The 56,430-nt window shown below is 75.1% G+C and carries 53 protein-coding genes and 1 pseudogene (2 of these 54 running past the window's edge); 29 read left to right on the forward strand and 25 right to left on the reverse strand.

What is annotated here, in order from left to right; translation table 11 throughout:
• Window positions 1–791, reverse strand: the 5' portion of a protein-coding gene (locus tag SNE206_RS00840) for an urea amidolyase associated protein UAAP1 (RefSeq protein WP_407911355.1). It extends 19 nt beyond the left edge of the window; the window shows 791 of its 810 coding nt (coding positions 1–791); the start codon lies at window positions 789–791; the stop codon falls past the left edge of the window.
• A gap of 121 nt (window positions 792–912) precedes the next feature.
• Between SNE206_RS00840 and SNE206_RS00845 the strand changes: the two genes are divergently transcribed.
• Window positions 913–1,674 carry a TetR/AcrR family transcriptional regulator gene (locus tag SNE206_RS00845; RefSeq protein ID WP_407911356.1) on the forward strand — a complete coding sequence of 254 codons (762 nt, stop codon included), beginning with the start codon at window positions 913–915 and terminating at the stop codon, window positions 1,672–1,674.
• Here the strand turns inward: SNE206_RS00845 and SNE206_RS00850 are convergent.
• The 9 genes from SNE206_RS00850 to SNE206_RS00890 form a co-directional block, all read right to left on the reverse strand.
• A complete protein-coding gene (locus SNE206_RS00850) occupies window positions 1,610–3,109 on the reverse strand; it encodes an amino acid permease (RefSeq protein ID WP_407911357.1) in 1,500 nt (499 codons plus the stop codon). The two genes, SNE206_RS00845 and SNE206_RS00850, sit on opposite strands and share 65 nt — an antisense overlap.
• A 246-nt stretch (window positions 3,110–3,355) precedes the next feature.
• Window positions 3,356–3,730, reverse strand: a complete 375-nt coding sequence (locus tag SNE206_RS00855) for a hypothetical protein (protein WP_405010493.1) — start codon at window positions 3,728–3,730, stop codon at window positions 3,356–3,358.
• Between the two features lie 82 nt (window positions 3,731–3,812).
• The gene (locus tag SNE206_RS00860) at window positions 3,813–4,247 is read right to left on the reverse strand and encodes a roadblock/LC7 domain-containing protein (RefSeq protein WP_407911358.1); all 435 of its coding nucleotides are present in this window, start codon (window positions 4,245–4,247) and stop codon (window positions 3,813–3,815) included.
• 37 nt (window positions 4,248–4,284) lie between these two features.
• Window positions 4,285–5,352: a transcriptional regulator gene (locus tag SNE206_RS00865; RefSeq protein ID WP_407911359.1), complete on the reverse strand. Its 1,068-nt coding sequence runs from the start codon at window positions 5,350–5,352 to the stop codon at window positions 4,285–4,287.
• Window positions 5,349–5,732, reverse strand: coding sequence for a hypothetical protein (locus SNE206_RS00870; protein ID WP_407911360.1), 384 nt, complete (start codon window positions 5,730–5,732; stop codon window positions 5,349–5,351). The genes SNE206_RS00865 and SNE206_RS00870 overlap by 4 nt, the downstream gene beginning before the upstream one ends.
• Before the next feature lie 168 nt (window positions 5,733–5,900).
• Window positions 5,901–7,259 carry an MFS transporter gene (locus SNE206_RS00875; protein ID WP_407911361.1) on the reverse strand — a complete coding sequence of 453 codons (1,359 nt, stop codon included), beginning with the start codon at window positions 7,257–7,259 and terminating at the stop codon, window positions 5,901–5,903.
• Entirely contained in the window at window positions 7,256–7,894 is a 639-nt protein-coding gene (locus SNE206_RS00880; protein ID WP_407911362.1) for a helix-turn-helix domain-containing protein, read from the reverse strand. Before SNE206_RS00880 ends, SNE206_RS00875 begins: the two co-directional genes overlap by 4 nt.
• A gap of 185 nt (window positions 7,895–8,079) precedes the next feature.
• Window positions 8,080–8,409, reverse strand: coding sequence for an ArsR/SmtB family transcription factor (locus SNE206_RS00885; protein WP_405010487.1), 330 nt, complete (start codon window positions 8,407–8,409; stop codon window positions 8,080–8,082).
• Window positions 8,410–8,445: 36 nt separating this feature from the next.
• Complete coding sequence (locus SNE206_RS00890) at window positions 8,446–8,820, reverse strand: hypothetical protein (RefSeq protein WP_407911363.1); 375 nt, start codon at window positions 8,818–8,820, stop codon at window positions 8,446–8,448.
• A gap of 606 nt (window positions 8,821–9,426) precedes the next feature.
• On the opposite strand from SNE206_RS00890, the gene SNE206_RS00895 reads away from it, so the two are divergent.
• A complete protein-coding gene (locus SNE206_RS00895) occupies window positions 9,427–12,273 on the forward strand; it encodes a DEAD/DEAH box helicase (RefSeq protein WP_407911364.1) in 2,847 nt (948 codons plus the stop codon).
• A 105-nt stretch (window positions 12,274–12,378) separates the two neighbouring features.
• Here the strand turns inward: SNE206_RS00895 and SNE206_RS00900 are convergent, their stop codons facing one another.
• Together SNE206_RS00900 and SNE206_RS00905 are read right to left on the reverse strand one after the other, a co-directional pair.
• Window positions 12,379–13,290: a 5'-3' exonuclease H3TH domain-containing protein gene (locus SNE206_RS00900; RefSeq protein ID WP_407911608.1), complete on the reverse strand. Its 912-nt coding sequence runs from the start codon at window positions 13,288–13,290 to the stop codon at window positions 12,379–12,381.
• A 44-nt stretch (window positions 13,291–13,334) separates the two neighbouring features.
• A complete protein-coding gene (locus SNE206_RS00905; RefSeq protein WP_407911365.1) occupies window positions 13,335–14,426 on the reverse strand; it encodes a cation diffusion facilitator family transporter in 1,092 nt (363 codons plus the stop codon).
• Between the two features lie 252 nt (window positions 14,427–14,678).
• On the opposite strand from SNE206_RS00905, the gene chrA reads away from it, so the two are divergent.
• Window positions 14,679–15,863, forward strand: coding sequence for a chromate efflux transporter (gene chrA / locus SNE206_RS00910; protein WP_407911366.1), 1,185 nt, complete (start codon window positions 14,679–14,681; stop codon window positions 15,861–15,863).
• Window positions 15,864–15,884: 21 nt separating this feature from the next.
• Here chrA and SNE206_RS00915 read toward each other — a convergent pair whose 3' ends face one another.
• On the reverse strand, window positions 15,885–16,607 hold the full coding sequence (locus tag SNE206_RS00915) for a gamma-glutamyl-gamma-aminobutyrate hydrolase family protein (RefSeq protein ID WP_407911367.1): 723 nt from the start codon (window positions 16,605–16,607) through the stop codon (window positions 15,885–15,887).
• Window positions 16,608–16,741: 134 nt separating this feature from the next.
• Between SNE206_RS00915 and SNE206_RS00920 the strand changes: the two genes are divergently transcribed.
• Both SNE206_RS00920 and SNE206_RS00925 read left to right on the forward strand, forming a co-directional pair.
• Window positions 16,742–17,407, forward strand: coding sequence for an SDR family oxidoreductase (locus tag SNE206_RS00920; RefSeq protein WP_407911368.1), 666 nt, complete (start codon window positions 16,742–16,744; stop codon window positions 17,405–17,407).
• A 73-nt stretch (window positions 17,408–17,480) separates the two neighbouring features.
• Complete coding sequence (locus SNE206_RS00925) at window positions 17,481–18,572, forward strand: DUF2510 domain-containing protein (protein WP_407911369.1); 1,092 nt, start codon at window positions 17,481–17,483, stop codon at window positions 18,570–18,572.
• A 40-nt stretch (window positions 18,573–18,612) separates the two neighbouring features.
• Here the strand turns inward: SNE206_RS00925 and SNE206_RS00930 are convergent, their stop codons facing one another.
• Complete coding sequence (locus SNE206_RS00930; protein ID WP_407911370.1) at window positions 18,613–19,833, reverse strand: amino acid deaminase/aldolase; 1,221 nt, start codon at window positions 19,831–19,833, stop codon at window positions 18,613–18,615.
• Between the two features lie 23 nt (window positions 19,834–19,856).
• Window positions 19,857–20,813, reverse strand: a complete 957-nt coding sequence (locus tag SNE206_RS00935) for a serine hydrolase (RefSeq protein WP_407911371.1) — start codon at window positions 20,811–20,813, stop codon at window positions 19,857–19,859.
• Window positions 20,814–20,905: 92 nt separating this feature from the next.
• On the opposite strand from SNE206_RS00935, the gene SNE206_RS00940 reads away from it, so the two are divergent.
• Window positions 20,906–21,661 (forward strand): SseB family protein, encoded by a 756-nt coding sequence (locus SNE206_RS00940; protein ID WP_407911372.1) that lies wholly within the window; start codon window positions 20,906–20,908, stop codon window positions 21,659–21,661.
• Between the two features lie 75 nt (window positions 21,662–21,736).
• On the opposite strand, the gene SNE206_RS00945 is transcribed toward SNE206_RS00940, so the two are convergent.
• Window positions 21,737–22,105: a DUF1844 domain-containing protein gene (locus tag SNE206_RS00945; RefSeq protein ID WP_407911373.1), complete on the reverse strand. Its 369-nt coding sequence runs from the start codon at window positions 22,103–22,105 to the stop codon at window positions 21,737–21,739.
• A 443-nt stretch (window positions 22,106–22,548) separates the two neighbouring features.
• Here SNE206_RS00945 and infC point away from each other — a divergent pair, with 443 nt between their 5' ends.
• The 8 genes from infC to SNE206_RS00985 all read left to right on the forward strand — a co-directional run bounded on the left by infC (window position 22,549) and on the right by SNE206_RS00985 (window position 31,257).
• A complete protein-coding gene (infC, locus tag SNE206_RS00950) occupies window positions 22,549–23,298 on the forward strand; it encodes a translation initiation factor IF-3 (protein WP_407911609.1) in 750 nt (249 codons plus the stop codon).
• Window positions 23,299–23,431: 133 nt separating this feature from the next.
• The gene (gene rpmI / locus SNE206_RS00955; RefSeq protein ID WP_405010475.1) at window positions 23,432–23,626 is read left to right on the forward strand and encodes a 50S ribosomal protein L35; all 195 of its coding nucleotides are present in this window, start codon (window positions 23,432–23,434) and stop codon (window positions 23,624–23,626) included.
• A gap of 104 nt (window positions 23,627–23,730) precedes the next feature.
• Window positions 23,731–24,117 (forward strand): 50S ribosomal protein L20, encoded by a 387-nt coding sequence (gene rplT / locus SNE206_RS00960; RefSeq protein ID WP_100887489.1) that lies wholly within the window; start codon window positions 23,731–23,733, stop codon window positions 24,115–24,117.
• Between the two features lie 114 nt (window positions 24,118–24,231).
• A complete protein-coding gene (locus SNE206_RS00965; protein WP_407911374.1) occupies window positions 24,232–25,107 on the forward strand; it encodes a TrmH family RNA methyltransferase in 876 nt (291 codons plus the stop codon).
• A gap of 49 nt (window positions 25,108–25,156) precedes the next feature.
• Window positions 25,157–26,260, forward strand: coding sequence for an ATP-binding protein (locus SNE206_RS00970; protein WP_407911375.1), 1,104 nt, complete (start codon window positions 25,157–25,159; stop codon window positions 26,258–26,260).
• A 236-nt stretch (window positions 26,261–26,496) separates the two neighbouring features.
• A complete protein-coding gene (gene pheS / locus SNE206_RS00975) occupies window positions 26,497–27,618 on the forward strand; it encodes a phenylalanine--tRNA ligase subunit alpha (protein ID WP_407911376.1) in 1,122 nt (373 codons plus the stop codon).
• Window positions 27,618–30,131, forward strand: a complete 2,514-nt coding sequence (gene pheT / locus SNE206_RS00980; protein WP_407911377.1) for a phenylalanine--tRNA ligase subunit beta — start codon at window positions 27,618–27,620, stop codon at window positions 30,129–30,131. The genes pheS and pheT overlap by 1 nt, the downstream gene beginning before the upstream one ends.
• A gap of 247 nt (window positions 30,132–30,378) precedes the next feature.
• On the forward strand, window positions 30,379–31,257 hold the full coding sequence (locus SNE206_RS00985; RefSeq protein ID WP_407911378.1) for a chitosanase: 879 nt from the start codon (window positions 30,379–30,381) through the stop codon (window positions 31,255–31,257).
• A gap of 90 nt (window positions 31,258–31,347) precedes the next feature.
• On the opposite strand, the gene SNE206_RS00990 is transcribed toward SNE206_RS00985, so the two are convergent.
• Together SNE206_RS00990 and SNE206_RS00995 are read right to left on the reverse strand one after the other, a co-directional pair.
• Window positions 31,348–31,812 (reverse strand): DUF732 domain-containing protein, encoded by a 465-nt coding sequence (locus SNE206_RS00990; protein WP_407911379.1) that lies wholly within the window; start codon window positions 31,810–31,812, stop codon window positions 31,348–31,350.
• Between the two features lie 164 nt (window positions 31,813–31,976).
• Window positions 31,977–32,840 carry a 3-hydroxybutyryl-CoA dehydrogenase gene (locus SNE206_RS00995; protein WP_407911380.1) on the reverse strand — a complete coding sequence of 288 codons (864 nt, stop codon included), beginning with the start codon at window positions 32,838–32,840 and terminating at the stop codon, window positions 31,977–31,979.
• Window positions 32,841–33,087: 247 nt separating this feature from the next.
• Here SNE206_RS00995 and SNE206_RS01000 point away from each other — a divergent pair, with 247 nt between their 5' ends.
• Complete coding sequence (locus SNE206_RS01000) at window positions 33,088–33,906, forward strand: SDR family NAD(P)-dependent oxidoreductase (protein WP_407911381.1); 819 nt, start codon at window positions 33,088–33,090, stop codon at window positions 33,904–33,906.
• A gap of 48 nt (window positions 33,907–33,954) precedes the next feature.
• On the opposite strand, the gene SNE206_RS01005 is transcribed toward SNE206_RS01000, so the two are convergent.
• Window positions 33,955–34,950 (reverse strand): ketopantoate reductase family protein, encoded by a 996-nt coding sequence (locus tag SNE206_RS01005; RefSeq protein WP_407911382.1) that lies wholly within the window; start codon window positions 34,948–34,950, stop codon window positions 33,955–33,957.
• Window positions 34,951–35,448: 498 nt separating this feature from the next.
• Here SNE206_RS01005 and SNE206_RS01010 point away from each other — a divergent pair, with 498 nt between their 5' ends.
• The 4 genes from SNE206_RS01010 to SNE206_RS01025 all read left to right on the forward strand — a co-directional run bounded on the left by SNE206_RS01010 (window position 35,449) and on the right by SNE206_RS01025 (window position 39,727).
• Window positions 35,449–35,832 carry a peptidase inhibitor family I36 protein gene (locus SNE206_RS01010; RefSeq protein ID WP_407911383.1) on the forward strand — a complete coding sequence of 128 codons (384 nt, stop codon included), beginning with the start codon at window positions 35,449–35,451 and terminating at the stop codon, window positions 35,830–35,832.
• 81 nt (window positions 35,833–35,913) lie between these two features.
• Window positions 35,914–36,624 carry an ABC transporter ATP-binding protein gene (locus SNE206_RS01015; protein ID WP_407911384.1) on the forward strand — a complete coding sequence of 237 codons (711 nt, stop codon included), beginning with the start codon at window positions 35,914–35,916 and terminating at the stop codon, window positions 36,622–36,624.
• On the forward strand, window positions 36,621–39,155 hold the full coding sequence (locus SNE206_RS01020; RefSeq protein WP_407911385.1) for a hypothetical protein: 2,535 nt from the start codon (window positions 36,621–36,623) through the stop codon (window positions 39,153–39,155). The genes SNE206_RS01015 and SNE206_RS01020 overlap by 4 nt, the downstream gene beginning before the upstream one ends.
• On the forward strand, window positions 39,152–39,727 hold the full coding sequence (locus SNE206_RS01025; protein WP_407911386.1) for a phosphohydrolase: 576 nt from the start codon (window positions 39,152–39,154) through the stop codon (window positions 39,725–39,727). The genes SNE206_RS01020 and SNE206_RS01025 overlap by 4 nt, the downstream gene beginning before the upstream one ends.
• A 56-nt stretch (window positions 39,728–39,783) precedes the next feature.
• On the opposite strand, the gene SNE206_RS01030 is transcribed toward SNE206_RS01025, so the two are convergent.
• Window positions 39,784–40,737, reverse strand: a complete 954-nt coding sequence (locus SNE206_RS01030) for a DMT family transporter (RefSeq protein WP_407911387.1) — start codon at window positions 40,735–40,737, stop codon at window positions 39,784–39,786.
• A 99-nt stretch (window positions 40,738–40,836) separates the two neighbouring features.
• Here SNE206_RS01030 and SNE206_RS01035 point away from each other — a divergent pair, with 99 nt between their 5' ends.
• On the forward strand, window positions 40,837–42,282 hold the full coding sequence (locus SNE206_RS01035) for a PLP-dependent aminotransferase family protein (RefSeq protein WP_407911388.1): 1,446 nt from the start codon (window positions 40,837–40,839) through the stop codon (window positions 42,280–42,282).
• Here the strand turns inward: SNE206_RS01035 and SNE206_RS01040 are convergent.
• Window positions 42,278–42,793 (reverse strand): annotated as a pseudogene (locus tag SNE206_RS01040) (GNAT family N-acetyltransferase); the annotation flags it as partial. The gene SNE206_RS01035 and the pseudogene SNE206_RS01040 sit on opposite strands and share 5 nt — an antisense overlap.
• 237 nt (window positions 42,794–43,030) lie before the next feature.
• On the opposite strand from SNE206_RS01040, the gene SNE206_RS01045 reads away from it, so the two are divergent.
• Both SNE206_RS01045 and SNE206_RS01050 read left to right on the forward strand, forming a co-directional pair.
• On the forward strand, window positions 43,031–43,639 hold the full coding sequence (locus tag SNE206_RS01045; protein ID WP_407911389.1) for a GNAT family N-acetyltransferase: 609 nt from the start codon (window positions 43,031–43,033) through the stop codon (window positions 43,637–43,639).
• A gap of 81 nt (window positions 43,640–43,720) precedes the next feature.
• A complete protein-coding gene (locus tag SNE206_RS01050) occupies window positions 43,721–44,869 on the forward strand; it encodes a methyltransferase (RefSeq protein WP_405010457.1) in 1,149 nt (382 codons plus the stop codon).
• Window positions 44,870–44,879: 10 nt separating this feature from the next.
• Here SNE206_RS01050 and SNE206_RS01055 read toward each other — a convergent pair whose 3' ends face one another.
• The 4 genes from SNE206_RS01055 to SNE206_RS01070 form a co-directional block, all read right to left on the reverse strand.
• Entirely contained in the window at window positions 44,880–45,605 is a 726-nt protein-coding gene (locus tag SNE206_RS01055; protein WP_407911390.1) for a DUF2071 domain-containing protein, read from the reverse strand.
• Window positions 45,602–45,925 carry a metalloregulator ArsR/SmtB family transcription factor gene (locus tag SNE206_RS01060; RefSeq protein ID WP_407911391.1) on the reverse strand — a complete coding sequence of 108 codons (324 nt, stop codon included), beginning with the start codon at window positions 45,923–45,925 and terminating at the stop codon, window positions 45,602–45,604. Before SNE206_RS01060 ends, SNE206_RS01055 begins: the two co-directional genes overlap by 4 nt.
• A gap of 99 nt (window positions 45,926–46,024) precedes the next feature.
• On the reverse strand, window positions 46,025–47,122 hold the full coding sequence (locus SNE206_RS01065; protein ID WP_407911392.1) for a glycosyltransferase: 1,098 nt from the start codon (window positions 47,120–47,122) through the stop codon (window positions 46,025–46,027).
• Between the two features lie 158 nt (window positions 47,123–47,280).
• Entirely contained in the window at window positions 47,281–48,501 is a 1,221-nt protein-coding gene (locus SNE206_RS01070) for a beta-ketoacyl-[acyl-carrier-protein] synthase family protein (RefSeq protein WP_407911393.1), read from the reverse strand.
• A gap of 521 nt (window positions 48,502–49,022) precedes the next feature.
• Between SNE206_RS01070 and argC the strand changes: the two genes are divergently transcribed.
• From argC to argH, 7 genes are all read left to right on the forward strand, one after another.
• Window positions 49,023–50,051 carry an N-acetyl-gamma-glutamyl-phosphate reductase gene (gene argC / locus SNE206_RS01075; protein ID WP_407911394.1) on the forward strand — a complete coding sequence of 343 codons (1,029 nt, stop codon included), beginning with the start codon at window positions 49,023–49,025 and terminating at the stop codon, window positions 50,049–50,051.
• 26 nt (window positions 50,052–50,077) lie between these two features.
• On the forward strand, window positions 50,078–51,232 hold the full coding sequence (argJ, locus tag SNE206_RS01080) for a bifunctional glutamate N-acetyltransferase/amino-acid acetyltransferase ArgJ (RefSeq protein ID WP_407911610.1): 1,155 nt from the start codon (window positions 50,078–50,080) through the stop codon (window positions 51,230–51,232).
• Window positions 51,233–51,252: 20 nt separating this feature from the next.
• Complete coding sequence (gene argB, locus SNE206_RS01085; RefSeq protein WP_407911395.1) at window positions 51,253–52,185, forward strand: acetylglutamate kinase; 933 nt, start codon at window positions 51,253–51,255, stop codon at window positions 52,183–52,185.
• Entirely contained in the window at window positions 52,182–53,381 is a 1,200-nt protein-coding gene (locus SNE206_RS01090) for an acetylornithine transaminase (RefSeq protein ID WP_407911396.1), read from the forward strand. Before argB ends, SNE206_RS01090 begins: the two co-directional genes overlap by 4 nt.
• Window positions 53,382–53,405: 24 nt before the next feature.
• A complete protein-coding gene (locus SNE206_RS01095) occupies window positions 53,406–53,954 on the forward strand; it encodes an arginine repressor (RefSeq protein ID WP_407911397.1) in 549 nt (182 codons plus the stop codon).
• A gap of 131 nt (window positions 53,955–54,085) precedes the next feature.
• Complete coding sequence (locus tag SNE206_RS01100) at window positions 54,086–55,279, forward strand: argininosuccinate synthase (RefSeq protein ID WP_407911398.1); 1,194 nt, start codon at window positions 54,086–54,088, stop codon at window positions 55,277–55,279.
• A gap of 73 nt (window positions 55,280–55,352) precedes the next feature.
• Window positions 55,353–56,430 carry the 5' portion of an argininosuccinate lyase gene (gene argH, locus SNE206_RS01105; protein WP_405010447.1) on the forward strand. It continues 347 nt past the right edge of the window, so the window shows 1,078 of its 1,425 coding nt (coding positions 1–1,078); its start codon is at window positions 55,353–55,355; its stop codon lies off the right edge, out of view.

Genomic DNA, 56,430 nt, shown 5'->3' on the forward strand with positions numbered 1-56,430 from the left:
GTGGTGTTGAGGTGGGCGCGGTGCTGTTCGGGGGTGGCGTCCCAGTGCGGGTCGCCGGGGCCGGTGGGTGCGCCGGGCACGGCCAGCACCTGCAGCGGTGTGCAGTGGTAGGCGGGCCGGGGGTCGAGCGGGTGGGCGGTGTTGGCGATCAGCAGGGTGACGGCCTGTTCGAGGCGCAGGGTGACGGCGGCGCCGGGCCCGGCGGAGCCGGTGGAGTGCAGGGTGCCGTCGGGGGCGGCGGTGATGCCGTGGAAGAACGAGAGGCTCGGCGGCAGGTCGCGCCGGCCGAGGCCGTGCTTGGCGGCGGCGAGGGTGAGGAGTTCGCGGCCGGCGGGGGAGGGGCCCTGCGGGCTGCCGTCGCCGTAGCGGGCGGTGTTGCGGGCGGCGGTGGAGGTGCCGGCGAGGGCGTCGTGCCGGCCGGAGGTGTCGGCGGTGACGGTGGCGAGCACCCGGCCGTCGCCGGAGAGGAGCTGGCTGCCGGCGCCGAGGTAGGCGTTCCACTGGACCTTGACGGTGTCGGCGGTGTTGAGGCGTTCCCACGGCCGGGCGGTGACGTACAGCAGCAGGTGGGCGCAGGCGTCGCCGTCGCGGTCGGTGAGGGTGACGAGGGCTCCGGCGGGGAGCGCGAGATGGGTGTAGTTGCCGCCGGCGACGGTCTCGGACCACAGGGTGCCCGGCGGCGGGGGCAGCACCGGCATGCAGTCGACGACCGTGCCCGCCTGCGACCTGGCGTGGGCCCGGGCGGCCGTGGTGGTGGCGGTGCCGGCCTCCGCGTCGTGGGTTTCTGTCATGCGACAGAAATTAGGGAGGGACGGCTTCGGCGCCATTGCCCTTGTGTAACGCGGGAGTTACCGTCCCCTCACGGAGATCGACGGGCCGGGGCGCCGCCCACCCGTGTGCGAGGATCGGCACGTGTCCGTCAGCCGCCGCCCCGACGCCGCCCGCCGCACCACCGCCCGGGTCGGCCGCCCCCGCGCCCAGGGCCCCTCCGCCAGCGGACTCGAACCCCGCGAGCAGGTGCTCGCCGCCGCCGCCGCGCTCTTCACCGAGAACGGCTACGCCGCCACCACCACCCGCGCCGTCGCCGAACGCGCCGGGCTGCGCCAGGCCTCGATGTACCACTACTTCGCGCGCAAGGAGGACATCCTCGCCACCCTGCTGGAGAGCACGGTCGAGCCCTCCCTCGCCTTCGCCCGCGCCCTGCTCGCCGACACCGCGAGCAGCCCGCAGGCCCGGCTCTGGGCCCTGGCCGCCCGCGACACCGCACTGCTCTTCGGCGGGCTCTCCAACCTCGGCGCGCTCTACCAGCTGCCCGAGGTGCGCGGCGAGCGGTTCGCCCGCTTCCGCGCCGCACGCGCCGACCTCAGGGCCGCGTACGGCAGCCTCCTCGCCGCGGCCGGCCACGGCGGCGACGACCCGGAGCTCGCCGCCGACCTGCTCCTCGGCCTGGTCGAGGGCGGGGTCGCGGTCGCCCGCGAGCCCGGCGGGCGGACGGCGCCGCAGGTCGCCCGCGCCCTCGCGGACGCCGTGCTGCGCTTCGCGGGCTGCTCAGCCGGACAGCGCGAAGCCGCCCGCCCCGAGGGCGAGCGGCTCCTGCGGGAGTCCGGGGTCAGCGGCGCAGCCGGCGGTACAGCACCCCTGTCACCAGCGCGGCCGCCAGCACCAGCAGGCTGAACCACTGCAGGTACCAGTGGCCGCCCTCCGGGTCGTACACCGCGGCCCGCGGCCAGGCGAGGTTGACCGCCATCGCCACGCCGTAGACCAGCGCCAGCACGTTGACCGGCAGCGCCCAGCGGCCGAGCGAGAACAGCGGCCGGCCGCTCTCGTCCGCCACCGTTCCGTCGCCCACCGGCAGCCCGCGCAGCCGCCGTACCAGCAGCGCGCCCACCACCAGCGCGTACGCCGTGTAGACCAGCACGATGCAGGTGGTCGACAGGGCGAGGAACGCCGCCGGGGAGACCAGGTTGAGCAGCAGGAAGCCGACCGCGGGCACGCCCACGGCGAGCGCGGCCCAGCGCGGCATGCCGCTGCGCGGGTGCACGGTGGCCAGCCGCCCGGCGGCGGGCAGGGCGTTGTCGCGGGCCATCGAGAAGACCATCCGGGTGCCGGCGGTCTGCATCGCCAGCGTGCCGACGCACACGGCGACGGCGACGTCGGCGAGCAGCGCCCGGCCGAGCCCGTCGCCGAGGCTGCTGGTGAGCACGTAGGAGAGGCCCTCGGTGGCGAGCCGGCCGTCCGTCAGGCTCGGTGCGGCCAGCACGCCGCCGAGCAGCAGCAGGCCGCCGCAGACGCCCGCGGCGGTCAGCGCGGTGAGGATGGTGCGCGGCGCGGTGCGGCGCGGCGCGACGGTCTCCTCGGAGAGCTCGCCGGCGCTGTCGAAGCCGATCATCACGTAGGCGGCCGTGAACGAGCCGACCAGCAGCGCCCAGAGCGCCCCGCCGCCGGTGTGGCCGGTGTGCAGCACCACGCCGGGCGCCTGCTCGGTGTGGGTGAACAGCGCCACGGCGATCAGCACGATGCCGACGAGCTCGGCCGTCACGCCGATGCCGTTCACCCAGGACAGCACGCGGTTGTCGACCGCGTTGACGAGCGTGGTGAGGGCGATCAGGACGGAGCCGAGCACCACCGCGTTGGCGGCGCCGCTCGCGGTGGTCGGCGACGGGTCGCCGCCCACGACCTGGAAGCCGCTCCACAGCGCGGGCAGCACGACCTGCAGGGCGAGGGCGGCCGCGGTGACCACCACGACCTGGCCGAGCACCATCAGCCAGCCGGTGAACCAGCCGTACGCGGGGCCGGCCAGCCGGCCGGCCCACTGGTAGATCGCGCCGGAGATCGGGTGGCGGGCGGCGAGTTCGGCGAAGCAGGCGGCCACCGCCAGCTGGCCGACCAGCACGAGCGGCCAGGTCCAGACGAAGGCCGGGCCGGCGAAGCCGTAGCCGAAGGCGAAGAGCTGGAAGACGGTGGTGAGCACCGAGATGAAGGAGAAGCCGGCCGCGAAGGAGGCGAACCTGCCCATGGTGCGGTGGAGCTGCTGGGGGTAGGGGGCCGCCCCGGGGGAGGCGGGTGGTGGCGGGGTGGTGGCGGGGGCGAGGGGAGTGCTGGTGGTCATGGGGGGCACCGGCTTTCCGCGGCAGTTTCTGTCGGTTGACAGAAAGTAGGGCGGCGCGGATTCCCGTGCGTTGCCCGGCTGTTGCGGTCACGTTGCCGTGTGCTCACCGGCAGGTTGCCGGACGGTGCGGCGGGATCCGGTGGCGGGCCGGGCGTCCGGAAGGCCTCGGAGCGGGGGGCGGACGGCACGACAACGGCGGGCCGGACGACGCACGTCGTCCGGCCCGCTGCCCGTGGTGGTGGTGCGTCAGACCTCCAGCTCGGCCTCGATGCGCTTCAGCTGGTGGCGGGCCATGGCCAGGTTGGCGCGCTGCTTGTCGAGGGCGAGGTAGAGGAACAGGCCCTTGCCGGAACGGCTGGTGAGCGGCCGGATCAGGTGGTACTGCGAGGACAGGCTGATCAGGATGTCCTCGATCGCCTCCTTGAGATTCAGCATCTCGATGGCCCGCACCTTGGCCCGGACCACGTCCGTGTTGCCCGCCGCGGCCACGTTCAGGTCGAGCTCCGGGCCGCCGCCGATGGTGCCGAGCGCCATGCCGCTGTTGTAGTCGACGAGGGCGACGCCGATCGATCCCTCGATCGAGCTCATCGCGTCCTTGAGGGAGTGTTCGGTACTGGCCATGGTGGGTCCTTCCGTGACGGGGTGTCGTCTGTCGTGGATCGAACGGGGCGAAATGGCGGCCCTTCGGGGCCGGCCGGTGGTCTCAGGGGCGGTCGTGGCGCTCCAGCGCCGCGTCCGCCAGGGCGGCGATCCGGGAGCCCGCCCGGCGCGCCTCGAAGTGCAGCCGGCCGACGTTGGCGTCCGGCCCGGCGAACAGGGTCAGGACGACGTGCCCTCCGGCCGCGTACGTCGCCGTGTAGCCGCCGTCGCCCCGGGTGAGCAGCTCGCGGAACCCGCCCTGGCCGCTGGCCTCGATCAGCCGGGAGCCGACCCCCAGCGCGGCCGCGGTCAGGGCCGCCAGCCCCTCCGGCTCCAGGTCGTTGGTGTCGTGGGCGACGACGAGCCCGTCGGTGGTCGCGACCAGCCCGCCGGTCAGGTGGGGCACGGTGGCCCGCAGGCCGCGCAGTTCGCTGAGCACCTCCGGTTCGGGTAGGATCGGGGACCGCTTCGCCGTGAACTGGCGCAGCGCGCGCTTCATGACGCGGCCGCGGACGGCGTACGGGCGGGTGGGACGCTCACAGTCGGGCCTCCAGAGCGGCTCGGATCCGGAGCAGCAGGGCGATCTCCGGATCGGGCGGGAAGTCGTGCGCCCCCGGCGACGGCAGCAGCACCTGCGGGCGGGCCTGCACCGCAGCGCCCGGCGGCACCGCGGCGGACACCGCCGCCCCGGCCGCCGGCGGGACGGACGACGGATCGGGTGGGACGACCGGGGCCGCTGCCGCCGCGCGGGCCTCGGCGGCGGCGGCCGCCACCGGCCCGGCGGGCGCGGGAGTCTCGACGAGCCCGGCCGCCGCCAGGTGCCTGATGTCCAGCAGCGTGGTGTAGGCGGACCGGCCCAGCAGCCGTGCGATCTGCGAAGGGGTGCGGAAGCCGTCGGCCGCGGCCAGCACCGCCCGGCGGCGGCCGCTGCGGCTGCCCGACCGTCCGGCCCGGTGCGCCCCGCTGCCGGGCGGCAGCGCACGGATCGCGGCCGCGTCGAGCCTGGCGTCCGGCCAGGTGCGGTCCAGCAGGGTGCGGCGCCGGGCGACGGCCAGCCGCAGCGCCCCGGCGGCGAGCGGACGGTGCAGGGTGATGCCCGGCCGTACGCCCGGCAGGAAGCCGATCGGGCCGTCGTTCTGCGGCAGCGCGAAGAAGGCGGCGTCCAGGACGGCGGTCAGCTGGCAGAGTTCGAGTTCGCCGCGGCCGATGCGGCCGGTGGCGACGAGGTGGTCCGCGGCCGGGTGCTCGCGGTGCGCGGCGAGGACGTCGGCCCAGGTGCGGGCGGAGAGCCGCCCGGCCGAGGTCAGGAGCGTGCCGACGTCGGGGGTGGCCGGGCTCTCCGCGTGCACCACCGCGCCGTCGACCAGGTGCACGGTGCCGGCCGAGCCGTGCAGGGCCCCGGTGGCGCCGTCCGCCGACAGGTCGGTCAGGGCGGCCTCGAAGACGGTGGCCGGGGCGAAGCCGGAGCGGTGCCGTCGCGGCAGCCGCGGCACCGCGGCCCGGGGCGGCGCCGACCGGGCGGCGGGCACGGCGGGCACCGCGGTCGGAGGCAGGGCGGGCCGGGGCGGGGCCGGCGGGGCGGAGGGGAGCGTCGGCTGCATCATGCGAGCACCAGCGCCTCGGCGATGCCGGAGAGGCGCAGCCGGGCCATCGCCAGGTTGGCGGTGGCCCGGTCGAGCCGCAGGTAGAGGAAGACGCTGCTGTCGAACGCCGTCTCCACGAACCGGATCAGGTGGTAGGTGCCCGCCGAGGTGACGATGACGTCCTCGGCGGGTGCCGTTCTGGCGGCCGGGTCGGCGAAGGAGGAGGTCTGGGTGATCGCGCGGGCGACCTCGGTGGCGTCGGCGGCCCCGGTGTCGTGGTCACCGCCGGGGCCGGCACCGGCGGCGCCGAGGACGAGGCCGCTGGTCCAGTCGACCAGGCTGGCACCGAGGGCTCCGGTGATGGTCATCGCCTCGGTCAGGCAGTCGTCGATGCCCGGCAATGGTTCGCACCCCTCCTAAGCGCCCCCCGCGGCGCGACCATGGCCACGCCCTCACTGGCTGTAGCCCCATCGAGGCTCAACGCTACCGCGCGGGCGGTGGCGTGGGGGAGGGTTCCGGCACATTCCTCGGGCATATGCCCGAACTCGTGGAACGTCGCCGACCATGCGTCAGATCCCTTCCTGGTCCTGCCTGTCGGGCAGGGCGCGGAGTCCGGGGATCGGCGAGGGCAGCAGCCACAGGAACGAGGTGAGTGCGCCGATCGCGGCGACCCAGAGTGCCGGCCGCAGGCCGAGCGTGCTCCCGAGCACCCCTCCCAGAACCGAACCTAGTGGACGGATGCCGAAGTTGACCGCCTGATAGGCCCCGGTGACCCGGGATCGCAGCCGATCCGGCACAACTGCCGCGAAGAGCGAGCCCACTGTGATATCGAGGATCATCACGCCCACCCCCGACCCGAACACCGCGGCCAGCAGGATCCCGACCACCGTCCACCGGCCGCCGCCCGCCGCGGGCACCAGCAGCAGCGGCGCGGGGTAGGCCACCAGCCCGAGCACCGCGGTCCGGCCGAGCCCGAGCCGCCGGGTGATCCGGCCGGTGACCGCGGCGCCCAGCAGTCCGCCGATCGCGCCGGCGCTCAGCACGGCGCCCAGCAGACCGGCCGAGAGGCCGAGGGTGGTGGTGGCGTACAGCACGAACAGCGCCGCGATCATGAAGGTGAAGAGGTTGACCGTGGCCGTGCCCAGCAGGGAGGCGCGCATCACCGGTGTCGTCCGGATGAAGCGCAGCCCGGCCGCCAGGGCGCCGCGCTCCCGCGGCTCGGCGGGCGGCTCGGTGGGCCGGATGCGGCCCAGGGCGAACGCCGACGCGACGAAGGACAGCGCGTCGGTGACCAGCGCCAGGGGCGCGGCCAGCAGCTGCACCAGCCCGCCGCCGATCCCCGGGCCCGTCGCCGCCGACATCGCCCGGCTGCCGCTCACCAGCGAGTTGCCCTCGACGTAGCGGTCGCCCGGGACGACCGCGACGAACAGGTGGGCGTTGCAGACGTCGAAGAGCACGCTCAGCGTGCCCATCGCGAAGGCCACCGTGAACAGCTGGGTGAGCGTCAGCACGTCGAGCACGTACGCCACCGGCACGGTGAGCAGCAGCACCGCCCGTCCGAGGTCGGCGGCGATCATCACCCGGCGGCGGTTCGCCCGGCGGTCCGCCCAGGTGCCGGCGGGCAGGGCGAACAGCAGGCTGGGCAGCCAGCCGGCCGCGGTCAGCAGGCCCATCCGGCCGGCGTCGGCGTGCAGCGTGCCGACGGCGACCAGCGGCAGCACGATGGCGGTCACCTGGTCGCCGACGGAGGAGATGCTCTGGCCCGTCCAGTACCGCCGGAACTCCCGGACGCGCAGCAGGGCGGGTATCGGCGTCCGCCGGGTGCGGGCGGGCGCGGGCGCGGGTGCGGGCGCGGTGCCGGGGGCCGGAGCTGTGGCAGGGGTGGTGGCCGGGGCCGCGGTCGGGGTGCTGGTCGGGGTGGTGCTCACGGTGCGGCCTCCGCCGGGGTGTCGGTGCCCGGGGCGGGCGGTGCCGTGTCGGAGGGCAGGGCCATCCGGACGAGCAGGACGGGCCGGCTGCCGGCCGGGCGGTCGGCCGGGCGGTCGGCCGCGCCGCCGAGGCGGCCGAGGTAGGGGCGCATCAGGGCGTCCATGCCGGCGGTGAGCCCGGCGAGCTCTTCGGCGGTCAGGTGGAGCAGGGTGTCGGAGATGCCGGCGGCGTGCTGCCAGGCGGGCTCCTCGGTGCGCTGGGCCGCCAGCCAGTGTTCGGCCAGGGCGGCGTAGCGCTCGACCACCGTGCGCTGGAGCGCGCCGGCCGCCTCGGCGGTGGCCGGGTCGGCGTCGGCGGTGTCCCAGCTGGTGTGGAGGGCGGTGGCGCGCCAGGGCTTCTCGCGGCCGCGGCCGCCGCCGGCCTCTTCCACGAGGCCGTAGCGGGCGAGCTGGCGGAGGTGGAAGGAGCAGCTCGCCACGGACTCGCCGACCAGGCCGGCGGCGCGGGTCGCGGTGAGCGGGCCCTCCCGCCGGAGCAGGCCGACGAGGGCCATCCGGGTGGGGTGCGCGTAGGCGCGCAGGGCCCGCGGGTCGGTCAGCCGCACGGTGGGCGGTGGGGGCTCGGGCTCTGACATACATATAAAGATATCTTTAGAAAGAACTCTTTACAAGCGGAGGCGGGTGTGCCGGGAACGCCCGTCCGGCCGGTCCGTCCGCAGGTCGGCGGGGTGTGTCGGTGCACGGACGGACGGGTTGCACCGTACCCTCCGGCCCCGGCCGCCCCTCGTGCGGGTCGGCCGGGGCCGGAGGCCGGCGGGGATCAGTCGGACGCCCGGAGCTCGGCCAGCAGCACGCCCTGGTCCTGCAGCAGCTCGGTGAGGATCCGCCGGGCGGCGCGCAGCAGGTCCGCGACGTCCGCACCGGCCAGGGCGTAGACGACCGTCGAACCCTCGCGGGTGGCGGTCACGAGGCCGGCCCGGCGCAGCTGCGCGAGCTGCTGCGACAGGCTGGACGGCTCGATGTCGATGTCCGCGAGCAGGTCGCGGACGGGCGTGGGGCCGGCCTGCAGCAGCTCCAGCACCCGGATGCGGACCGGGTGCCCGAGCATCCGGAAGAACTCGGCCTTCGCCTGGTACAGCGGTACGGGCACGCGTCCCCCTCTCCGTCGCCGTGCCGGGGGTGCCGGTCAGACTTCGAGGCCCGCCTCGATGCGCCGCAGCTGGTGGCGGGCCATGGCCAGGTTGGCGCGGGTGCGGCTGAGGGCGAGGTAGAGGAAGAGCCCGCGGCCGGTGGTGGTGGTGAGGGGCCTGATCAGGTGGTACTGGCTGGTCAGCGTGATCAGGATGTCCTCGATCTCGTTGTCGTGGAGGTTGAGCATCTCCATCGTCCGCATCTTGGCGCGGACGAGGTCGGTGTTGCCGGCGGCGGCGACGTTGAGGTCGAGGTCACCGCCGTCACTGAGAGCACCCAGTGCCATGCCGCTGCCGTAGTCGACGAGCGCGACGCCGATCGCGCCCTCGATCGCCATGGCCTCCTTGAGCGCGGTCTCAGGGTTCGCCATCGTCTTCCTCCTGCTGTCGCCGGTGCCCCGGACGGCCGGGGCGGGTTCGGCACCGACTGTAGGGAGGCCGTCGCGAAATCTTCGGTCGATGATCAGAAGAGACCGTGAATGACCGTTCAGGGATCGTTCCGAGGCGTTTCGGCTACTGGTTGAAGACATTTGCAACTCAGGATGTGAAAGAACGGCCAGTCGCCCGCCCCGTGCGGCGTGCACGGCCGGGCCGCTCCGGTGCGCCGCCGCCGGGACGCGCCGCGCCCGGCGCCCGGGAGTGAAGGCCGAACGCGCCTGCGAGGAAAGGGGACGACTCGGTCACGCGGTGCGACGGCCCGGGGCTCCGAACCCCGCGGCGCGCCCGTCCGGACCCCGCCGGACGCCCGCGCGCTCCCCGCCGGACACCCGCCCCCGACCTGACCCGAAAAACGGTGCTATCGATGTCGGCCACGCCGGGTAACCTCTGGGCGAGATGCTCGATCACCACAGCAACCACACCCGCTGCGGCCCTGCCCGACGCTCGTCGCGCCCGGCCCCGCAGCCGCAGGCGTCGCCGTCTGCGCACCCGTCAGGCCCGCACGGGCAGCACACCCACGGGAAGAGAAGGTGACGCCGATGAACGCCCCCCTGCCCGAGGAGCAGCTCAGTCCGGCCGAGGCCTACGCGGCCTCCCGCCGCCGGGCCGCCGAACAGGCCACCGCCCTCCACGGCTTCCAGCAGCTCTACGACTTCCCGCTGGACCCGTTCCAGATCGAGGCCTGCCAGGCCCTGGAGGCCGGCGAGGGCGTGCTCGTCGCCGCGCCCACCGGCTCCGGCAAGACCATCGTCGGCGAGTTCGCCGTCCACCTGGCGCTGGCGAGCGGCCGCAAGTGCTTCTACACCACGCCGATCAAGGCGCTGTCGAACCAGAAGTTCGGCGACCTCGTGAAGCGCTACGGCGCGGCCAAGGTCGGCCTGCTGACCGGCGACAACAGCGTCAACGGCGACGCCCCGGTGGTCGTGATGACCACCGAGGTGCTGCGCAACATGCTGTACGCCGGCTCCCGCGCCCTCGACGGCCTCGGCTACGTGGTGATGGACGAGGTCCACTACCTCGCCGACCGCTTCCGCGGCGCGGTCTGGGAGGAGGTCATCATCCACCTCCCCGAGTCGGTCGTGCTCGCCTCGCTCTCCGCGACCGTCTCCAACGCCGAGGAGTTCGGCGACTGGCTGGACACCGTCCGGGGCGGCACCCAGGTCATCGTCTCCGAGCACCGCCCCGTGCCGCTCTGGCAGCACGTCATGGCCGGCAACCGGATGTACGACCTGTTCGCCAACCCGGACCGCGACGGCCGCCCCAAGGCCGCGCCCCGCAACCCCGCCAAGGCCGTCAACCCCGAACTCGTCCGCCTCGCCCGCTCCGAGATGGACCGCACCGGCAGCCGCGACCGCTTCGCGAAGGGCCGCGGCCGCTCCATGCCCACCGGCCGCCCCGGCCGGATCTGGACACCCGGCCGCGTCGACGTCATCGAACGCCTCGACGCCGAGGGCCTGCTGCCCGCCATCACCTTCATCTTCAGCCGGGCGGGCTGCGAGGCGGCCGTCCAGCAGTGCCTCTCCTCCGGCCTGCGGCTCAACCGCGACGCCGAGCGCCGGCAGGTCCGGGAGTTCGTCGAGCAGCGCTGCCACGACATCCCCGACGAGGACCTGCACGTCCTCGGCTACTTCGAGTGGCTGGACGGGCTGGAGCGCGGCATCGCCGCCCACCACGCCGGCATGCTGCCCCGCTTCAAGGAGGTCGTCGAGGAACTCTTCGTGAAGGGCCTCGTCAAGGCCGTCTTCGCGACCGAGACCCTCGCCCTCGGCATCAACATGCCCGCCCGCTCGGTGGTCATGGAGAAGCTCGTCAAGTGGAACGGCGAGACCCACGCCGACATCACCCCCGGCGAGTACACCCAGCTCACCGGCCGTGCCGGGCGCCGCGGCATCGACGTCGAGGGCCACGCCGTGGTGCTCTGGCAGCGCGGCATCGACCCCGAGGGGCTGGCCGGCCTCGCCGGCACCCGCACCTACCCGCTGCGGTCGTCCTTCCGCCCCTCCTACAACATGGCCGTCAACCTCGTCGGCCAGTTCGGCCGGCACCGCTCGCGGGAGCTCCTGGAGACCTCCTTCGCGCAGTTCCAGGCGGACCGCTCGGTCGTCGGCATCGCCCGCCAGGTGCAGCGCAACGAGGAGGGCCTCGACGGCTACCGCGAGTCGATGACCTGCCACCTCGGCGACTTCGACGAGTACATGGCCCTGCGCAGACAGCTGAAGGACCGTGAGAACGAACTCGCGCGCGAGGGCACCGGCCAGCGCCGCTCCGCCGCGATCGAGGCCGTCGAGCAGCTCAAGCCCGGCGACGTCATCCACGTGCCGACCGGCAAGTTCGCCGGCCTCGCCCTCGTCCTCGACCCCGGTCTGCCCCCGGTGCACCGCGGCGGTCCGCGGCCGGGCCGGCACCCCGACTTCGAGGACGGTCCGCGCCCGGTCGTGCTCACCGCGGAACGCCAGGTCAAACGCCTCGCGATGATCGACTTCCCGTACCCGGTCAGCGCCGTCGACCGGCTGCGCATCCCGAAGTCGTTCAACCCGCGCAGCCCCCAGTCGCGCCGCGACCTCGCCTCCGCCCTGCGCACCAAGGCCGGCCACCTCGAACCCGAGCGCTACCGCCGCGGCCGCGCCGCCGCCGCGGACGACCCCGAGATCAGCCGGCTGCGCGCGACCCTCCGCCAGCACCCCTGCCACGGCTGCGACGAGCGCGAGGACCACGCCCGCTGGGCCGAGCGCTACCACCGCCTGCACCGGGACACCGAGCTGCTGGAACGCCGCATGCGCTCCCGCACGCACACCATCGCCCGCACCTTCGACCGGGTCTGCGGCCTGCTCACCGACCTCGGCTACCTGCAGGGCGACACCGTCACCGACAGCGGCAAGCGCCTCGGCCGGCTCTACGGCGAGCTCGACCTGCTCGCCTCCGAGTGCATCCGCGAGGGCGTCTGGAAGGGCCTCGGCGCCGCCGAGCTCGCGGCCTGCGCCTCCGCCCTCGTCTACGAGTCGCGGCAGGCAGACGACGCCACCGCGCCCCGCGTGCCCGAGGGCGGCACCAAGGAGGCCCTCGGCCGGATGATCCGCATCTGGGGCCACCTCGACGCCCTGGAGGAGCAGCACAAGATCTCCACCGCCGAGGGCGTCGGCCAGCGCGAGCCCGACCTCGGCTTCGCCTGGGTCGCCTACCGCTGGGCCCTCGGCCACAACCTGGACTCGGTGCTCCGCGAGGCCGAACTCCCGGCCGGCGACTTCGTCCGCTGGACGAAGCAGCTGATCGACGTCCTCGGCCAGATCCAGGACGCCGCCGGCGAGGACGCCGACCTGCGCACCACCGCCCGCAAGGCCGTCGACGCCCTGCGCCGCGGCATCATCGCGTACTCCTCGGTCGGCTGACCTGCCGTCCACGACCGCGGGCGGCCCCGTCGACGGGGCCGCCCGCAGTCGTGCCCGGCCGACCCGCGCGGACCCCGTGGGCGTACGCCCCGGGGATCCGCGGCGTCAGAGCGTGCCGCCGCCCAGTACGGCCAGGAGGCGCTCCAGGGAGCCGCCGAGGCCCCAGCGGGCGGCGAGGTGTTCCAGGGCCATCGGGTCGAGCGGTTCGGCGGGCAGGCCGGGGTCGAACTCCGGGAGGGGCACGTCCAGGGCGACCCGGACGACGGTCGGGGCGACGTCCAGGTAGGGCGCGCCCTCCAGCAGGTTCCGGCGCCGGGCCGGGGTCAGCTTCGACGCGGGGTCGGCCGCGGCGGCCCGGACGCCCGCCAGGTCGCCGTAGGTCCGGATCAGCTGGGCGGCGGTCTTCTCGCCGATGCCCTTCACTCCGGGCAGGCCGTCGCTGGCGTCGCCGCGCAGGGCCGCCATGTCGGCGTACGAGGCGCCGTCGACGCCGTACTTCTCCAGCAGCGCGGCGTTGTCGACGGTCTGCGCCGAGCCGACGCCCTTGACCGGGTAGACGACGGTGATGCCGCGGGCGTCGTCGACGAGCTGGAAGAGGTCGCGGTCGCCGGTGACGATCTCGACGGGCCCGGCGGAACGGGCGGTGAGGGTGCCGATGACGTCGTCGGCCTCGTAGCCGGGGACGCCGACCCGGGCGATGCCGAGCGCGTCGAGCACCTGCTCGATCACCGGCACCTGCGGTGCGAGCGTGTCGGGGATCTCCTCCTCGCCGTCGACGGCGGGCTCGGCGGCGAGCCGGTGCGTCTTGTACGTGGGGATGAGGTCGACCCGCCACTGCGGCCGCCAGTCGGCGTCCATGCAGGCGACCAGGTGGTCCGGGCGGTGGTCCTGGACGAGCCGGGCGATGAAGTCGAGCAGACCGCGGACGGCGTTCACCGGCTCGCCGTCCGGGGACTTCAGGGACTCCGGCACGCCGAAGTAGGCACGGAAGTAGAGGCTCGCGGTGTCGAGCAGCATCAGGCGCGGTGCGGTCACGCCCCGCATCATGCCGTACGGGACCGTCAGTGCTCGTGCGGCCCGCTGCGGTGCACCGGGCCGTGCGCGTCGGCGCAGTGCTCGACCCCGGCCACGGCCGTCCGGCTGATCTGCAGCAGCTCCTGGTCGGCGTCCTCGCCGATGTGGTCGACCTGCAGGGTGGCGTGCCCGATCGCGTACTCCTCGCGGACCCGGCGCTGCAGCTCCCGCCGGACGGCGTGGCAGTCGCCGCCGCGCGCGACCAGCACGTGCGCGGAGAGGGCGGGCTCGCCCGAGGTGATCTCCCAGATGTGCAGGTCGTGGATCTCCTCGACCAGCGGCACGGCCACCAGGCGGTCGGCGACCGCGTCGGGGTCGATCCCGGCGGGCGCGGCCTCCAGGAAGATCCGCGCCGAGTCACGCACCAGCCCGGACCCGGCCCGCACCATCAGCGCGACCACCACCAGCGACGCGATGGCGTCCGCCCGGACGAAGCCGGTGAGCAGCACGACCAGACCGGCCAGCGCGGTCGCCACGAAGGCGTACAGGTCGGTCAGCACGTGCTGGAAGGCGCCCTCGACGTTGAGCGAGCTGCGGTTGGCCTTCGACAGGCACCAGGTCGCGGCGACGTTGACGACGATGCCGACCAGGGCCGTGGCGAGCACGAGCCCGCCGGCGACGTCCGGCGGCGAGATCAGCCGGGTCACCGCCTCGTACGCCAGCCACGCCGACAGCACCAGCAGGGTCACGCCGTTGGCCTGGGCGGAGAGGATCTCCGCCCGCTTCAGGCCGTAGGTGTAGCCGCCCTTCGCCGGGCGGGCGGCCAGCCGCATCGCGACCAGGGCCAGGGCGATCGACGCCGCGTCGGTGAGCATGTGGGCGGCGTCCGAGATCAGGGCCAGCGACCCGGCGGCCAGACCGAGCACGACCTCGCCCACCATGAAGACGCTGATCAGCACCAGGGCGGCGACCAGCCAGCGGCGGTCGGCGTCGGCGGCCACCGCGTGGCTGTGCCCGCGTCCCCCGTGGCCGTCGGCGTGCCCGTGGTCCCCGTGGCCGTGGCCGTGGCCGTCCGCGGGGCCGCGGCCGTGCCGGTGCGTGGTGCCGTGGTCGTGCTCGTCGTCGTGGCGCCAGGCCATCGGAGTCCTCTCCCGCGCGTCGTGCCCGTCCCCTTGCCCGTTCGGGCGCTCACGGCCCGCACCCGAAGTGAACCGCACTTCGGAGGAAGATCCAAAGACTGCAGTGGTCACCGTTGTCGTTGCCGTACACCGTCCGTACACCCGGGGACGGTACGGTCCGCACGGCAGCGGCAGCGGCAGCGGCAGCAGCAGCGGTGACGGTGACGGTGACGGTGGCCGCGCGAGGCCGACGAGGGCAGGGGAGGGCGGGCGGTGGCGGAGCAGGACGGCCGGGTGGGGCTCGGCACGATCGCACGGGAGTGGGGACGGATCGGCGTCCTCGGCTTCGGCGGGCCGCCCGCGCACATCCTGCTGCTGCGCCGGCTCTGCGTGGAGCGGCACCGACGGCTCTCCGCCGAGGAGTTCGAGGACGGTGTCGCGGCCACCAACCTGCTGCCGGGCCCGGCCTCCACCCAGCTGGCGATCTTCACCGCCTGGCGGCTGCGCGGCACTCCGGGCGCGCTGACCGGCGGGTTCTTCTTCATCGCGCCGGGCCTGGTGATGATCATCGCCCTGTCTGCGCTCTTCCTGGGCGGCGACCCGCCGCGCTGGGTGCTGGGCGCCGCGGCCGGCGCGGGCGCGGCCGTTCCGGCGGTCGCGGTGCAGGCGGCGGCGGCCCTCGTCCCGGCCGGGCTCGCCCGGATCGGTGCGACCCGGGCGGCGGGCGGGGCGGCGGGGCCGCGGCTGCGCTGGGCCGGCTACGCCCTGGCCGGCGCCACGGCCGCGGTGCTCGCCGGCCCGTGGCTGGTGCTGGTCCTGCTCGCGGCGGGGCTGACCGAGGTCGCCGTCCGCCGTGCCCGTCCGGCACCCGGGCGGCGGCGGACCGCGCCGCTGCTGCCCGTGCTCGCGGCGGCACCGGCGGCGGGCGGCCTCGGCGCGCTCGCCTGGGTCGCGCTCAAGGTGGGCGCGCTCTCGTACGGCGGCGGGTTCGTGATCATCCCGCTGATGCAGGCGGACGCGGTGCACCGGCACCACTGGATGACGGACGGGCAGTTCCTGAACGCCGTCGCGCTCGGCCAGATCACCCCCGGTCCGGTGGTGCACACCGTCGCCGCGGTCGGCTACGCCGCGGCGGGCCCCGCCGGGGCGCTGTTCGCCGCGGCCGTCGCCTTCGCCCCGTCGTTCGCGTTCGTGGTGTTCGGTGCGGCGCACTTCGACCGGCTGCGGGCCGACGCCCGCGTGCAGGACTTCCTCACGGGGGCGGGCCCGGCGACGGTCGGGGCCGTCGCCGGGTCGGCGCTGCCGCTGGCGCTCGCCCTGCACCACGGCTGGCAGTTCGCGGTGCTCGCGGCGGCGGTCGGGTGGCTGCCGGTCGCGCGGCGCGGGGTGGTCGGCTGCCTGCTGGCCGCGGGCGGGCTCGGGGTGCTCGCGGCGGCCGCGGGGCTGCCGGTCGCGTGAGCGGGTCCGCGGGAGCGGGGCTCAGCCCGGCACGGCCGCGGCCCGGGCGGCCGCCGTCCGCACCAGGGCGGTCATCAGCCGCAGGTCGTCGCCCTGCTCGGGGTGCCACTGCACGCCGATCGTGAAGCCGGCGCCCTCCACGGCCTCGACGGTGCCGTCCTCCGCCCACGCCGAGACGGACAGGCCCGCGCCGAGCCGGTCCACCGCCTGGTGGTGGAAGGTCGGCACGTCGACCGAGGCCTCCGGCAGCAGCGCGCCGACCAGGGTGCCGGGCACCGGCCGCACCGGGTGGCGCCCGTAGGTGCCGGCCGCGCCGACGTGCCCGAGGTGGCCGACGACGTCCGGCAGGTGCTGCAGGAGGGTGCCGCCGCACACCACGTTGAGGAGCTGCATGCCGCGGCAGATGCCGAGCACCGGCAGCCCGGCGTCGAGCGCGGCGCGCAGCAGGGCCGTCTCCCAGGCGTCCCGCTCGGGCTCGGAGGCGACCGTCTCCGGGTGCCGGGCCGCGCCGTACCGGGCGGGGTCGACGTCCGAGCCGCCGGCGATCACCAGGGCGTCGATCCGGGCGACGGCGTCGGCGGCGTGCTCGGCCGCGTCGGGCGGCAGCAGGACGGCGAGGCCGCCCGCGGCCTGCACCACGGCCGGGTAGCGCTCGCCCAGCAGGACCGTGCGGATGGTGTCCCAGCGGCCCCAGGCCGCTTCGAGGACGTGGGTGCTGATGCCGATCACAGGCCGTGGTGTCATGGCGCGCATTCTGCCGCCTCACCTGCTGCGACGTGGTGATCTGCCGTGTCGGCACGTCCGGTACCCCCGCCGTCGGCGGTACGACGTACGGTAACCGTGTCGTGTCGGAGCGTGGTGGCGTGGGAGGTGGGCGCATGGACGGGGCGCATCCGGAGGCGGTGCCCGGGCGGCTGGCCGGGCGGGTCGCGGTGGTGACCGGGGTCAGCGGCTTCGCCGGGGAGGCGGGGGCGGCGGTCGCCCGGCGGTTCGCCGCCGAGGGCGCGCGCGTGGTCTGCGCCGATCCGGACGAGCGGGCGGGGCAGGCGGTCGCGCGGTCCGTCGGCGGCCTGTTCGTGCACACCGACCCGCTCGACGAGTCCATGGTGGAGGCGCTCTTCGACGAGGCGTACGAGACGCTGGGCGGGGTCGACACCGTGGTCAACGGCCCGTGCGGGGCGCCGCCGGCCGACGGTCCGGTGCTCGACGTGCCGCCCGGCGCCTGGCGGGTCGTCCAGGACACCCGGCTCACCGCGGTGTTCCTGGGCTGCCGGGCGGCGCTGCCGTACCTGCGGCGGCACGGGCACGGCTCGGTGGTCAACCTGGCGGGCCCGGCCGCCGAGGGCGGGGTGGCCGCGGCGGTGGCGGCCGCCGGCGTCGCCGAGCTCACCCGGGTGCTGGCCGGACAGTTCGGCCCGGAGGGCATCCGGGTCAACGCGCTGGGCGGGGGAGGCGACGCGACCCGGCTCGCGGCCGCCGCCGCGTACCTCGCGAGCGACGACGCGGCGGGGGTCAACGGCACCCTGATCCGATTCTCACCGTAATCTCATCGCGGAACGGGCGATTCGGGCCCCGCGCTGATATCGGGCTTATGTGCGCGCCCTTAGATTCGGTGCCGTGAGCGAGCAGATTCCCGCCGGGTGGTACCCGGACCCGAAGGACACCACGACCGACCCGCGCCCCGAGCGCTACTGGGACGGCACCGGCTGGACGGCCACCACCCGGCCCGCCCCCGGCGGGCCGGCCGCCGCAGGGCCCGACGACGCCGCCCCCGGCGGCACCACCGTGCTGGAAGGCCGGATCCTGGAGGACGACTCGACCGTCCGCTACCCCGAGCTGCCGCCGATGCCGGTGGGCGCCCCGCCGAAGAAGGCCCGGCGCAAGCCGTCCCGTGCCGTGGTGGTCGCCGCGGCCGTCGCGGCGGTGGCGGGTCTCGCGGTCGGCTCCGGCGTCACGTACGCGGCGATGGACGACGGCCCGGATGCCGGTCCGCGCATCGCGGACGGCCGGGGCGGCGCCCGCCCCGGCGGCGGCGACGCGTTCGCCGGGCCGGAGGGCGGCTTCCCCGGCTTCGGCCTCCCGGGCCAGGGCGAGGGCAACGGCCAGGGCAACGGCCAGGGCGGCGGGAACGGCCGGGGCAACGGCAACGGCAACGGCCAGGGTGGCGGCCAGGGTGGCGGCTCGCAGGCCGCCGACACCGCCGTCGACGTCCGCAACGCCATCAGCCTGCCCGTCCCGGCCGGCTGGACGGGCGGCACCAACACCACCGGCTACGCCGCGCTCAGCATCGGCTCCTACACCTGCGCCGACGGCAAGACCCAGTGCTCGCTGGCCGGGGCGAACTCCGGCAACCTCACCGGCAGCGACGCCAAGCAGGCGGCGCTCGCCGACATCGCGGCCGCCGCCGAGGACTCGTACGGCAAGATCACCTCCCACCAGGAGGTGAAGTCGGAGGCGGTCACCGTCAACGGCAGGAGCGGCTACCTGGTGCGCTGGAAGGTCGACGCCCCGCAGGGCAACGACGGCTACGTGGAGACGGTGGTCTTCCCCGGCGCCAAGGCCGGCACGCTGATCTCCGTGCACCTCGGCTTCGACATCGCCGACAAGGCGCCCGACGTCGCCGTGATGGACACCATCGTCAAGGGCATCGCCACCGCCGAGGGCGCCGGCGCGGGCGTCGGCGGCACCTCGGACGGCACGAACACCTGAGCCCGGGCCCGGCCTTCCTCCGCGCGGGCGGCCCGCCCGCTCAGAGGAAGGTCAGGCCCTCGCCGCGGTAGGTCGGCACCGTGTCGACGACCTCGTCGCCCCGGACGAGGTGCAGCTCCGCGAAGCGCTCGCACAGCTCGCCCGCCTTGGCGTGCCGGAACCACACCCGGTCGCCGATCAGCAGGTCGTCGGCGGCGGCGCCGAGCAGCGGGGTCTGCACCTCGCCGGCCCCCTCCTGCGGGTCGTACCGCAGCCCGGCCGGCAGGTACGGCACGGGGGAGCGGTCCGGTCCGGCCGCGCCCGAGGCGGGGTAGCCGCCGCCGAGCACCGTCACCACGCCGACCCCGGGGCGCCGGACGACGGGCTGCGCGAAGAGCGCCGCCGGGCGTCCCCGGAAGGACGTGTAGTTGTCGAACAGCCGGGGCACGTACAGGCCCGACCCGGCGGCGACCTCGGTCACGGCCGGCTCGGCGACCGTCGACTCGACGCTGCCCGTGCCGCCGCCGTTGACGAACTCCAGGTCGGCGACCTGCCGCAGCCGCCGGACGACGGCGGCGCGGCGCTCCGCGAGCTCGGCCCGGGCCCGCGCCTGCATCAGCCGGATCGCCGCCGACCGCAGCGGCCGCCCGGCCACCCGGTCGCCGACGCCGGCGATGTGCCCCTCGTACGCCATCAGGCCGACCACCGTGAAGCCGGGCCGGGTCTGCACCAGCTCGGCGAAGGCGGCGACGGCCTCGGGGGTGCGCAGCGGCGAGCGCCGCGCGCCGATCCGCACCCGGCCGCCCAGCATCTGCAGGGCGGTGTCGAGTTCGAGGCAGACCCGTACGACTTCCGGGCCGCGGCGGGCGGCGTCGACGAGGTCGAGCTGGGCGGGGTCGTCGAGCAGCACGGTGATGCGGGCGGCCGCCACGGGGTCGGCGGTGAGCTCGCCGTAGGCGGCCCGGTCGGCGGACGGGTAGGCGAGGAGGACGTCGTCGAATCCCGCGCGGGCCAGCCGGAGGGATTCGGCGAGGGTGTAGCTCATGATCCCGGCGAAGCCGTCCATGGCCAGCACGCGCTCCAGCAGGGCCCGGCAGCGCACCGACTTGCTCGCCACCCGGATCGGCTTGCCCGCGGCGCGGCGCACCAGATCGGCGGCGTTGGCGTCGAAGGCGTCGAGGTCGACGACGGCCAGCGGGGCCTCCAGGTGCGCGGTCGCCCGGTCGTAGCGGGCGCGGTCGGAGGCGGTGCCGGACGCGGCGGCGGCGAGGTCGGTGGCCATGGCGGCAGCGTGCCACATGCCGGCTACCGCTGGGTAGTGGCTTCGGCGGCCGGTGACCCGGACGCGGCCGGGGTGCCGCCGGCCGCGGTGCCGGTGGCCGTGGTGAAGCCGTCGGTGGCGGCCCTGGCGACCGACTCGACGAGGGCGATGCCCGCCTCCTTGGTGGCCGAGCCGTCGGTGAGCACGGTGACGAGCAGTTCGCGGCCGTCGTGGACGACCCGGCCGACGCTGTTGATCACCCACTCGCCCTCGGCGGTGCGCGGCAGCCAGCCGTTCTTGAGGTGGACGGCGCCGGTGTCGTCGGCGGCGGAGACGCCCCAGTCCTGATCGGTGGCGATCTTCCCCATGAGGCCCTGCAGGTAGGTGCGGGACGGCGCGTCCAGCACGCTGTCCTCCTCGAACACCGTGCGCAGCAGCTGCAGCTGGTCGGCGGCCGTGGTGGTGGTCAGCCCCCAGTAGCCCTCCGTCCCGGCGGTGGTGGCGCTCAGGCCGAACGCGGTGTTGGCGCGGTCGAGGCCCTCGTCCGCGCCGATGGCCTGCCAGAGCCGGGTCGTCGCGTCGTTGTCGCTGTTCTCGATCATCAGCACGGCGTCGGCCTTCTGCTGCGCGGTGAGCTCGCCGGAGTTCTCCCACAGCAGCGTCGCGAGCACGTCGACCTTGACGATGCTGGCGGTGACGAAGGAGTCGGTGCCGTAGCCGGCACTCGCCCCGGAGGCCGGGTCGAGGACCGCGACCGCGAGATGGCCGTCGGCGTCCTGCACGGCGTCCTGCACGGCGTCGGCGAGCAGGGCGTCCAGGTCGACCGCCGGGGTGGGGGAGGCGGTGGCGGAGACCGGGGCGGAGCGGTGGCCCGCGGCGGACCCGGAGCGGTAGGCCCACGTGCCGGCCAGGGCGAGCACCAGCACGAGGGTCAGCGCCACGCGGCGTATGCGGCGCTTTCGCCGGCGCGCGGCCGTGCGGGCCTGTCGTCGGGACGTCATGCCGGTGATCCTGGGCCGGGCGTCTGTGGCCCGGGTGAGGTGCGGGTGAGTGCCGTCTGAGAAGCACCTCAGGGGTGGCATACCCTCGACGGGTGGAGCCCAAGAACATTCCGAACCCCGGATTCGCCGACGACGACGGCACCGCCGACCCGCGCCTCGCGCAGGCCCTCACCGCGTGGGAGGCCGACGCGGCCGCCGAGCCGGAGCTGCTCGCGGCACTGACCCGCAGCCGGCTGATGGTGCCGATCGTGGCGCTGCTGGGGGAGGTCGGGACCGGCGCGGACGGGCTGCGGCACGAGAAGAGCAGCGACATGGCGGTGCCCCTGGTCGAGGCCGCGGACGGCCGGCGCGCCCTGCCAGCGTTCACCTCGCTGGAGACGATGGCCCGCTGGCGCGCCGACGCCCGCCCGGCGCCGGTGGCGGCGCCGCAGGCGGCGATGGTGGCGTACGCGGAACGGGCGGACACCCTGCTGGTCGATCCGGCCGGTCCGGTCGCGTACCAGGTGAACGGCGCCCGGCTGCGGGCGCTCGCGGAGAACCGGCCGTACCTGCCGCCGGCCCGCGATCCGCAGGTGCTGGCGGCGCTGCGGGAGCTGCTGGCGGCCGAGCCGGTCGTGGACCGCGGCTATCTGCGGCCCGGCCCGGAGGTCGACGCGGTGCTCGTGCTGGTGCCGGCCGCCGGCACGGCGGCGGACGAACTGCGCGGGCCGGTCGACCGGCTCGTCGCGGGGCTGGCCGAGGACGGCGTCCTGCGGGTGCGCCTGGAGCACGGGCTGCAGCTGGCGCTGCTCCGGGAGGGGCCGGCGGGCGAGCCGTTCTACCGGCGGGACGCGCCCGCGCAGGTCTGAAGACACGCCCGCGCAGGTCCGGGACGCGCCCGCGGGCCCGGGTGCGCGGCGGGTGCGCGCCCGGGCCCGGCGGTGTCAGGAGTAGACGGGGCCGGTGAACTTCTCGCCGGGGCCGGTGCCGGGGGCGTCCGGCACGAGGGAGGCCTCGCGGAAGGCGAGCTGCAGGGACTTCAGGCCGTCGCGCAGCGGCGCGGCGTGGAAGTTGCTGATCTCCGGGGCGCCCGCGGTGACCAGGCCGGCCAGCGCGGTGATGAGCTTGCGCGCCTCGTCGAGGTCCTTGTCGGCCTCGCCGCCCTCGGCCAGGCCGCACTTGACCGCGGCCGCGCTCATGAGGTGCACGGCGACGGTGGTGATCACCTCGACGGCGGGCACCTCGGCGATGTCGCGGGTGAGGTCGTCGAATCCGATCGCCTGGTCGTCGTGCTCGTGGGGCTGGCTGGTCAAGGTGACTCACTCCGTCGGGCCGGTGGACGTTCACCAGGGAGCGTACAAGGCGGCGCTCCCCGGCCGGTCCGGCCGGTCCGGCCGTCGGCGGGGGCGGAATACCGGAGGCGGCGGGAACGCTGCTATGATTCGAGACTGACCGGCCAGGAGTCCGCAAGGACGCCCGGCCAGCAAGTGGAGGCTCCACCCAGGAGGCCCGAGAGGGCAACCGCGAAAGTCTCCCACCCGATCGTCCTCCGGGTCGACGGGTTCCGGTCCGCGGCAGGTGCCGACCAGCACCGGCCGCCAGTGACGCCCGCCGAGGGCGCCCCGGTTGTGTGGAGCCCCGCTTGTACCGCGCGGGGCTTTTTTCGTGCGTTCGGTGCCTTTCCGGGCAGCGAAGCATGAATGAAGCCCCGCCCAGTGGTCGAAACCACGACGTGCGACCGCCGCCCGACGGCCGCATCGGAAAAAGGTGCAACCAAGGAGGCCCCATCAGCACCGAGCCCCGCATCAACGACCGGATTCGCGTCCCCGAGGTGCGACTCGTCGGTCCCAGCGGTGAGCAGGTCGGCATCGTGCCGCTTGCCAAGGCGCTGGAGCTTGCGCAGGAGTACGACCTCGACCTGGTCGAGGTGGCGGCGACGGCACGTCCGCCGGTCTGCAAGCTCATGGACTACGGCAAGTTCAAGTACGAGTCGGCCATGAAGGCCCGTGAGGCGCGGAAGAACCAGGCGCACACGGTCATCAAGGAGATGAAGCTCCGGCCGAAGATCGACCCGCACGACTATGACACCAAGAAGGGTCACGTCGTTCGGTTCCTCAAGCAGGGCGACAAGGTCAAGATCACGATCATGTTCCGCGGTCGTGAGCAGTCCCGCCCCGAGCTGGGCTTCCGACTGCTGCAGCGGCTTGCGGACGACGTCCAGGATCTGGGCTTCGTGGAGTCCTCGGCCAAGCAGGACGGCCGAAACATGATCATGGTCCTCGGCCCGCACAAGAAGAAGACCGAGGCGATGGCCGAGGCCCGTGCCATTGCGGACGCCCGCAAGGCCGAGCGCCAGGGCCGCACCCTGACCGGCTCCGAGCAGGACGAGCCGATCGAGGACGACGAGGCGGAGCTCTCCGCCGAGGACGAGCCGATCGAGGAGTCCGCCGAGCCCGCCGGTGCTGCCGAGGTCGAGCAGCCGGCCGAGGCCGGGCAGGACAGCTGAGCCCACGGGCTCGGCCGACCGCACGGTCCGGCCAACCGGGCCGGAGCTCCCGCTCCGGCCCTGCAGAGAAATCCACTCCCGGCCCGCACAGCAGTGCGCGGGCCGGGGCGGACCGACGAGGAGAAACGGCGACATGCCGAAGCAGAAGACGCACAGCGGCGCCAGCAAGCGCTTCAAGATCACTGGCTCCGGGAAGGTGCTGCGCGAGCGTGCCGGCCGTCGCCACCTGTTGGAGCACAAGCCCTCGACGCTGACCCGCAAGCTTGCCGGCACCGTCCAGCTGGCCCCCGCCGACGCCAAGAAGATCAAGAAGCTTCTCGGCAAGTGATCGCCCGCCCGCGGCCCGGCCGCGGGAGACGGCTGATCCTTCCCGACCCGATCGATTGACGGACCGCCCGGAGCCATCCGCGGTCCAACCCAAGGAGTAATCACGTGGCACGCGTCAAGCGGGCAGTAAACGCCCACAAGAAGCGCCGGGTCATCCTCGAGCGGGCCAGCGGTTACCGCGGCCAGCGCTCCCGCCTTTACCGTAAGGCGAAGGAGCAGGTCACCCACTCGCTCGTCTACAACTTCAACGACCGCAAGAAGCGCAAGGGCGACTTCCGTCAGCTGTGGATCCAGCGCATCAACGCTGCGGCCCGCGCCAACGGCATCACCTACAACCGCTTCGTCCAGGGCCTGAAGGCCGCGGGCGTCGAGATCGACCGCAAGATGCTGGCCGACCTGGCCGTCAACGACGCCGCCGCGTTCGCGGTGCTCGTCGAGGTCGCCCAGAAGGCTCTGCCGGAGGACGTCAACGCCCCCAAGGTCGCCGCCTGATCCAGGCACCGGCACGGCAGTTGAGCACGTAGGGCCCGCAGGTGACCAACACCTGCGGGCCCGAAGCGTCTTTCCGGCGTTCCCAGCGAACGCCTTCCTCCGGAGAACGAGAGCATGCAGAGCACCGACACCCCCCTGCTCACCTCCCTGCGCTCCCCGCGCGTCGTCGCCGCCCGCAAGCTGGCGCGACGCAACCAGCGCTCCAAGGACCGCCGCTTCCTCGCCGAGGGCCCGCAGGCCGTCCGCGAGGCCGTGGCGTACGGGCGGGTGCCGGGCTCCGCGGACCACGCCGTGGTGGAGATCTACCTCACCGCGCAGGCGCTGGAACGGCACGCCGACATCGTCGACGCCGCCGAGCAGGCCGGGCTGCCGCTGCTCACCGCCACCGACGAGGTGATCGCGGAGATCTGCGACACCGTCACCCCGCAGGGCGTCGTCGCGCTGTGCCGCTTCATCGACACCCCCTTCGAGGAGGTGCTGGCGGCCCGTCCGCAGCTGGTCGCCGTGCTCGCGCACGTGCGCGACCCCGGCAACGCCGGCACCGTGCTGCGCACCGCCGACGCGGCCGGCGCGGACGCGGTGATCCTCACCGACGCCTCCGTCGACCCGTACAACCCGAAGGCCGTGCGGGCCTCCGTCGGCAGCCTCTTCCACCTGCCCTTCGCCACCGGCGTGCCGGTCGAGGAGGCCGTGGCCCGGCTGCGCGAGGCGGGCGTGCGCGTGCTGGCCGCCGACGGCGCCGGCGTACGCGACCTCGACCAGGAGCTCGACGAGGGCACGCTCGGCGCGCCCGGCGCCTGGGTGTTCGGCAACGAGGCGTGGGGCCTGCCGGAGGAGACCCGCGCACTCGCCGACGAGGTGGTGCGCGTGCCCATCCACGGACACGCCGAGAGCCTCAACCTCGCCACGGCCGCCGCCGTCTGCCTCTACGCTTCGGCCCGCGCCCAGCGCTCGCCCGGAGGGTGTCGCACACAGGCGCAGGGGCGCTAGGGTCGGCCTCGTCGGGGGCGGGAACACGGCGGGTCAGGGGAGGACGCCCATGGTCGGGGACGGGACGGGGCTCGACCCGGACGACCTGCCGGACGGCCTGGTGGTCGCCGGTGAGGACGGCCGCGTGGTCTGCTTCAACAGCGCGGCGGCCCGGCTCACCGGCCGCCGGCCCGAGGCCGTGCTGGGCGTCCTGCTGGAGGAGGCCCTCCCGCTGGAGGACCTCGACGGCCGCCGCTGGTGGAAGATCTCCGATCCGTACGGCGGCCTCGCCATCCGCACCGGCCAGCCCGAGCGCAACCTGCTGCTGCCCGGGGGCTGCGAGGTGCTCGTCTCCGCCCGGTACGTCCGGGAGCGGCCCGGCGGGCCCGTCCGGCGGGTCGTGGTGGCGCTGCGCGGCACCGAGGCCCGGCGCCGCACCGAGCGCAGCCACGCGGAGCTGATCGCCACCGTCGCGCACGAGCTGCGCTCCCCGCTGACCAGCGTCAAGGGCTTCACCGCGACGCTGCTCGCCAAGTGGGAGCGGTTCAACGACGGCCAGAAGCGCGTGATGCTGGAGACCGTCGACGCCGACGCCGACCGGGTCACCCGGCTGATCGCCGAACTCCTCGACATCTCGCGGATCGACGCGGGCCGGCTGGAGGTGCGCAAGCAGGTCGTCGACCTGGCGGCGGCCGTCCGCCGGCACGTGGACGGCAAGGTCGCGGCCGGCATCCCCGCCGAGCGGTTCGACATCCGCATCACCGAACCCCTCGGCCAGCAGTGGGCCGACCCGGACAAGATCGACCAGGTGCTGGGCAACCTGCTGGAAAATGCGGTGCGGCACGGCGAGGGGACTGTCACCATCGAGGTGGCACCGGCCCGCGAGCTCGTCGAGGACGCCGGCCGAGGGCTCCCGGGCACCCCGCCCCGGATCGTGGAAGGGACAGCGGTCACCGTGAGCGACGAAGGCGGCGGCATCCCCGAGGAGTCGATGCCGCGCGTCTTCACCCGCTTCTGGCGCGGTTCCAAGCGCGGCGGCACCGGCCTGGGCCTCTACATCGTCAAGGGCATCGTCGAGGCCCACGGCGGCGCGATCCGGATCAGCCGCGCGCCCTCCGGCGGCGCCCGGTTCCGATTTATCCTGCCCGCCGGCGTGCCCGACTTCATGCTCTAGCAGCCTCTGGGGTCCGCAGCCCGGCGGGCTCACGCGCGCACGGCCCCGGACGGACGAACCGGCCGTCGGCGTGCTGCGACTACACTCGACCTTTGGCGTTGTGGGACGCCCTGCGCGGCCGCGCCGCGGACACCCCTCCCGGTACCGGGGCAGGGGATGCCCGTGTTCCGGCCACGCCGGGCGTAGCGCAAGGGCGAGCCATCCACTTCACGAGCAGGAGCACGGGAAAGATAGAGATGTCGGCACCCAACAAGTCGTACGACCCGGTCGAGGTCGAGGCACTCAAGCCCGAGGTGGTGGAGCAGGCCCGGAACGAGGCGATCGCCGCGTTCGCGGAGGCCGGCGACCTCGACGCGCTCAAGCAGGCCAAGGTCGCCCACACCGGCGACCGTTCGCCCCTCGCCCTCGCCAACCGGGAGATCGGCGCGCTGCCGCCGCACGCCAAGGCCGCGGCGGGCAAGCTGATCGGCCAGGCCCGCGGAGCGGTCAACCAGGCCCTGGCCCGGCGCCAGGCCGAGCTGGAGGCGGAGCGCGACGCGCGCGTCCTCGTCGAGGAGGCGGTGGACGTCACGCTGCCGTACGGCCGCGCACCCCGCGGCGCCCGGCACCCGCTGACCACCCTCGCCGAGCGCATCGAGGACACCTTCGTGGCCATGGGCTACGAGGTCGCCTCCGGTCCCGAGGTCGAGGCGGAGTGGCTCAACTTCGACGCCCTCAACCTGCACCAGGACCACCCGGCCCGCTCCATGCAGGACACCTTCTTCGTGCAGGCCCCGGACGGCTCCGCCGACTCCGGCGTCGTGCTGCGCACCCAGACCTCCCCGGTGCAGATCCGCACCATGCTGGAGCGCCGGCCCCCGCTGTACGCGGTGAGCCCCGGCCGGGTCTACCGCACCGACGAGCTCGACGCCACGCACACCCCGGTGTTCCGCCAGGTCGAGGGCCTCGCGATCGACGAGGGCATCACCTTCGCCGACCTCAAGGGCACCATCGAGGTGCTCGTCGAGAAGCTCATCGGCGGCCACCTGGAGCTGCGCTGGCGCCCCTCGTACTTCCCCTTCACCGAGCCGAGCGCCGAGGTCGACCTCCAGTGCTTCGTCTGCCGCGGTGAGAGCGTCGGCAACCCGGACCGCCCCTGCCGCACCTGCTCCTCCGAGGGCTGGATCGAGCTCGGCGGCTGCGGCGTCGTCAACCCGCGGGTGCTGATCGCCGCCGGTGTCGACCCCGACCGCTACAGCGGGTTCGCCTTCGGCCTGGGCCTGGAGCGAATCCTGATGAACCGCCACAACGTCGCCGACATGCGCGACATGGTCGAGGGTGACGTCCGCTTCACCCTCCCGTTCGGGATGGAGATCTGATGCGCGTCCCGCTTTCCTGGCTGCGCGAGTACGTCGACCTGCCCGCCGGCGAGACCGGCCGTGACGTGGCGGCCCGGCTCGTCCGCGCAGGCCTGGAGGTCGAGACCGTCGAGCAGATCGGCGCCGACCTCAAGGGCCCGCTGGTGGTCGGCCAGGTGCTCTCCGTCGAGGTGCTGTCCGGCTTCAAGAAGCCGATCCGGCACTGCTTCGTCGACGTCGGCGACGCCAACGGCACCGGCGAGCCGCAGGAGATCGTCTGCGGCGCGACCAACTTCCAGGTCGGCGACAAGGTCGTCGTCGTGCTCCCCGGCGCGGTGCTGCCCGGCCCGTTCCCGATCGCGGCGCGCGAGACCTACGGCCACACCTCGGCCGGCATGATCTGCTCCGCCCGCGAGCTCGGCATGGGTGACGACCACCACGGCATCCTCGTGCTGCCCTCGCACCACGAGGTCGGCACCGACGCGATCGAGCTGCTCCAGCTCGTCGACGAGGTGCTCGACATCGCGGTCACCCCCGACCGCGGCTACTGCCTCTCGCTGCGCGGCGTGGCCCGCGAGGCCGCCGCCGCGTACGGCCTGCCGCTGGCCGACCCGGCGCTGCTCGACGTGCCCCCGGCCAACGCCTACGGCTACCCGGTGAAGGTCTCCGACCCGGCGGGCTGCGACCGCTTCGTCGCCCGCACGGTGACCGGCGTCGACCCGGCCGCGCCGTCGCCGTTCTGGCTGCAGCGCCGCCTGCAGAAGGCCGGCATCCGGCCGATCTCGCTGACCGTCGACATCACCAACTACGTGATGCTGGAGGTCGGCCAGCCGCTGCACGCGTACGACCGGTCCCGGCTCGACGGCCCGATCCACGTCCGCCGGGCGGAGGAGGGCGAGATCCTCACCACCCTCGACGGCGTCAAGCGCAAGCTCGTCGCCGAGGACCTGCTGATCTGCGACAACTCCGGCCCGATCGGCCTGGCCGGCGTGATGGGCGGCGCCACCACCGAGATCCTCGACCCCGTCGTGGACCCGGAGACCGGCGAGGTCACCGGCTCGACCGAGATCGTCGTCGAGGCCGCGCACTTCGACCCGGTCGGTGTCGCCCGCACGGCGAAGCGGCACAAGCTGCCCTCCGAGGCGTCCAAGCGCTTCGAGCGCGGCGTCGACCCGGAGGCCGCCCGCGCCGCCGCCCAGCGCGCCGTCGACCTGCTGGTGCTGATCGCCGGCGGCACCGCCGAGGCCGGGGTCACCGACATCGCCGCACCGCACCCGGTGCGCACCATCTCGATCTCCGCCGACCTGCCCGACCGCGTCGCCGGCACCGGGTACGGCCGCGAGACCGTCACCCGGCGCCTGCAGGAGGTCGGCTGCTCGGTCTCCGGGGCGGACGTCCTGGAGGTCACCCCGCCGAGCTGGCGCCCCGACCTCACGGACCCGTACGACCTCGCGGAGGAGGTCATCCGGCTGGAGGGCTACGACAACGTGCCCGCGCGGATGCCCAACGTGCCGCCCGGCCGCGGTCTGACCGACGTCCAGCGCTTCCACCGCCGCGCGGGCGTGGCCCTCGCGGCCGCGGGCTTCGTCGAGATCAACGCCTACCCGTTCGTCGGCGACGCGGCCTTCGACGCGCTCGGCCTGGAGAAGGACGACGAGCGGCGCCGCACGGTGAAGCTCGTCAACCCGCTCAACGACGAGGAGCCGGCGCTGCGCACCACGCTGCTGCCCGGTCTCCTCGGCGCGCTGCGCCGCAACATCGGCCGCGGCAACACCGACCTCGCGCTCTTCGAGACGGGCACGGTCTTCCTGCCCAAGGACGAGCTGAAGGTCGCCCCGCGGCTGCCCGTCGACCGGCGGCCCAGCGAGGCGGAGCTCGCCCGGCTCGACGCCGCGCTGCCGGACCAGCCGCGCCGGGTCGCGGTCGCCCTCGCGGGCGAGCGGGTGCCCTCCGGCTGGTGGGGCAAGGGCGCCAGCGCCTCCTGGGCGGACGCGGTGGAGGCGGCCCGTACGGTCGCTGCCGCGGCCAACCTGGAGCTGACCGTCCGCCAGGGGCAGCGCGCCCCGTGGCACCCCGGCCGCTGCGCCGAGCTCGTCGTGGACGGCCGTGTGGTCGGCCACGCGGGCGAGCTGCACCCGCGGGTGGTCAAGGCGATGCACCTGCCCGAGCGCACCGCCGCGATGGAGATCGACCTCGACGTGCTCCTGGCGGACGGCGCCCGCACGGTGTCCGGGCCGGCGGTCTCCGCCTACCCGGTCGCCACCCAGGACGTCGCGCTGATCGTCGACTCCGCCGTGCCGGCCGCCGAGGTGGAGGCCGCGCTGCGCGACGGTGCCGGCGAACTGCTGGAGGCCGTCCGGCTGTTCGACGTGTTCACCGGCGAGCAGGCGGGTGCCGGCAAGAAGTCGCTGGCGTACACGCTGCGCTTCCGGGCCACGGACCGCACGCTGACCGCGGACGAGGCCTCGGCCGCGCGCGCGTCGGCGGTCGCGGTCGCGGCGGCCCGCACCGGCGCGGTGCTGCGCGGGGCCTGACGCCCGATCGGCCCGAAGGGCCCCGTCCCGGACCTGAGTCCGGGGCGGGGCCCTTCGGCGTTGCGGGCTCCGCCGCCGGGGGCTGCCGGCCCGGCGAACGTTAGCGGTGGCTTAAGGCAGCGTGCAGGTTGCTCCGCCCCTCTTGCGGGTTCAATGCCATGACCGCTTCACTCTTGGTTAGGAAAGTTTCCTAACCGGAGCTCGGGCACTCCTGTGCCCGCGCGCAGTCGAGCTGACGGAGCGCCCCATGCCCGCACCGCACCGCACCGCCCGCACCAGCCCCCGCACCCACCGCGCCCGCCCCCGGGCCGTCCGGACCGCCCTCGCGATCCTGCTCGCCGCCGTCCCGCTGACCGTCGCCACCGTGGCCGTCGGCGCGTCCGGCGCCGACGCGGCCGTCGTCACGGCCGCCGCCGTCGGCCTCGACGACGCGCACAAGAAGGACATCGCCATGCAGCTCGTCTCCAGCGCCGAGAACTCCTCGCTCGACTGGAAGGCGCAGTACCCCTACATCGAGGACATCGGCGACGGCCGCGGCTACACCGCCGGCATCATCGGCTTCTGCTCCGGCACCGGCGACATGCTCGACCTCGTCGAGCACTACACCGACCTCAGGCCCGGCAACGTCCTCGCCAAGTACCTCCCCGCCCTGCGGAAGGTCGACGGCACCGACTCGCACAGCGGCCTCGGCTCCGCCTTCACCAGGGACTGGGCCACCGCCGCCAAGGACGGCACCTTCCGGCAGGCCCAGGACGACGAGCGCGACCGCGTCTACTTCGGCCCGGCCGTCGCGCAGGCCAAGAAGGACGGGCTCCGCGCCCTCGGCCAGTTCGTCTACTACGACGCCATCGTCATGCACGGCCCCGGAAGCAGCTCCGACAGCTTCGGCGGCATCCGCGCCGCCGCCATGAAGAAGGCCAGGACCCCCGCCCAGGGCGGCGACGAGACCGCCTACCTCAACGCCTTCCTCGACGCCCGCAAGGTCGTCATGAAGCAGGAGGAGGCGCACGCCGACACCAGCCGCGTCGACACCGCCCAGCGGGTCTTCCTGAACGCGCGGAACTTCGACCTCAACCCGCCGCTGAAGTGGAAGGTCTACGGCGACCCGTACCAGATCGACAGCTGAGACCGCTGCCGCGCCCGGCCCGCGGCACGCGGGAGGGCCCGGAGGCGGAACCGCGCCCCCGGGCCCTCCGTCACGTCGCGGGCGGCCGCGTCACGGACAGATCGACGCCTGCACGATGACCGCGATCATCTGGCCCTGCTGCTCCGACAGCGTCGAACCGGCGCCCGAGAAGTAGCCCGCCGTGTTCTTCGCGACGGTCGCCGCGTCCTTGCCCGCGTGGATGTCACCGCAGGTGCGCTGCGCCGCGGCGATCGTGCGCTCCTTGTCCAGCGCCAGCTTCGGGTCGATCTGTCCCAGACCGGCGACCATCGCCAGCTGCTTCGCGGTCTCCGCGGCCGCCGCGGTGCCGGACGGCTTCGGCAGGGTGGTGGGCAGCGCGGTGGTGGCCGACGCCGGGGCCTCCGGGACGGCGGACGAGGCGTCCGCGGCCGGTGCGGACGCGGTCGGCGACACGGGCGGCGCCGCATCGGCGGTCTTGCCGCCGTCGCTGCTGCACGCGCCGAGGGAGAGCACGGCCGCAGCGGTGAGGGTGGTGACGATCATTCGAGTTCGCATGGCACCACCGTGTCAGAGACGGTGCGGCGGGCCGAGACCCGTGACCATGCTGTGACGGCGCTGTACCGCGCCGGTGGCCCACCCCGCGCGCCGGCCGGCGGACCGCCCCCCGCCCCCGCCCACCGCCCCCGCCCACCGGCCGCGGCCGGTGGGCGGGTCGGCGGTCAGGCCGTGTAGTCGTAGAAGCCCCGGCCGGACTTCCGGCCGAGCAGCCCCGCGTCGACCATCCGCGACAGCAGCGGCGGCGCCGCGTACAGCGGCTCCTTGAACTCGTCGTACATCGACTCCGCGATCGACACGATGGTGTCCAGGCCGATCAGGTCGCACAGCCGCAGCGGGCCCATCGGGTGGGCGCAGCCGGCCTCCATGCCCTTGTCGATGTCCGCGGCGGTGGCCACGCCCGTCTCGAACATCCGCACCGCGGAGAGCAGGTACGGCACCAGCAGGGCGTTCACCACGAAACCGGCCCGGTCGCGGGCGCGGATGGGCTCCTTGCCGAGCACCTGCACGGCGAACTCCTCCACCCGCGCCGTGGTCGCGGCCGAGGTGGTGAGCGTCGGGACGACCTCGACGAGCTTCTGCACCGGCGCCGGGTTGAAGAAGTGCAGGCCGACGACCTGCTCCGGGCGGGAGGTCGACGCGGCGAGCTTCACGATCGGGATGGACGAGGTGTTCGAGGCGAGGATCGCGTCGCGGCGCTCGACCACCCGGTCGAGGGTCTCGAAGATCTTCACCTTGACGTCCTCGCGCTCGGCGACCGCCTCGACGACGAGGTCGCGGTCGGCGAAGTCGGCGAGGTCGGTGGTGAAGGCGAGGCGGGAGAGGGCCTCGGCCCGCTGCTCCTCCGTCAGCTTGCCGCGCTTCACGGCGGTCTCCAGGGAACCCGTCAGCCGGGTGCGGCCGAGCTCCAGGGCCTCGCCGGTGGCCTCGGCGACCAGGACGTCCAGCCCCGCCCGGGCGAAGACCTCCGCGATGCCCGATCCCATGAGGCCGCAGCCGATCACTCCGACGCGCGCGATGTCACTCACTCAGTTGCCCTTCACGGTCATGCCGGGGATCGCCCGGCGAAGTGCTGTCCAGCGGGTCGGCGCCGGGCACGGTGGGCCGGACGCGTGTCCAGCTCGACCGTACTACCCCGCCGGCACCGTCCCGCGCCGTGGGCCGTTCGGATGACCTCGGGACGTGTCCCGGGCGGCCGGGCCCGCGGCGGCGCCGGGCGGCGTCAGAATGCGGGGCGACCTCGGATCGCGGGGCAGCCGAGGGAGGGAGCACGTCATGGGCACGGGATCGCTCGCGGGGCAGGTCGGCCTGGTCACCGGCGCGGGCCGCGGGATCGGCCGGGAGATCGCCGTCGGGCTGGCCGCCGAGGGCATGGCGCTGGGTCTGATCGGCCGTACGCACGCCACGCTGACCGAGACCCTCCGCGCCTGCGTCCGCCACGGCGGCCGCGGGGTCGCCGTCGGCGCCGACGTCACCCGGCCCGGTTCGGTGCGGGAGGCCGTCCGCACCGTCGAGCGCGACCTCGGCCCGATCGACCTGCTGGTCAACAACGCCGGCCAGGTCGACCACGCGGAGGTGCCGCTGTGGGAGACCGACCCGAACCAGTGGTGGCAGGTCGTGGAGACCAACCTGCGCGGCCCCTACAACATGCTGCGCAGCGTGCTGCCCGGCATGGTCGGGCGCGGCCGCGGGCGGGTGGTCAACCTCAACTCCGGTTTCGCGGTGCGCCCCGACGGCCGGTACACGGCGTACGCGACCTCCAAGGGCGCCCTGCTGCGGCTCTCCGACAACATCGCGGACTCGCTCGCCGCGCACCACGTGGTGGTGCTCGACATCAGCCCCGGCGCGATCGCCACCGACATGACCGCCCGCATGCCGATGTTCGCGGACATGAAGGAGTGGGGATCGCTGCCGTACACGGTGGCCGTCGTGGTGGACGCCGCCCGCGGCCGGTTCGACGCGCTGCACGGCAGGTTCGTGCACGCGGGCCGGGACAACCTGGAGTCGCTGGTCGCGCAGGCCGAGGAGATCGCGCGGAGCGACGCGCGCACCCTGCGGCTGCGCGCGTACGGGCCGGAGGACCCGCTCGCCTGAGCCCGGCACCGGCACCGGCACCAGCGGCGGCACCGGCGGTGGCCGGCCTCAGCCGGCCGCCAGCTCCGCCAGGGCGGCGTCCGGCAGGCTGCCGGGCGCCCGGCCCTCCCGGGCGAACGCGCCCGCCAGTCGCTGCAGCGCCTCGTTGACCGGGGTGGGCACGCCGTGGAGGCGGCCCAGCAGCACGATCTCGCCGTTGAGGTGGTCCGCCTCGATGTCGCCCGCGCCGCGGGCGAGGCTCTGCCACGACGAGCCGCCGCCGCGGGTCTCCCCGTCGATCGGCCGGGGCGTCACCCGGTCCCCGCGTACGGCCCGCTGCTCCTCGTCGCCCGCGGGTACGATGCCCGCGGCGGCGAGCACGGCCGCGCCCTCGGCGGCCGCCCGGGCGGCGACCGACTCCCGCAGCCCGCCCTCGACCGGCCCGGCGACGGCCTCCAGCGCGTTGGCGAGGTTGCTCAGCAGTTTGGCGTACTTCCACCGCATGACGTCGTCGCTGACGGGGGCGCCGAAGCCGGACGCCTCCAGGTCGGCGGAGATCCGCCGGGCGGTCGCGTCCCGGCCGGCCGGGTAGCGGCCGAGGTGCAGGATGCCGCTGAGCGGGGCGCCGGGTGCGACGACGCGGCCGGGCTCCAGGTGGGTGGAGGGCAGCCACACGCACACCCCGTACACGTGCCGGAAGCGGCGCAGCGCGAGGCGCTCGTTCTCGACGCCGTTCTGGGCGCAGAGCAGCGGCAGCAGCTCGCCGGCCGTGCCGCCGCCCGCCACCGGGCGGGCCGCCCACCGGTCGAGCAGCGGCAGGGAGTGCTGGGTCTTCACGGCGAGCAGCAGCACGTCGCCGGGGCGGAGGCCGAGCTCCTCCGGCCCGCCGGTCGCGGGCACCGGCAGGGTGCGCGGGCCTTCGGGCGTGGTGAGCCGCAGGCCGTCCCGGCGCAGGGCGTCGAGGTGGGCGCCGCGGGCGACGAGCACCACGTCGTGGCCTGATTCGTGGAGCCGGCCGCCGATGGTGCCGCCGACCGCGCCGGCGCCGATCACGATGTAGCGCATGCCCCGACCCTGCCACGGCGGTGCCGTCGACGTCGCCGCCGGTGGGGCGGTTTCCGGCCGACTTGTCGTGTCCGGTGCAGGAGTGGGCGCGGGCGGCGCCGCGGCGGGCCTCCGCCCGGATCCGCGCCGGTCAGCGCGGGCGGTACGGGCGCCCTCCGCCGGGCGGGCGGCCGGCCTCCGGGCGTCCTGCGTCCCCGGGCCGGGCGGCGGCGGCGACCGGAGGGTGGGCGTCCGGATCCGTGCCCCCCGGTGGGCGTGGGGAAGATCGCGCAGGCCGGGGCCGGAAGGGGCGGACGGCGCGGGCGGGACGGACGGGTCCGGTGGGCCCGGCCGCCCGCCCGCCGCCCGCGTCGCGCGGCCCCGCCCCGCACCGGCCCGATCGCGGCGGTCGCCGCCCGGCCCCGCCGCCGCCACCCTGTGGCCGCGCGCGCACGCTCGGTAGTGTCCGGGGCGCACGGCCGCCAACAGGCCGGTCGTTCGTCTGCAGGAGGTTGGGGTATGGGCATCGCACGACGCGCAGGACGCACGGCCGCAGCGGTGGCGCTCGCCGTCGGTGCGAGCATCGGTGGCCTCGCCACCCCGGCCGCCGCCGCCGGCCCCTGCCAGGTGGGCTGGGTCTGCCTGTACAACGACGAGAGCTTCCAGGGCGGCATGTGGTACCACGGCGACGCCGCGGGCACCTACAACCTCAGCGGCTTCAACGACATCGCGTCGTCCTGGATCAACAACTCCTGGTACCGGGACGCCAAGTGGTTCTGGGGCGCCAACGCCTCCGGCGGCAGTGCCTGCATGAACACCAACTCCAGCAAAATATCCGTCGGTTGGTACAACAATGACGAGGCGAGCTCGGTCGTCGTCTACACCGACGACCGCGCCTGCTGACCACCGACCGCCCGGCCGGAGACCCCGCGGACGCGGGCCCCGGCCGGGCCCCGCACCGCCGCACCACGTGAGGAGAACCGAGTGCCCGTCGTGGAACTCGAAGGCGTCGCACGGACCTTCACGTCCGGCGACGCCGCCGTCCGCGCCCTGCACGGCATCAGCCTGCAGGTGGGCCGCGGCGAACTGGTCGTGCTGATGGGCGCGAGCGGCTCCGGGAAGACCACCCTGCTGAGCCTCGTCGGGGGCCTCGACCGGGCCGACGCCGGCGCCGTCCGGGTGCTCGGCGAGGACCTCGGCCGCCTTCCGGAACGCCAGTTGGCCCGGCGTCGGCTGACGACCGTCGGCTTCGTGTTCCAGGAGCTCAACCTGCTGCCGGAACTCACCCTGGAGGAGAACGTCTCCCTCCCCCTGGAAGGCGCCGGAGTGCCCCGCGCCGCAGCCCGGACCGCCGCCCGGCAGGCCCTGGCCGAGGTCGGACTCGACGGGACGGCCCGCCGCTACCCCGACGAGATCTCCGGCGGCCAGCAGCAGCGCGTGGCCATCGCCCGGGCCGTCGTCGGCGACCGGCGGCTCGTCCTCGCCGACGAGCCCACCGGATCGCTCGACTCGGCGACCGGCGCGGAGATCATGATGCTGCTGCGCCGCCTGTGCGACGCCGGGGCCACCGTGCTCCTCTCCACGCACAACCCGGCGAACGCCGCGTTCGCCGACCGGATCGTGCACCTCAAGGACGGCGCCCTCGTGCGGATCGAACAGCCACCCGCCCCCGCACGGCGCGAGGGCGCGCAGTGACCGACCGGCACGGCACCTCCCTCGACCGCCGCCTCGCCCGGACGATCGTGATCGGCACGGGACGGCGCCGCGCCATGCTGCTCGCACTGTTCGCCGTGCCCGTCCTGCTCGCCACCGCCGCCGCCTCGGTCGTCGACACGCTCAACCTCTCGCCCGCGCAGCTCGCCACCACGGCCATGGCGCAGGCGGACACCCAGATCGACCGGATCGAACCGGGCCCCGCCCCCGCCGACCTGGCGGCCGTGCTCGGCCCGCTCCCGCCGGGCACCGCCGCGGTCCCGTACTACAGGAGCCCGCAGTTCCCGGTCGTCGTCGGCGGCCTCACCGTGCAGGCCGCCTACCGCGAGACCGACTGGACGGCACCGGTCACCCACGGCTGGCTGCGCACCACGGCCGGCCGCCTGCCGGCGGGCCCGGCCGAGGCCGCGGTCTCCCGCCACCTCGCCGCCACCCGCCACCTGCGGATCGGCGACGAACTGCGCCACCGGTGGTCCGACACCCCCGCGACGATCGTCGGCGTCGTCGAGGACCCGAGCGCCTACCGCGCGGACATCGCCGTCGGCGGACCGGGCCTCTTCGCCCGGTGGTTCAACCCGGCGCACGCCGCCGAGTCGGGGGCCGTCCGCGGCTGGCTCGTGACCGGCGGCACCGCCGCCCTCGGCCCGCCCGCGGCCCGGCAGCACCTCGCCGTCCGCACCCGCACCCAGGTCGCCAGCACGGCCCGCAGCCTGCTCGCCGCGCAGCCCGGCCTCGTCGCCGTGCCGGGCCTCCTGCTGGTCCTGTGCGCCGCGGCAGCCGTGTTCGGCCTGCGGATGCGGCGCCTGCAACGGCAGTTCGCGCTGCTCTCCGCGATCGGCTTCGACGGCCCCCGGCTCGTCCGGGTCGCCCGGACGGCGGGCCTGCTCGCCGCCGCGGCCGGCGGCACCGCAGGGGTCGTGCTGGGCACGGCGCTCGGCGCCGCCGTCCGGCCCGCCGTCCGCTCCGCCGTCGCCCGCGACCTCGCCGCGGTCGACCCGGCCACACCCCGTCCGCTGGTGCTGCTGCTCGCCACCGTCCTGTGCGGGGCCCTGGCGGTCCGGATCCCGGCCCGGCTCGCCGCCGCCCGCACGGTGCGCAGCGGGCTGAACCGGGCACCGGCCACCCGCGCCGGCACCCGCCGCAGGCGCTGGTGCGCGATCCTCGGTGCGGTCGGTGCCGCCGCCGTCGTGTCGGGTGTCGCCGCTGGCTCCAGCACGCCCGGCGCGGCCGGCGGCGTCGTCCTGCTGGCCGCCCTGCTGCTGGCCGTGCCCGACGTGCTGATCCTGCTCGGCCGCGCGGCCGGGCCGCTCCGGCCGGGCCCCCGCTTCGCCGTCCGCGACCTCGCCCGCGACCGCCGCCGGCCGACCGCCGCGGTGGCGTTCGGCACGGTCGCCGTCGCCCTGGCGACGGCCACCGCGCTGTTCGTCGGTGGCAACAGCGCCCGGGACGCCCGCGAGTACGCCGGATCCCGGCACACCGGCCAGGTCGAGGTGGTGCTGCGCGACGCCCCGCCCTCCGCCGCCGTCGAGGACGCGCTGCGCACCGCCGCCGGCACCACCCGGCCGGTGGTGGCCGTCCAGGGCGTGTACGCCTCGGACACCCCGGAGGCGGGCGCGCTCTCGCGGCTGGCCCTGCCGCCGGTGGCGATCCTCGCGCCGGGCGGGGTGACGGGCAGCCGCTTCGGGCGCCTGCAGATCGTCGACACCCCGGACGACTTCCGCGCGCTGACGATGCGCGGGCCCACCGGCGCCGAGACCGCGGCCCTCACCGCCGGGCACGTCCTCGCCCTGGACCCGGTGTTCGTCCGCGGCGGCGCGGTCGACCTGGCCGCCGGTCCCGAGCAGGCGGCGACGCCGCGGCGCGTCCCGGCGGCCGTGGCGGAGCACCCCGTCGACAGCACCACGCTCAACCGGGCGCGGGCGGTGCTCACCGCACGCGCCGCGCGGGCGCTCGGCCTCGTCCCGGTCACCACCACGTACCTGGCCACCCTGGACGGTGCCGTGCCGCCCGACCTGGAGGCCAGGCTCGGCCGGGCGCTGGAGCCGCTGGGCGTCCCCGCCACCGCCCTGCACGTCGAGCGGCCGTACAGCCCGCCCGTGCCGGTGCGCTGGAACGTCCTGATGGCCGTCGCCGGGGTCATGGTGCTCGTGGTCACGCTCCTGGCGGTCTCCGCGTCCGCGCAGGAACTGCGGCCCCAGCTGCGGCTGCTCCGGGTGATCGGCTTCGGCGGCCCGACCCGCCGCACCGTGTCCGCCACGCAGGCGGCGGTCATCACCGCCCTGTCCGTCGGGTGCGGTGCGACGGCCGGATTCGTCCTGGCCGGGGCGCAGTTGTGGCCCAAGGGCACCGAGATCGTGGTGCCGTGGACGCTGCTCGCCGGCTCGTGCGCCGCCGTGGTCGCGGGCGCCTCCGCCGCCGGCTTCCTGCTCCACCCCGTCACCGCCCGCCGTGCCGGCCGGCGGCCGGGGCGGGCACGGGCGGCGGTACCGCGGCGGGCACACCGACGGACATGATCCGAACCGTCCCGGAGCCGGCCCCGCTGCCGGCGGAAACCGCCGCACTGCTGGCCGGACTCGGGGCCCCGCCCCGCCTGGTGGCGCACCTGCGGCTCGTCCACGACGTGGCGCTGCGACTCGTCGACGCCTTCGGGGCGGAGCTGGGCGCGGACCGGCCCGGCGTCCTGTACGGCGCGGCCACCCACGACGTCGGCAAGGTGCTGCACCCCGAGGAGCTGTCCGCGCCCGGCTCGCTGCACGAGGAGGCGGGCCGGGCCCTGCTGCTGGCCCGCGGCGTCCACCCGGACCGCGCCCGGTACGCGGGCACGCACGCCTCCTGGACCCTGCCCGGCATCAGCACCGAGGAACTGCTGGTCAGCCTCGCCGACAAAATCTGGAAGGGCCGGCGCCAGGCCGACCTGGAGGACCTCGTGGCCGGGCGGCTCGCCGAAGCCCGCCGACAGCCCCTCTGGGAGGCGTTCCTGGCGCTCGACGACGTCCTCGGCCCGCTCGCGGAGGAGGCGGGGCCGCGGCTCGCTCACCAGGCCTCGTTCCCGGTGCTGCCGCCCGCGAGCCCGAAGTCCGGCTGACAGGCCCCCAGCCCGGTGATCTCCACCGCCGGCCCGAGCTCCCGGCCGGCGGGCGGTCACGGGCCGGCGGGCGCGGCCGCGCGGGCCCGCTCCGGCCCGTCCGCCGTGCCCGCGGCCGGTGCTGCGGCCGGTGCCGCGCCGGCCGACGGCCCCCGCAGGCCGAGGACGACCCCGGCGCCGACCAGCAGGGCGCCCGCCACCTCCCCGGCGCGCGCGGTGCCGGTGCCGAGCACGGCCGCGGCGGCCGCCGAGGTGATCGGCACCAGCCCGGCGAACAGCCCGGCACGTTCGGGCCCCAGCCGTCCGAGCGCGCCGTACCAGAGCAGGAACGCCACCACGGTCATCACCACCGCGAGGTAGAGCAGCGCGGCGAGCTCGGCGCCGGTGGGGGTGCGCAGCGCCGCCCGGCCGTCCCGTACGGCGGCCGTCACCGCGAACATCGGCACCGCCAGCACGGTCACCCACGCCGAGACCCCGACCGGCCCCAGCCGCGGCAGCAGCGGTACCGCCAGCAGCGAGAACCCGGCCTCGCAGCCGAGCGTGCCCAGCGCGTACCAGGTGCCCGCGGCACTGCCGCCGCCCAGGCCCTGCGCCACCGCAGCGCCGACCGCCACCACCGCCGCGGCGACGACGGTGCGGCCGTGCGGGCGGCGGCGGACCAGGGCCGGCGCGAGCACCGCGAGCAGCAGCGGGGCCGCGCCGACCACGCTCCCGACGGCTGCCGGACCGGAGTGCCGCACCGCCTGCACCAGCAGCACGTTGAAGGCGAACACGCCGGACGCGGAGACCAGCACCAGCCGGCCGTACTCACGGCGCGTGGGCCGTAGGCCGCGCAGGCCGCTCCGCAGCGCGATCGGCACCAGCAGTGCCGCCGCCAGCAGGTAGCGCACGGCCTGGCCGCCGAGCAGCGGATAGCCGGCGAACGCGGCGCTCACCGCCGTGGAGCAGCCCAGCATGGTCATCGCGGTGCCCGCGCGCAGCGCGCCGGACGCGGTGTCGGAGAGTGGCATGCCCTCCACGCTAGGCAGCAGGCGGTCCGCCGGACAGGTCCACCCGGGCAGCGCCGGAGTGGACCACTTCCGGCGCCGGGGCGGCGTACGATCGCGGCCGTGACCGAGCTCCTCCTCGCCTTCGACCGCACCGGCGGCGAGCTGACCGCCCGTCTCACCCGGGCGCTGCGCGACGCCGTGCGGCAGGGCCGCCCGCCCGCCGGCGGCCGGCTGCCCGCCACCCGCGTGCTCGCCCGCGACCTCGGCCTGGCCCGCGGCACCGTCGTCGAGGCGTACGCCCAACTGGTCGCCGAGGGATACCTGGTGAGCATCCCGGGGTCGGGCACCCGGGTCGCGGACGGCGTCGCGCCCGCCGCCCCGCCCGTCCCGCCGCCCGCCACCGGGCACCCCGTCCGGTACGACCTCGCACCCGGCACCCCCGACCTGTCGGCCTTCCCCCGCGCCGCCTGGCAGGCCGCGCTGCGCCGCGCGCTCGCCGACACGGCGCACAGCGGCCTCGGCTACGGCGACCCGGCCGGCCGTCCCGAGCTGCGGGCCGCCCTCGCCGCCTCCCTCGGGCGGGTGCGCGGCGCGGCCGCGACCGGGCGGCAGGTGATCGTGGTCGGCGGGGTGGCGCAGGGACTCGCCCTGCTGGTGGGGCAGTTGCGGCAGCACGGCCACCGCACCCTCGCGGTGGAGGACCCGTGTTCGCCGGGCACCCTCGATCTGCTGCGCGCCCACGGCATCGAGCCCGTCGGCGTGCCCGTCGACACGGACGGCCTGGACGTCGCCGCGCTCGCCGCCACCGGATCCCGCGCCGTGCTCGTCACGCCCGCCCACCAGTACCCGACCGGCGTGGTGCTCGCCCCCGGGCGGCGCGCCGCCCTGATCGCCTGGGCGCGCGTCACCGGCGGCCTGGTGGTCGAGGACGACTACGACGCGGAGTTCCGCTACGACCGCGAGCCCGTCGGCTGCCTCCAGGGGCTCGCCCCCGACCACGTCGTGCACCTCGGCTCGCTCAGCAAGACGCTCGCCCCCGGGCTCCGGCTCGGCTGGGCCGTCCTGCCCGACGCGTGGGCGGACGGCTTCCGCGAGGCCAAGCGGTACGCCGACCTCGGCTGTTCCGTCCTCGACCAGCTGGCCTTCGCCCGGCTGCTCGCCGACGGCGGCCACGACCGCCACCTGCGGGCCGTCCGGGCCCGGTACCGCAGCCGCCGCGACGCCCTGGCCGAGGCCCTCGCCCGGCACCTGCCGGACGCCGCCGTGCGCGGCGTCGCCGCGGGCCTCCACCTCCACCTCGACCTGCCGGACGGCTGCGCCGAGGCCGAGGCCGTCGCGGCCGCCGCGGAGCGCGGCGTCCGGGTCGAGCCGGTCACGCCGATGCGGCTGGAGTCGGAGGGCGCACCGGCGGTGGTGCTCGGCTACGCGGCCCTGCCGGAGCGCGCGCTCGCCGAGGCGGCCCGGCTGCTCGGGCAGGCGGTCACGGCGTCGTGCGGCCGCCGCCCAGCCGGCGCCGGAGCGCCGACCGGAGGCCGCCCCCGCCCCCCGGCGGGTCGGCGGCGGTGAGCTCGTCCGCCAGCAGGTCCATCAGCAGGCCGTCGTGCCAGGTGCCGTCCGGCCCGCGCTCGTACCGCCGCATCACCCCCACCGGACGGAAGCCGACCTTGCGGTAGCAGGCGATGGCCGGGGCGTTGTCCGCCGCCGGGTCGATGACCAGCCGGTGGTGGCCGAGCTCCGTCGTCAGGTAGCGGGCGAGCGTGCGGACGGCGTCGGTGCCCAGCCCCCGGCCGTGCACCGACGGGTCGAGGTACACGTCGATGCCGGCGTGCCGGTAGTCCGGCTCCTCCTCCTCGTGCCACTGGATCGCGCCGACCACCCGGCCCCGGTACTCGACGGCCAGGGTCGGCGTCTGCGCGTCCGACAGGTCGGAGCGCACCTCCGCCACCATGTCGGGACCGCCCCGCCAGCGGGCCCGCACCTCGGCCGTGGACCGGATCTCCGCCAGCAGGGGCACGTCGGCGGGGCCGGCGGGCCGGAGGAGGACGGCGGCGCCGGGCAGGGTCGGCCTGGTCTGCATGCTGGCACGGTACCCGGCCCGGGCCGCCGCGACGGCCCGTCGGCCGACTTGCCGCGACCCGCCACCGCGGGCCGCCCGGCGGCGGCATACTGTCGTCCGGCCGTGCGCGGTACCGGCCCCGGCCGCTCCGTTGCCGCGCCGCAGTCCGGCCGCTCCCGCCCGGCCGCTCCCGTCCGGCCGCTCCCGCCCGGCCGCTCCCGCCCGGCCGCGGCGACCCGCCGCGCCGCCGGAAAACGCGTGGCCGACGCACCGGCCGTCGCCGAGAATCACCGGGTGAGCCCCGACTTCCTGCACAAGCCCACCCTCACCGGCGACCGGGCCCTGCTGCGCCCCTTCCGCCCCGGCGCCGACCTGCCCGCCCTGGCGGCCGCGATCGCCGATCCGGAGGTGCGCCGGCTGACCGGCAGCGCCCACCACCCGCCGTTCGACGAGGACCACCTGCGCCGCTGGTACGGCTCCCGCAACGAGCAGGACGACCGGCTCGACCTCGCCCTCGTCGACCGCGCCGCCGACCGCTGCGTCGGCGAGGTGGTGCTCAACGAGTGGGACGGGCCGAACCGCAGCTGCAACCTCCGCATCCTGATCGGCCCCGGCGGCCGCGACCGCGGCCTCGGCACCGAGGCCGTCCGGCTCGTCCTCGGCCACGCCTTCGGCCACCTCGCCCTGCACCGGGTCTCGCTGCACGTGTACGCCTTCAACCCGCGTGCCCGCCGCGTCTACGAGAAGGCCGGGTTCGTCGCGGAGGGCGTGCTGCGCGAGGCGCTGCGCGACGGCGACGACCGGGTCGACGACGTCGTGATGTCCGTCCTCGCGCACGAGTGGGCCCGCCACCGCGGCCGCCCCTGACGGCGGCGCGGCCCGCCCGTGCGGGCCGTCCCGCCGCGGGACGGCCGGGCGGCGGGGCGCGGTCGGCTAGCCTGGAGCACGATGAACCGCCTGAGCACGCCCTTCGGTGAGGTCGACCTCACCCGTTATCCCGACGACCCGCGCGATCAGCTGCGTGCCTGGGACGCCTCCGACGACTACCTGCTGCAGCACCTCGCCGAGAGCGGCACCGACCTGAGCGGCACCGTCGTGATCGTCGGCGACCGCTGGGGCGCCCTCGCCACCGCGCTCGCCGCCCACCACCCGGTGCAGATCGGCGACTCCTACCTCGGCCGGCAGGCCACGGTCGCCAACCTCGACCGCAACCACCCCGGGGACGCCGCCGCCGTCCGGCTGCTGACCACGCGTGAGACCCCGCCCGAGCGGGTCGACGTGCTGCTCGTCCGGGTGCCCAAGAACCTCGCCCTGCTGGAGGACCAGCTGCACCGGCTGGCCCCGGCGGTGCACGAGGGCACGGTCGTGGTCGGCACCGGCATGACCACCGAGATCCACACCTCCACCCTGCAGCTCTTCGAGAAGGTGCTCGGCCCGACCCGCACCTCGCTCGCCGTCCGCAAGGCCCGGCTGATCCACTGCACCCCGGATCCCGCGATCGCCCGCACCGGCAGCCCGTGGCCGCGCAGCTACGACCTCCCGGGCGAGATCGGCGTGGTCTCCGGCCGGCCGGTCACCAACCACGCCGGCATCTTCTGCGCGGACCGCCTCGACGTCGGCACCCGCTTCCTGCTCCGCCACCTCCCGGAGCGCAAGGGGCCGGAGACGGTGGTCGACCTCGGCTGCGGCAACGGCGTCGTGGGTACGGCGGCTGCGCTCGCCAACCCGGACGCCGAGGTGGTCTTCGTCGACGAGTCGTACCAGGCCGTCGCCTCGGCGGAGGCGACCTTCCGCGCCAACCTCGGTGCGGACGCCCCGGCCCGGTTCGCGGCCGGCGACGCCATGGCGGACGTGCCGCCCGGCAGCGTCGACCTGGTGCTCAACAACCCGCCGTTCCACACCCACCAGGCCATCACGGACGCCACCGCCTGGCGGATGTTCAGCAGTGCCCGTACGGCGCTGCGGCAGGGCGGCGAGCTCTGGGTGGTCGGCAACCGCCACCTCGGCTACCACGTCAAGCTCCGCCGGCTGTTCGGCAACTGCCGGACGGTGGCGAGCGACCCGAAGTTCGTGCTGCTGCGCGTGGTGAAGCGCTAGCGGGTGCCGGTCAGGCGGCCTGCAGGGGCGGCAGTGCCTGCCAGCGGGCCGGCATGCCGCGCATGAGGAGGGTGCAGTCCAGCTCGGCGCTGCCGGGCGGGAAGCGCTCGGGGTCGTCGAAGAACGACGAGGCCGCGGAGTGCGTCACGGCCGCCTCGACGTGCCAGGCGTCGGTCTCCAGCCGCATGCCGTCGAGCCGGCCGGGCTCCCGGGCGGGCGACCACCCGCGGGAGCCGGCGCGGAAGAACGCCGAGGCGGCGGCGAGGTCGTCGAAGAGCACGCTGCCGTCGAGGCGGTCGGCCGGTGCGGCGGTCACCTCGGCGTGCACCGCGCCGTCGTGCGTGGTGAAGCCCACGGACAGCTCCCCGGCGCTCTCGCTGACGCGGAAGTCGGCCAGGCCGTGCGTGCCGGGGAAGATCCGGCCGCCGGCCCAGGCGTTGATCCGGGACGCGGTGTCGCGGCGGGTGATGTAGACCCCCGTCTCGACGCCGTCGGGGCCGTCCCACTCGACGGCGATGCGGTGCGCGGCGTTCTCGCTGCGCAGGCCCGTCCCGCCCGGCGCCCAGGCGGGCCGGACGGCACCGAGGCGCAGCAGGCACAGCCCGGCGACGGCGTGACCGCGGACGAGCTGCGGCCGCAGCCGCGGGGGCAGCAGCCGGGCGGTGGTGCCGGGGTCGGTGCGGTAGTTCACCAGCAGCCGCCGTTCGACGGTGCTCGCGAGGGGTGGTGTTCTCATCCGGTCTCCGTCTCCCGCCACCTGGTGCGGCGCAGCACGATCTGTTCGGGGCAGACGGCGCTCAGGAACCGTCCGACGCAGACGGCGAGCCGCTCCTCCACCAGGGTGTAGAGGATGCGGTTGCCGTCGCGCCGTTCGGTGACGAGCCCGGCGCCCTTGAGCACGCCGAGGTGCCGGGAGACGGAGGGCGCGCTGATGGTGAAGCGGGCCGCGATCTGCCCGGCCGCGAGCTCGCCCCCGCGCAGGTCCTCCAGGATCTGGCGGCGCGTCGGGTCGGCGAGGGCGCGGAAGACGCCCGAGTCGTCGTCTGCTGCTGTCATGGTTCGATATTTAGCACATGAGCTAAATATCGAACAAGAGGCTGCGGCGGCCGGAGGCCGGTGAGGGCTGCGCGGCCGGCGCCGGCGGGCCGCCACCGCTCAGGCGGCCTGCCGTGCGAACTCCCGGTTGGCGAGGGTGTGCCGGCGGTAGGACTCGGGGAGGTCCGGCAGGGCCAGCAGCCGGTCGCAGGCGGCCGCCGAGCCCGCCAGGTCGCCCACCCAGTACGCCGCGACGGAGTACTCGAACAGCAGCCCCCAGCGGTAGACCCAGGGCTGGGTGAAGAGCCGGTCGTCCGTGCCGTCCGGCCCGGTGCCGATCTGTTCGAGGCCGGTCCGGGCGAAGGTGTACGCCGTCCGGTGGCGGCTCATCAGGCGCAGCCGGGAGGCGAGTTCGTAGCAGGCCTCCAGACGCTGCGGGCGGCTCTCCCAGGCGCGCAGCAGGGAGTCCATGGCGCCCGGCCAGTCGCCGGCGGCGGCCCGCAGCAGCCCGGCCTGCAGCAGCGCGCAGTAGACCTCCTCCGGCCAGCCGTGCATGGTGGCGCGCCGCTCGTAGAGACCGATCGCGGCCTGGGTGTCGCCCATGTCGCGGAGGGTCTGGGCGAGGTAGAAGACCGTGCGGCCGTTGTCGGGGTCGCGGGCGAGGTCGTCGCGCAGCAGGCGGGCGTCGCGTCCCAGCCTGTCGCCGCGGGAGCCGCCGTCGGCCAGGTGCTCGACCGACAGCGCGTCCAGGTGGGCGGTGGCGTCGGGGCCGTCGGTGGTGAGGTACTCGTGGGTGGCGCCGACGTACCGCCAGTCCAGGCTGCCGCGGACGAGCCGCTTGATCCGGTGTTCGGGGTCGGCCCGGTGCCGCAGCAGGTAGGAGTCGGCGGTGAGCGGGGGCAGGTCGCCGGAGCGGCGGACCACCATGTCGGCGTCGATCAGCAGCAGGTAGTCGGCGCGGTCGCGGGCGCGGCGGATGTTGAGGGTGCGGTTGTGCCCGAAGTCGACCCAGGGCTCCTCGTGCAGTTCGCCGGGCACGCCGTCCAGGGCCCGCCGGACCAGCTCCTGCGTGCCGTCGGTGGAGCCGGTGTCGGAGATGACCCAGGTGTCGACCAGGCCGCGCACGGAGGCGAGGCAGCGTTCGATGACGGCGGCCTCGTCCTTGACGATCATGCAGAGGCAGACGGTCGGCCGGGCGGGGGGGTCGGGTCGGGTCACGGCGGCCTCGCGGTCGGACGGCGGCGTCCCGGAGGGATCCGGGCTTCCGACAGTAGGCCGTGCCGCGGCTCCCCCCGGCCGCGACACGGGCGGGGGCGGGCGCTGCCGACCGGATGCCGCAGTGGCGGCCGGCGGCGGCGCCCGCGCCCGGCGGGCCGTCAGGGGGCGGCCGTGAACACCAGCGAGGCGTTGTGCCCGCCGAAGCCGAAGGCGTTGGCCAGCGCCGCCGTCAGCCGGCCCTCCCGCGGCCGGCCGGTGACGACGTCGAGCTTCACCGCCGGGTCGGGGGAGTCGAGGTTGACCGTCGGCGGCACGATGCCGTCGCGGACGGCGAGGATCGCGGCGATCGCCCCCAGCGCCCCGGCCGCGCCGAAGAGGTGGCCGGTCATCGACTTGGTGGCGGTGACGGAGGGGTGCGTGCCGACGGCCTCGGTGACGGACCGCGCCTCGGTGAGGTCGCCGAGCTGCGTCGAGGTGGCGTGCGCGTGCACGTGGTCGACGGCCTGCGGGGGCAGCCCGGCCGCCGCCAGGGCCGCCCGGATCGCGCGGACCTGGCCGTCCGGGTGCGCGGAGGTGATGTGGTGCGCGTCGGAGGTGACACCGGCCCCGGCGAGCACGGCGTGCACGCGGGCGCCGCGGGCCGCGGCGAACCCGGCGCGTTCCAGCACGATCACGGCCGAGCCCTCGCCGATCACGAAGCCGTCGCGGCCGGTGTCGAAGGGCCGGGACGCCTGCCGGGGTGCGTCGTTGCGCGTGGAGTGCGCCCGGGCCTGCGCGAACCCGGCCAGCGTCAGCGGGCAGATGCAGGCCTCCGCGCCGCCCGCCACGACGACGTCCGCCCGGCCCAGGCGGATGAGGTCCAGGGCCGTCGCGATGGCCTCGGCGCCCGACGCGCAGGCGCTGACCGGGGTGTGCGCGCCGGCGCGGGCCCCGAGGTCGATGCTCACCCAGGCGGCGGGCCCGTTGGCCATCAGCATCGGCACGGTGTGCGGGGAGACCTTGCGGACGCCCGAGGCTTCCAGCACGTCGTCCTGCCCGAGGATGGTCAGTGCGCCCCCGGTGCCGGTGCCGATCACGACGGCGAGCCGCTCCGGTTCGACCCCGGGCCGGCCCGCGTCGGCCCACGCCTCGCGTGCGGCGACCAGGGCGACCTGCTCGCAGCGGTCCAGCCGCCGGGCCTGCACCCGGTCGAGCACGGTGGCCGGGTCGACCGCCAGCCGGCCCGCGATGCGCACCGGGAGGTCCGCCGCCCAGTCCTCCTCGATCGGGCCGATCCCGGACCGTCCGGCGAGCATGCCCGCCCAGGTCGAGGCGGTGTCCCCGCCGAGCGGGGTGGTGGCTCCGAGGCCGGTGACGACGACCGTGCTGTCCCTACCCATCCTTGCGCTCCTTCTGTCGAGTGCGGCCAACTCCGGCCGTCGACGGGCGCTGCCCGCCGATCGGCACGGGAGCCACTCTTCCAGGGGAGTGACGAGGATTCAGGTACGGGAGGGCGCCGATTGCCTGGCCGGAAGGTTATGGGAAGTCAACAAATCGCCGGCGTCCCGGCCTGCCGGCCGCGGGCCCGGCGGGGCTCGCTGCGGGAAGAGGTGCGGCACCGCGGCGGCCGGGGCGGGCCCGCGCGGCCGGTCCTGCGGGCGTGCGGGGCCGGGTTCGCTGCGAAGGGGCGGTCGCGCCCGTGCGGCACCGCCCGCCGGGCGCCCTGCGGGCTCGCGACGTCCGCGGGCGCGGCTTCCCGTCGCGGGGGTGCGCGGGGTCCGCGGGGTGCGGTGGGGGAGGGGGCGGACCGCGGGAGCCGAACGAGCGATCATGGAGGTGCACCCCGGGGTCCGGGCCCCCGGAGCTTCTTGCATGAATGTTCCGTGATGCGTATATTCATGCTGAACCTAGGAGGAACGCCATGGCATTGCGAGTCGCCGTCGCCGGAGCGAGCGGGTACGCGGGCGGTGAGGTGCTGCGCCTGCTGCTCGGGCACCCGGAGGTCGAGATCGGGGCGCTGACCGGCGGCTCCAACGCGGGAGCCGTGTTCGGCACCCTGCAGCCGCACCTCCTGCCGCTGGCCGACCGCGTCCTGGAGCCGACCACCACCGAGGTCCTGGCCGGCCACGACATCGTCTTCCTCGGCCTGCCGCACGGGCAGTCCGCCGCCGTCGCCGAGGCGCTCGGCGACGACGTGCTGGTCGTCGACTGCGGCGCCGACTTCCGGCTCAAGGACGCGGCGACCTGGGAGCGCTTCTACGGCTCCCCGCACGCCGGCACCTGGCCGTACGGCCTGCCCGAACTGCCCGGCCACCGCGCCGCGCTGAAGGGCACCCGGCGCATCGCCGTCCCCGGCTGCTACCCCACCGCGGTCTCCCTGGCGCTCTACCCCGCCTACGCCGCCGGGCTCGTCGGCAACGAGGCGGTGATCGTCGCCGCGTCCGGCACCTCGGGCGCGGGCAAGGCCGTCAAGCCGCACCTGCTCGGCAGCGAGGTCATGGGCTCGATGAGCCCGTACGGCGTCGGCGGCGGGCACCGCCACACGCCGGAGATGGCGCAGAACCTGAGCCCGGTGGCGGGCGGGCCGGTCACCGTCTCGTTCACCCCCACCCTGGCGCCGATGCCGCGCGGCATCCTCGCCACCTGCAGCGCCGCCGCGAAGCCCGGCGTGACCGCCGCCTCGCTGCGCGCCGCCTACCAGGAGGCCTTCGCCGGCGAGCCGTTCGTCCGCCTGCTGCCCGAGGGGCAGTGGCCGCAGACGAGTTCGGTCTACGGCTCGAACGCCGCCCTCGTCCAGGTCGCCCTGGACGAGCACGCCGGACGCGTCATCGCGATCAGCGCGATCGACAACCTGGTGAAGGGCACCGCGGGCGGCGCGGTGCAGTCCATGAACATCGCCCTCGGCCTCCCCGAGGAGCTCGGCCTCCCGCTGAACGGAGTCGCACCGTGAGCCAGCCCGTGACGGACCAGCAGAACATCGGCGTGACGGCGGCGAAGGGCTTCCGCGCGTCGGGGGTCACGGCCGGCCTCAAGGCCTCCGGCGCCCCCGACCTCGCCCTCGTCGTCAACGACGGCCCCGCGTACGCCGCGGCGGGCGTCTTCACCTCCAACCGGGTCAAGGCCGCGCCCGTCCTCTGGTCGCAGCAGGTCCTGACCACCGGGCAGCTCGCCGCGGTCGTGCTCAACTCCGGCGGTGCGAACGCCTGCACCGGCCCCGAGGGCTTCCAGGACACCCACGCCACCGCCGAGAAGGTCGCCGCCGAGCTCGGGGTCGGCGCGATCGAGGTCGCGGTCTGCTCCACCGGCCTGATCGGCGTGCGCCTGCCGATGGACCTCCTGCTGCCGGGCGTCGAGCAGGCCGTCAAGGCCCTCACCGCGGACGGCGGCGAGGCCGCCGCGATCGCCGTCAAGACCACCGACACCGTGCACAAGACCGCCCAGGTCACCAGCCCCGAGGGCTGGACGGTCGGCGGCATGGCCAAGGGCGCGGGCATGCTCGCACCCGGCCTGGCCACCATGCTCGTCGTCGTCACCACCGACGCCGAGGTCGGCAGCGAGGACCTCGACGCGGCGCTGCGCAGCGCCACCCGCACCACCTTCGACCGGGCCGACTCCGACGGCTGCATGTCGACCAACGACACCGTGCTGCTGCTGGCCTCCGGCGCCTCCGGGGTCACCCCGGACGCGGCCGGGTTCGCCGAGGCCGTGCGCACCGTCTGCGCCGACCTCGCCCGGCAGCTGATCGGCGACGCCGAGGGCGCCTCCAAGGACATCCGGATCGACGTCACCGGCGCGGCGACCGAGGACGAGGCCGTCGACGTGGCCCGCACCGTCGCCCGCAACAACCTGCTCAAGTGCGCCCTGCACGGCGAGGACCCGAACTGGGGCCGCGTCCTGGCGGCGATCGGCACCACCACGGCCGCCTTCGACCCGGACGCGCTCGACGTCGCCATCAACGGCGTCTGGGTGTGCCGCGGCGGCAGCGTCGGCGAGGACCGCGACCTGGTCGACATGACCGGCCGCGAGATCGTCATCACCGCCGACCTGCACGCCGGCGAGGCGCAGGCCACCGTGTGGACCAACGACCTCACCGCGGACTACGTGCACGAGAACAGCGCCTACTCGACCTGATCCCCGGGGGACGGAACACCGTGCAGATCGCACCCAAGGGCGAACAGGCCCGCAACAACACCGCGCTGCCCAAGGCCCGGACGCTCATCGAGGCGCTGCCCTGGCTGGAGCGCTTCCACGGCAAGACGATCGTGATCAAGTTCGGCGGCAACGCCATGGTCGACGAGGACCTGAAGGCGGCCTTCGCCCAGGACGTCGTCTTCCTGCGCTACGCCGGGCTGCACCCGGTGGTCGTGCACGGCGGCGGCCCGCAGATCAGCGCGCAGCTGGAGAAGCTGGGGCTGGAGTCGTCGTTCACCGCGGGCCTGCGGGTCACCACGCCGGAGACGATGGACGTCGTGCGGATGGTGCTCTCCGGGCAGGTCCAGCGCGAGCTCGTCGGCCTGCTCAACGGCCACGGCCCGTTCGCGGTCGGCATGACCGGCGAGGACGCGCACACCATGACGGCGGTCAAGCGCTACGCCGTCGTCGACGGCGAGCAGGTCGACATCGGCCTGGTCGGCGACATCGTCAACATCGAGGCGGGCGCCGTGAAGGCGCTCATCGCCGACGGCCGCATCCCCGTCATCTCCTCGATCGCCCGCGGCACCGACGGCCACGTCTACAACATCAACGCCGACACCGCCGCCGCCGCACTCGCCGTCGCACTCGGTGCCGAGATGCTCGTCGTACTCACCGACGTCGAGGGGCTGTACAGGAACTGGCCCGACTCGGGCGAGGTGATCGACCGTCTGTCCGCCACCGAGCTGGAGGAGATGCTGCCGACCCTCGCGAGCGGCATGCTGCCGAAGATGGAGGGCTGCCTGCGGGCCGTCCGCTCCGGCGTCGGCACCGCCCGCGTGCTCGACGGACGCGTGCAGCACAGCCTGCTGCTGGAGATCTTCACCGACGAGGGCATCGGCACGATGGTCGTGCCCGACGACGAGACGACCGTACTGGGGGGCCTGGCATGACCAACACCGAACTCACGCAGCGGTGGCAGCACGCGCTGATGGACAACTACGGCACCCCGCGCATCCCGCTGGTGCGCGGCGAGGGCGCCAGGGTCTGGGACGCCGAGGGGCGGGAGTACCTCGACCTGGTCGGCGGCATCGCGGTCAACGCGCTCGGCACCGGCCACCCGGCGATCGTGGAGGCGGTGACCCGGCAGATCTCCACGCTCGGGCACGTCTCCAACCTCTTCATGGCGGAGCCGACGATCGAGCTCGCCGAGAAGCTGCTGGAGCTCTTCGGCCGACCGGGCCGGGTGTTCTTCTGCAACTCCGGCGCGGAGGCCAACGAGGCCGCCTTCAAGATCAGCCGGCTGACCGGCCGCACCCACCTGGTCTCGCTGGAGGGCGCCTTCCACGGCCGGACGATGGGCGCGCTCGCCCTCACCGCGCAGCCCGCCAAGCAGGATCCGTTCCGGCCGCTGCCCGGCGACGTCACCCACGTGCCGTTCGGCGACGTCGAGGCGCTGCGCGCCGCCGTCACCACCGAGACCGCGGCGGTCTTCCTGGAGCCGATCCAGGGCGAGAACGGCGCGATCCCGCTGCCCGAGGGCTACCTGCGGGCGGCGCGCGAGATCACCCGGGCCACCGGCACGCTGCTGGTGCTCGACGAGATCCAGACCGGCATCGGCCGGACCGGCCACTGGTTCGCCCACCAGGCGTACGAGGGCGTCGAGCCGGACGTCGTCACGCTCGCCAAGGGCCTCGGCGGCGGTCTGCCGATCGGCGCGGCGGTCGCCTTCGGCCCGGTCGCCGACCTGCTCCACCCGGGCCACCACGGCACCACCTTCGGCGGCAACCCGGTGGTCGCCGCGGCGGGCCTCGCGGTGCTCGGCACGATCGAGCGGGAGGGCCTGCTGGAGCACGTCCGGAAGACCGGCGAGAAGCTCCGGCACGGCGTCGAGGCGATCGGCGACCCGCTGGTCGACCACGTGCGGGGGGCCGGCCTCCTGATCGGCATCGTGCTCACCGAGCCGGTCGCGGCGCGGGTGCAGGCCGCGGCGCAGCAGGCCGGGTTCCTGGTGAACGCGGCCGTGCCGGACGCCGTGCGGCTCGTGCCGCCGCTGGTGCTGACCGAGCAGGAGGCGGACGCCTTCCTCGCGGCGCTGCCCGGGATCCTCCGGGCCGTCCGCGGTGAAACCCCCGACGCGAACAGCTGAGCGGACTCCGGGAGAATCAGCAGCATGACCGCACCCCAGTCCGACCAACCCGCCACCGGGGCGATGCCGCAGGTGCCGCAGACCCGCACCGCGCGCCACCGGCGGATCGTGGATCTGCTGACCCGTCAGCCCGTCCGCTCGCAGAGCCAACTGGCCAAGCTGCTCGCCGACGACGGACTGGTGGTCACGCAGGCCACGCTCTCGCGGGACCTGGACGAGCTGGGCGCGGTGAAGATCCGCAACCGGGACGGCGCGCTGATCTACGCCGTCCCGGCCGAGGGCGGCGACCGCACGCCCCGCGCACCGATGGGGGAGTCCGCCAGCGAGGCCAGGATGGCCCGGCTGGCGGGCGAGCTCATGGTGTCCGCCACCGCCTCGGGCAACCTCGTGGTGCTGCGCACCCCGCCGGGCGCGGCGCAGTTCCTGGCGTCGGCGATCGACGCGGCCGAGGTGTTCGAGATCATCGGCACCATCGCGGGTGACGACACCGTGCTGCTGATCAGCCGGGATCCGTCGGGCGGCCAGGCGCTCTCCGACCACCTCATGCAGCTGGCCCAGGCCAAGGCCCAGTAGCCGGGCCGCGCCGCCGCACGTCCCGTGTTTTGAAATCCATACGCGCTAGTGCATACTTATGCCTAACGCCGTATGGGAACCCGCATACCGCACGCTCTGCCCTGTTCGCACCGTTTGTGAAGGAGAAAGCCGTGACCGAGCGCGTCGTACTCGCCTACTCGGGCGGTCTGGACACGTCCGTCTGCATCGGCTGGATCGCCGAGGAGACCGGCGCCGAGGTCATCGCCGTCGCCGTCGACGTCGGCCAGGGCGGCGAGGACCTGGACGCCATCCGCCAGCGCGCGCTCGACTGCGGCGCCGTCGAGGCCGAGGTCGCGGACGCCCGCACCGAGTTCGCCGACGAGTACTGCCTGCCCGCCATCAAGGCGAACGCCCTGTACCAGGGCCAGTACCCGCTGGTCTCCGCGCTCTCGCGGCCGGCGATCGTCAAGCACCTGGTGGCCGCCGCGCAGAAGCACGGCGCCAGCACCGTCGCCCACGGCTGCACCGGCAAGGGCAACGACCAGGTCCGCTTCGAGGTCGGCATCCAGTCGCTCGCCCCCGAGCTGAAGTGCATCGCCCCGGTCCGCGACTACGCGATGACCCGCGACAAGGCGATCGCCTTCGCCGAGGCGAAGAACCTCCCGATCGTGACCACCAAGAAGAACCCGTACTCGATCGACCAGAACGTGTTCGGTCGCGCCGTCGAGACGGGCTTCCTGGAGGACATCTGGAACGCCCCGGTCGAGGACGTCTACGAGTACACCCAGAACCCGGCCACCGCCCGTGAGGCCGACACCGTCGTCATCACCTTCGAGGCCGGCGTGCCGGTCGCGATCGACGGCCGCAAGGTCACCGTGCTCCAGGCGATCGAGGAGCTCAACACGCGGGCCGGCGCCCAGGGCATCGGCCGCCTCGACATGGTCGAGGACCGCCTGGTCGGCATCAAGTCCCGCGAGATCTACGAGGCCCCCGGCGCGATCGCCCTGATCACCGCCCACCAGGCCCTGGAGAACGTCACCGTCGAGCGCGAACTGGCCCGCTACAAGCGGCAGGTCGAGCAGCGCTGGGCCGAGCTCGTCTACGACGGCCTGTGGTTCTCCCCGCTCAAGCGCGCCCTGGACGGCTTCGTCAACGAGGCCAACCAGTCGGTCTCCGGCGAGATCCGGATGGTGCTGCACGGCGGCCGCGCGGTGGTCGACGGCCGCAAGTCCGACCAGTCGCTGTACGACTTCAACCTCGCCACGTACGACACCGGCGACACCTTCGACCAGTCGATGTCCAAGGGCTTCATCGAGATCTTCGGCATGTCCTCGAAGATCGCCGCCCGCCGCGACCTCGCCTGATCCGCACCCTCCCCGGGCCCCGGCCGCTCTCCCCGCGGCCGGGGCCCGACCTCACCCGTAAGGAGCCCACGCGATGACCGCCGACCAGAACGCCGACGTCCGACTCTGGGGCGCCCGCTTCGCCGACGGCCCGTCCGAGGCGCTGGCCAAGCTCTCCGCCTCGGTGCACTTCGACTGGCGCCTCGCGCCGTACGACATCGCCGGTTCCAAGGCGCACGCCCGGGTGCTGCACAAGGCGGGGCTGCTGAGCGACGACGAGCTCGCCGCGATGCTCGGCGGCCTGGACCAGCTGCTCGCCGACGTGGAGGCGGGCACCTTCACCGGCACCATCGCCGACGAGGACGTGCACACCGCCCTGGAGCGCGGCCTGCTGGAGCGCCTCGGCGCCGACCTCGGCGGCAAGCTGCGGGCCGGCCGGTCGCGCAACGACCAGATCGCCACGCTCTTCCGGATGTACCTCCGCGACCACGCGAGGACCATCGGCGGCCTGGTCCTCGACCTGCAGCACGCCCTGGTCGGCCTCGCCGAGGCCCACCCGGACACCGCCATGCCCGGCCGCACCCACCTCCAGCACGCGCAGCCGGTGCTCTTCGCCCACCACGTCCTCGCGCACGTGCAGGCCCTCGGCCGGGACGCCGAGCGGCTGCGCCAGTGGGACACCCGCACCGCCGTCTCCCCGTACGGCTCCGGCGCGCTCGCGGGCTCCTCGCTGGGCCTCGACCCGGAGGCCGTCGCCGCCGACCTCGGCTTCGAGCGGGGTTCGGTCGGCAACTCCATCGACGGCACGGCCTCGCGCGACTTCGTCGCCGAGTTCGCCTTCGTCACGGCGATGATCGGCATCAACCTCTCCCGCATCGCGGAGGAGGTGATCATCTGGAACACCAAGGAGTTCGGCTTCATCACGCTGCACGACGCCTTCTCCACCGGCTCCTCGATCATGCCGCAGAAGAAGAACCCGGACATCGCCGAGCTGGCCCGCGGCAAGTCCGGCCGCCTGATCGGCAACCTCACCGGCCTGCTCGCCACGCTCAAGGCCCTGCCGCTCGCGTACAACCGCGACCTGCAGGAGGACAAGGAGCCGGTCTTCGACTCCTGCGACACGCTGGAGGTCCTGCTGCCGGCCTTCACCGGCATGATGGCCACCCTCACCG

It is taken from the genome of Kitasatospora sp. NE20-6, from assembly GCF_045862635.1.

Coding starts and splice junctions, on each gene's coding strand:
- SNE206_RS00850 (WP_407911357.1), bottom strand. CDS start 3,109: ATGACCACCAGCACTCCCCTCGCCCCCGCCACCACCCCGCCACCACCC.
- SNE206_RS00855 (WP_405010493.1), bottom strand. CDS start 3,730: ATGGCCAGTACCGAACACTCCCTCAAGGACGCGATGAGCTCGATCGAG.
- SNE206_RS00860 (WP_407911358.1), bottom strand. CDS start 4,247: ATGAAGCGCGCGCTGCGCCAGTTCACGGCGAAGCGGTCCCCGATCCTA.
- SNE206_RS00865 (WP_407911359.1), bottom strand. CDS start 5,352: ATGATGCAGCCGACGCTCCCCTCCGCCCCGCCGGCCCCGCCCCGGCCC.
- SNE206_RS00880 (WP_407911362.1), bottom strand. CDS start 7,894: ATGTCAGAGCCCGAGCCCCCACCGCCCACCGTGCGGCTGACCGACCCG.
- SNE206_RS00890 (WP_407911363.1), bottom strand. CDS start 8,820: ATGGCGAACCCTGAGACCGCGCTCAAGGAGGCCATGGCGATCGAGGGC.
- SNE206_RS00895 (WP_407911364.1), top strand. CDS start 9,427: ATGAACGCCCCCCTGCCCGAGGAGCAGCTCAGTCCGGCCGAGGCCTAC.
- SNE206_RS00900 (WP_407911608.1), bottom strand. CDS start 13,290: ATGCTGCTCGACACCGCGAGCCTCTACTTCCGTGCCTACTTCGGCGTG.
- SNE206_RS00905 (WP_407911365.1), bottom strand. CDS start 14,426: ATGGCCTGGCGCCACGACGACGAGCACGACCACGGCACCACGCACCGG.
- SNE206_RS00915 (WP_407911367.1), bottom strand. CDS start 16,607: ATGACACCACGGCCTGTGATCGGCATCAGCACCCACGTCCTCGAAGCG.
- SNE206_RS00920 (WP_407911368.1), top strand. CDS start 16,742: ATGGACGGGGCGCATCCGGAGGCGGTGCCCGGGCGGCTGGCCGGGCGG.
- SNE206_RS00930 (WP_407911370.1), bottom strand. CDS start 19,833: ATGGCCACCGACCTCGCCGCCGCCGCGTCCGGCACCGCCTCCGACCGC.
- SNE206_RS00935 (WP_407911371.1), bottom strand. CDS start 20,813: ATGACGTCCCGACGACAGGCCCGCACGGCCGCGCGCCGGCGAAAGCGC.
- rpmI (WP_405010475.1), top strand. CDS start 23,432: ATGCCGAAGCAGAAGACGCACAGCGGCGCCAGCAAGCGCTTCAAGATC.
- SNE206_RS00965 (WP_407911374.1), top strand. CDS start 24,232: ATGCAGAGCACCGACACCCCCCTGCTCACCTCCCTGCGCTCCCCGCGC.
- SNE206_RS00970 (WP_407911375.1), top strand. CDS start 25,157: ATGGTCGGGGACGGGACGGGGCTCGACCCGGACGACCTGCCGGACGGC.
- pheS (WP_407911376.1), top strand. CDS start 26,497: ATGTCGGCACCCAACAAGTCGTACGACCCGGTCGAGGTCGAGGCACTC.
- pheT (WP_407911377.1), top strand. CDS start 27,618: ATGCGCGTCCCGCTTTCCTGGCTGCGCGAGTACGTCGACCTGCCCGCC.
- SNE206_RS00985 (WP_407911378.1), top strand. CDS start 30,379: ATGCCCGCACCGCACCGCACCGCCCGCACCAGCCCCCGCACCCACCGC.
- SNE206_RS00990 (WP_407911379.1), bottom strand. CDS start 31,812: ATGCGAACTCGAATGATCGTCACCACCCTCACCGCTGCGGCCGTGCTC.
- SNE206_RS01000 (WP_407911381.1), top strand. CDS start 33,088: ATGGGCACGGGATCGCTCGCGGGGCAGGTCGGCCTGGTCACCGGCGCG.
- SNE206_RS01005 (WP_407911382.1), bottom strand. CDS start 34,950: ATGCGCTACATCGTGATCGGCGCCGGCGCGGTCGGCGGCACCATCGGC.
- SNE206_RS01010 (WP_407911383.1), top strand. CDS start 35,449: ATGGGCATCGCACGACGCGCAGGACGCACGGCCGCAGCGGTGGCGCTC.
- SNE206_RS01025 (WP_407911386.1), top strand. CDS start 39,152: ATGATCCGAACCGTCCCGGAGCCGGCCCCGCTGCCGGCGGAAACCGCC.
- SNE206_RS01030 (WP_407911387.1), bottom strand. CDS start 40,737: ATGCCACTCTCCGACACCGCGTCCGGCGCGCTGCGCGCGGGCACCGCG.
- SNE206_RS01050 (WP_405010457.1), top strand. CDS start 43,721: ATGAACCGCCTGAGCACGCCCTTCGGTGAGGTCGACCTCACCCGTTAT.
- SNE206_RS01055 (WP_407911390.1), bottom strand. CDS start 45,605: ATGAGAACACCACCCCTCGCGAGCACCGTCGAACGGCGGCTGCTGGTG.
- SNE206_RS01060 (WP_407911391.1), bottom strand. CDS start 45,925: ATGACAGCAGCAGACGACGACTCGGGCGTCTTCCGCGCCCTCGCCGAC.
- SNE206_RS01070 (WP_407911393.1), bottom strand. CDS start 48,501: ATGGGTAGGGACAGCACGGTCGTCGTCACCGGCCTCGGAGCCACCACC.
- argC (WP_407911394.1), top strand. CDS start 49,023: ATGGCATTGCGAGTCGCCGTCGCCGGAGCGAGCGGGTACGCGGGCGGT.
- SNE206_RS01090 (WP_407911396.1), top strand. CDS start 52,182: ATGACCAACACCGAACTCACGCAGCGGTGGCAGCACGCGCTGATGGAC.
- SNE206_RS01095 (WP_407911397.1), top strand. CDS start 53,406: ATGACCGCACCCCAGTCCGACCAACCCGCCACCGGGGCGATGCCGCAG.